This window comes from Delftia sp. WSY_10, assembly GCF_043104705.1.
GTDB lineage: Bacteria > Pseudomonadota > Gammaproteobacteria > Burkholderiales > Burkholderiaceae_C > Comamonas > Comamonas tsuruhatensis.
This window is the reverse complement of the sequence record NZ_JBICKY010000004.1, coordinates 1-54,691: the sequence shown is the minus strand read 5'-3', so window position 1 is coordinate 54,691 and position 54,691 is coordinate 1. Positions and strand designations below refer to the sequence as shown.

Sequence of the window (54,691 nt, the reverse complement as noted above, 5' to 3'; positions counted from 1 at the left end):
GCCACCTGGATGTGTTTCGCGCGCTCATGCTCAGCGGCAGCGCCACGGCGGCGGCGCAGATGCTGTACAGCTCCCAGCCCACTGTCAGCCGCGAACTGGCGCGCCTGGAAAGCCTGCTGGGCTATGCGCTGTTCGAGCGCGCTCAGGGCCGGCTGCGGCCCACGGCACGCGCCCTGTCGCTGTGGGCCGAGGTGCAGCGCAGCTGGCAGGGGCTGGACCGGGTGGTGGAGCATGCGCTGGCCCTGGGGCGTCCGCACCAGGCGCGCATCAACGTGCTGTGCCTGCCCGCGCTCAGCCATGCGCTGCTGCCCGCAGCGCTGGCGCGGCTGCATGCGGAGCATGGCCCCGTGGCCGTCAGCGTGGCCACGCAGGAGGCGCCGCTGCTGCAGGAGTGGATGGCCGCCCAGCGCTACGACCTGGGCCTGGCCGAACTGGCCGAGGCGCCGCCCGGCACGCGTGCTCTGGCTTTGCCCGCCATGGACGAGGTGGCCGTGCTGCCGGCAGGGCATGCGCTGGCGGCCCGCCCGGTGCTGGAGGCGGGCGACTTTGCGGGGGAGGGCTTCATCAGCCTGGCGCGAGACGACCCCTATCGCCAGCAGATCGATGCCGTGTTCGAGCAGGCCGGCGTGCAGCGCCAGCTGCACCTGGAAACCCACAGCGCCGTGGCGGTCTGCGCCATGGTCCAGCATGGCCTGGGCGTGGCCATCGTCAATCCGCTGACGGCGCGAGTCTGCGCCGGGCCGCAGCTGGTGGTGCGGCCGCTGGCGTTTTCCATTCCCTTCCAGGTCCATGCGCTGCTGCCGCTGCACCGGCCGGCCGTGGCCGAGGTGCAGTGGCTGGTGGACGCGCTCGCCGCCGAGGTGGCCGCGGTCGCTTGAAGTGGGGTGGGCGACTTCAGCGCGCCGCGTCCTTCAGGCTGGCTGCGTTGTCTGCCGCCGGCTCGGGCGGCAGGCCCCACTCCATCCAGTCGTCGCCAAAGACCTCCACCGGGTGCTGTGTGCGGTCCGATCCGTTGCCGCAGGCCAGCTCGTCGCGGGCGCAGTAGCGGTCGCAACCCCAGCAGGTGCGCTCGGGATGGGCGGGGTGGATGGGGAATTTCCTGGCCATGGCATCCAGCTTGGACCGCCGTGGCCGCAGGCGCCTTGCGCTGGATCAGAACTCCAGGTTGTCGATCAGGCGCGTCTTGCCCAGGCGCGCGGCGCCCAGGGCCACCAGGGGTGCACCGGCCAGTTGCGCGCCCTCGGCCGGCGGCTGCAGGTCACGGCGCAGGCGCACGGTCAGGTAATCGGGCTCCCAGCCCTGTGCGGCCAGGGACTGCATGGCCCATGCCTCCAGTTCGGCCAGCGGAGCCTGGCCTGCACGCGTGGCGTCGGCCAGTTGCTTGAGTGCCTGCGACAGCGCCATGGCCTGCTGGCGTTCATCGGGGCTCAGGTAGCCGTTGCGCGAACTCAGCGCCAGGCCGTCGTCGGCGCGCGCCGTGTCGCCGGCCACGATGTTCACGGGCAGGGCGAACTGCTCGACCATGCGGCGGATCACCAGCAGCTGCTGGTAGTCCTTCTTGCCGAACACGGCCGTGCCGCCGCCGCTGGCGAAGAACACGGCCGAGAACAGCTTCATCACCACGGTGCACACGCCCGTGAAGAAGCCGGGGCGGAAATGGCCTTCGAGGATGTCGGCCAGCTGCGCGTCGGGCTGGATCTTGAAGGTCTGCGGCTCGGGGTAGAGATCGGCTTCGCGCGGGGCGAACAGCAGGTCGCAGCCTTCGCTCTCCAGCTTGGCGCAGTCCTGCGCCCAGGTGCGCGGATAGCTGTCGAAATCCTCGTGCGGCAGGAACTGCAGGCGGTTCACGAAGATGCTGGCCACGACGATGTCGCCGTGCTGGCGCGCGGCGCGCACCAGGGACAGGTGGCCATCGTGCAGGTTGCCCATGGTGGGCACGAAGGCAGGGCGGCCCTTGCTGGCCAGGATGGCGCGCAGGTCGGCGATGGAGTGGACGATTTGCATGGGAAAGCGGGGAAGCGGGAAAGCGGGGGAACGGGAAGCGGGAAGCGGAAAAACGGACCGTGCAACCTGCCGGACTACCAAGCGTGCTTGCTGTCGTCGGGGAAGCTGCCGTTCTTCACGGCATGCACATAGGCCTCGAAGGCGCCCTTGACGCTGCCCGCATCGGCCATGAAGTTGTGCACGAAGCGGGCCATCTTGCCCAGGTTCACGCCCAGCATGTCGTGCAGCACCAGGACCTGGCCGGCCGTGCCGCTGCCCGCGCCGATGCCGATGGTGTGGCAGTGCGGCAGCTCGGCCGTGAGTTCGCGCGACAGCTGTGCCGGCACCATCTCCAGCACCAGCATGGAGGCGCCTGCATCCTGCAGTTCCAGCGCATGGCGGCGCAGCGTGGCCGCGCCCTCGTCGCTCTTGCCCTGGACGCGGTAGCCGCCCAGCGCATGCACGGTCTGCGGCGTCAGGCCCAGGTGGGCGCAGACGGGCACGCCGCGCTCGACCAGGAACTGCACGGTGGGCGCGGTCCAGCCGCCGCCTTCGAGCTTGACCATATGGGCGCCGGCCTGCATCAGCTCGCAGGCGCTGCGCATGGCCTGCTCGCGGCTTTCGGCGTAGCTGCCGTAGGGCATGTCGGCGATCAGCCAGGCCGTGCCCTGCACGCGGTGCAGGCCGCGCGCCACGCTGGCCGTGTGGTAGCACATGTCCCGCAGCGACACGCCCACGGTGCTGTGCAGGCCCTGGCAGACCATGCCCAGCGAGTCGCCGACCAGGATGCACTCCACGCCGGCCGCATCGGCCACGGCCGCGAAGGTGGCGTCGTAGGCGGTGACCATGGTGATCTTCTCGCCGGCCTCGCGCATCTGCGCCAGGCGCGGAAGGCTCACGGGGCGGCGCTGGGGCAGCGGCGAGGCGGGAGGGATGGTGCCGTAGGGCGTGCCGGCGGTGACGGGGGCTTGGGTCATGGGGCGCTCGGAGGGGGATGGAATTGCCGCGAGTCTATGCGATGCGCGCGGGGGGCACCTGTCCCTGAGCTGTCCTTTGCTTTTCCGTCACCTTTCGGGCAGGCCACGCCATCGGCGCCACAGCGGAGACAGCAGAGCCACGAGCATGGCCGTGCTGGCTGCCACGGCAGGCGCGCCCATCAGCAGGTCCAGCCAGTGCTGGGTATCCGTCCAAGGGCCTGCGCTGCCGGTAGGGCGTGGCAACAGCAGTCTGGACCACTCAGACCAGGCGGCGGCGAGCCATATCAGGGCCAGCGACATGCCCAGGGCCAGCAGCACCGCGCCGGCCCAGGGGCGCTTGAGCACACGGATGCGCAGCCAGGCGACCGATATCAGCGCGGCGGGAAACAGCCCCAGCACATAGAGGCTGGTGATTCCCAGCATCCCGGCCAGCACGCTGCCAAGCAAGGTCAGGACCAGGCATGCGCCCCAGGCCACCAGCTGCATGGCGGGCATCAGGCGCACCAGCACCAGGGCCAAGGCGAGGAAGAAGCCAGCGCTGACTGCCGCCAGCAACTGGGACATCCTTGGCCATTCGTCGTCGCGGGACCTGTCAGCGCGCCGCAGATGGCTTTCCTGGTAGGCCGGCAGGGCCAGGCCGTAGCGCGCGTGCTTCCATTGCACATGCTGCGGCGGGCTCCACCGGCTGTCGAACCTCTCCAGCAGCATGAGCCACTCACGGTTGCTCTGGGCCAGATAGGTACCGAAGCATTTGCGCGGATCCGGCTCCAGATCCAAAGGCCTGCTGCGACCCAGGGGGGGGTTGCAGTTGGAGTTCTGCGCTCTGGATACCTTCTCGCCAGTCTCTGGTTGCGGGTTCGCTGCCAGGTAGGCGCGCCATTCCTCGGCCAGGGGGGATTGCAGCGCGCTGCGGTAGCTGGCCAGCAGGTGCTCCGCCTGGTCCTGGGCGGAGCTGGCAGACTGGCGCACATAGCCTCTGGCCTGCAATGGCTGGCCGTAGCGCTCCAGCGTCTGGGCAATCGCGCCCTGGTCTCCGCGCATCAACCAGACCAGGGCCTGGATGCCCGGGTACTTCGCCGGATCGACCTCTTCCTCGCGCAGCACACGTATCCATTCCACGAGCATGGCCGCCTGGCGTGGCGCGACAAGCGCCTCCAGGGCTGCGACTTGCTCGACAGTCTGGGTCTGTGCACTGACATCCGTGTCCGACCATTGGCGCTGAATCCGCATTTCATAGATGGGCGAAAAGGCGATCGCAGGCGCGAACAATAGCGATAGGAACAAGGCTCCCCACAGGTACTCCCACCACAGGCCCCAGCGGCCCACGGGGGCGTGTTCGCGCCAGCGGTTGTGGATGCGCACGCGCAGCAACCACCACAGCGCCAGGCCGATCGCCACGATCCAGGCCACGACGGAGCCGATGTCCAGTGCCAATTGCTCGGGCGTTTGCTGTGCCGTGGACGCAACGCCGGGCAGGGAGCCCATCCAGCGCGCGGGTTCGGCCATCCACTGCATCCAGATGCCCAGCACCAGCACGCACCACAGCAGCGCCAGCGGCAGATACCAGTGCAGCCGCAACTGCCACAGCAGGGGGCAGCGCATCAGCACCCATTGGTCCCAGCGGTTCGTCATATCGGAAAAACGTGGCATGGCTCAGTCCCTCACGAACAGGCGGCGGGTGGATGCGGTGATGTCGCGGAAATAGCGCACGGGCATCTGTGCCTGCACGGCCTGCGCCAGGAACTGCGCTGCCGTGAAGGGCACGTGAAAACTCACGATGTGGGTCTGGCCGCTGAGCTGGTGCGTATGGGATGGCAGCCGGTCCAGCCAGGGTTTCAGTTGCGCCATGGCCCAGCCGGTCTCGAACTCGATGGCGCAGCCTTGCATGGCGGCAAAGCTCTGCTGAACGCTGCGCGGCTGGCCTTGCTCCAGGAACAGCACCTGGTCGGCCACCTTTTCCACCTCGTACAGCTGCTGTGAACTCAGCACCAGGGCCATGGGTTGCCAGGGCGAGCGCGCCAGCGACTGCAGATCGGTCAGCAGGGTCTGCTGGGCGTTGATGTCCAGATTGGCCAGGGGCTCGTCCAGCAGCAGCACGCGCGGCCGGCACAGCAGGGCGCGCGCCAGCTCGAAGCGCATCTTGTAGCCCGAGGACAGCTGTTTCCACTGGTGGCCCCGGAAGGCGCGCAGCCCCAGCTGCGCGATGACCAGCTGTACCAGGCAGATGTTGCGTGGGCCCACGGCGCCATGGCTGCGCGCGGCGAATTGCAGATGGTCCATCAGGCGCCCGCCCCAGACGGCCGGGCGCTGGGGGATATAGGCGAGCTGGGTGCGCAGCAGGTAGGCATCGGCGGCAGGAACGCCCCAGTCCAGCTGCCCCGCGTCGGGCGCCAGATCGGCGGCCAGCAGGCGCAGCAACGTGGTCTTGCCGTTGCCGTTCTCGCCCACCAGTCCCAGGATGGTGCCGGGCTCCACGGCCACATCCACCGGCCCCAGCGCAAAGCCGCCGCGCCGGTAGCGCTTGACCAGTTGCCGTCCCAGTATGCAGTGCGCACGGTATGCACGGTGCGCGCTGGAAGGTGCGGAATCGGCCTGCAGCGCCTGGCCCGGGGCATGGGCGGCATGCAGGGCGTCGAAGGCCTGCTGCACCAGCGCGCGGCGGGGCTCTGCGCCGGAATCGGCAGCGAGGCCATCCCAGGCGTCCAGCGCAGTCAGCAGGCTCTGCTGCACGGCGGTTTCGGCCGGCAGGGCGGCGTCTATGAGTGCACGCCACGCGCCATGCCATTGCTGGCTGGCGATCGCCTGTTCCACGGATTGCGCCCAGGCCGCCACGGTGGCCTGCGGGCGCGCGGGTAGTCGTGCCGATTCGATGCTCGCTTCCATGAAGCCCTCCCTTTTTTCTGTGCTGCGCGGTGCGGCCATCCGGGGAGCCGGACAGTGCGATTCCCGGCGCGCGACGAGTCTATGCGATCCCGCTATGCTGTACTTCCCGCGACGGACGACAGGGCCCGCACAGGCCCTGCGGATGCGCTTCAACGGTGTTGCACCATGTCCGGTTCCTTACAGACATCTCCGCTTCTTCCCGCCGTGGCCTGGCAGGGCCTGCGCCAGGTCCATGTGCTGCAAAGCCTGTCCGACGAGCGCCTGGCCGAACTGGCCGCGCAATGCCGCTGGCAGCATCTGGCGCTGCACCAGACGCTGGAGGGCGCATACACCGATCAGCGTCTCTACATGCTCGTGCAGGGCGGCTTGCGCGTCAGCAGCTATGCCCCCAACGGGCGCGGGCTCACGCTGGGCGAGATTGCACAGGGCGTGTTCTTCGGCGGTCTGCCGCAGCAGCAGGCGGGCTGCACGGCCATGCCCCTGGTGGTGGAGGCAGGCGTCCCCAGCCTGATTGCCTCGCTGGCCCATGAGGATGTGGAAGCCCTGCTCATGAACGAGCCCCAGGTCCTGCGCGCCTTCATCGGCCGGCTCAGCGACCTGGCCGTGGCGCTGGCGCGCCGCATGGTGGATCTGGGAACGCTGTCGGTGCGCAGCCGCCTGCATACCCAGTTGCTGGAACGTGCCGAGCGCGCGGGCATCGACCAGGGGCAGGCCCTGCTGGCGCCCGCACCCCGGCAGACCGATCTGGCGCTGCTGCTGGGCTCCAGCCGCGAGGAAGTGGCGCGCGAGATGTCGCGCCTGGTGCGCCTGGGCCTGCTGCGGCGCGAAGGCCGCAACCTGCGCATCTGCCATGTCGAAGGCCTGCGCGTGCTGCTCGAGGAAGCGCGCTGAGCCTTGTCTGCCGCGGCTGTTTCAAGCCGCGAAAAACACTGTTTCTAGAACGCGTGAATCGGCCTTCTGTCGAGGGGAGCACGGGTGAAAAGGCAGCGGGCCGCCCGGGCCGGATGCCAAAACACGTGAGAAAACGCACAGACGAAGAATGCTGCAGCGCCGCATAGTACGTCCATGCCGTGAGGAAATGAATGCCGAGCGGCCTTTTGAAAGGATCTGACATGCGTACCCTCTCCGCTGCACTGGCCGCCCTGACCCTGGGCCTCGCCGGCACTGCAATGGCCCAAGAAGCCGTTTCCCCCTCGTCCTCCGCCACCGCAGGCCTGAGCCGCGCCGAAGTGCTGGCCGACCTCGAGATGTGGCACCAGGCAGGCATGACCTACCTGCCCTCGCCCTCGGCTGACCGCGAAATCGGCTACAACTCGGCCGAATACCAGCGCGGCCTGGCCCGCTACCAGCAACTGCGCAGCGGCCCTGCCTACCGCGAGGCCGTGGCCCGTCTGGAAGGCCAGCACACCGTCACCCAGAAGTGATGTGAATGGATATGGGTCCGGCATGGTGCCGGGCCTGTTGGTGGAAAGCGTCCTTTCGGGATGCTTGGTTTGGCGCCCTTCGGGGCGCTTTTTTGTTTCCCTCGCTCTACACTGGGCGGCCCCGTGTCAGTGGCTGCTATCGATAGCGAAGCTGCTGATGCAAGTACAGCAATGCGTTGACGGCCGTTTTGTGAAGTTTCTGATCGATTTTCCCAACCCCCATGACGGCTCGGCCGCCCGGCTGCGCCATGGCTTCGGGCCGCCGCTGCGCAGCCTGGCAGCCCATGCGCCCGAGCAGGTGCGCGGTGTGCTTGACGCCGTGCAGCAGGCTGCCCAGGCCGGCCTGTGGTGCCTGGGCTGGGTGCGCTACGAGGCGGCGGCGGCGTTTGACGCGGCCTACGCCGGCGCCCTGCATGCCACGCCGCCAGGCGAGCCGCTGGCCTGGTTTGCCGTCTTCGACGGCCCCCGGCCCTGGCCTGAAGACGCGGACGCGGTCGAGATCGGCCCTCAGGTGCAATCTCAGGTGCAATGGCAGCCCGGCCTGGAGCGAGCCGATTTCGATGCCGCCATTGCGCGCATCCACGAGGCGATTGCGGCCGGTGACTGCTATCAGATCAATTACACGGCCCAGTTCATGGGCCGGCTGCTGGGCGACATCCCATCGCTGTTCGCCGCGCTGCGACGCGCCCAGCCCGGCGGCTACGTGGCCTGCATGGACAGCGGCGACGAGCAGGTGCTGTCCGTCTCGCCCGAGCTGTTCTTCGACTGGGATGGCGAGCGCATCCTCACGCGCCCCATGAAGGGCACGGCGCCGCGTGGCGCCACGCCTGCACAGGACGAGGCGAATGTCCAGGCCATGCGGTCCTCGCCCAAGGAGCGGGCCGAGAACGTGATGATCGTGGACCTGCTGCGCAATGATGTCTCGCGCATTGCCGAGCCTTTCAGCGTCCAGGTGCCGCGCCTGTTCCATGCCGAACCCCTGCCCACCGTGTGGCAGATGACGTCCGACGTGCAGGCGCGCACGCGGCCCGGCACCGGCCTGGCGGACGTGTTTGCGGCGCTGTTTCCCTGCGGCTCCATCACGGGCGCGCCCAAGCGCCAGGCCATGCGGCTCATCCACGAGCTGGAATCGGGTCCGCGCGGCGTCTACTGCGGCGCCGTGGGCGTGGTGCGGCCCGGCACCACTGCAGGGCGCGTGCACGCTACCTTCAATGTGCCCATACGCACGGTGGTGGCGCGTGGCACGGAACTGCGCTGCGGCATCGGCAGCGGCATCACCTCGGGCGCCGAGGCGCCTGCCGAATGGCAGGAATGGCGCCACAAGAGGGCTTTTCTGGACAAGGTGTGAAAGGGCGTGCAGCCATGGCGGATACGGACTTCGATTTCGACATTCTGGAAACCCTGGCCCTGCGGGATGGCGGTTTCATCCACCTGCAGCGCCATGTGACGCGCATGCAGGACGCGGCGCGGCATTTCGGCCGGCCCTGCACGGATGCCGTGCTGGAGCAGGCATTGCAGCAACTGCGCCAGGCGCACGCCAGCGGCCACTGGCGCGTGCGCCTGGCGCTGGATGCCACGGGGCGGATACAGACCCAGGCGGCGCCGCTGCCGCCTTCCGCCACGCCTGTTCGGCTGGCGCTGGCCGACCGGCCCATCGCCAATGCGGTGGCGCGTGGCGACTGGGTGCGTTTCAAGACCTCGCGCCGCGCGCACTACGACAGCCTGCAGCCCACCGATGCCTCGGTGTTCGACACCGTGCTCCACAACGAAGACGGCGAGATCACCGAGGGCACGCGCGGCAACATCGCCGTGCTGCTGGCGGGCCGCTGGGTGACTCCGCCGCTGTCCAGCGGCCTGCTGCCCGGCGTGGGCCGCGCGGTGGCGCTGGACGAGGGCCGCGTGGTGGAGCACCCGGTGCGGCTGGACGATCTGCCACGCGTGCAGGGCTGGGCCTTCGTCAACAGCCTGCGCGGCTGGCTGCCGGCGGTTCTGCGCCGAACTGCAGGCTAGGGCCACGGGTGGAACTCATGGTTTTCAGGGATGGATTCCACAAGGCAATGTCAGACAATCGGTGAATATTGTTGAGCAATATCATTTTGATTGTTGGCTGATACCTGCCTCTCCTGAGATCGATCCATGCATGAATTCCGTATTTCCCGCCGCGCGCTGATCAGCGCCGCGGCCGTCCTGGCGGCGGGCCCGCTGTGCGCCCAGACCACCTATCCCAACAAGCCCATTCGCGTCGTCGTCGGCTACGCGGCAGGCGGCTCGGTCGACCTGGTGGGGCGCGTGGTGGGTGACATCCTGGCCAAGCACCTCAATGCGACCGTCGTGGTCGACAACGTGCCCGGTGCCGCCGGCGTGGTGGCCGCGCAGCGCGTGGTCGGTGCCAAGGCCGACGGCTATACCCTGCTCGCAGGCTCCAGCAACGAATTGGCGGGCACGAAGTTCGTCAACGCCGCGCAGAAGTACGACCCGGCCACGGACCTGACCGGCATCGCGCTGACCGGCGTGCTGCCCAACCTGTGGGTGGCCGGCACCAAGATGCCGGCCAAGACCCTCGACGAGTTCATCGCCCTGGCCAAGGCCCATCCCGGCAAGTACAGCTACGGCAGCCCGGGCATCGGGTCCACGCCGCATTTCTCGGGCGAGCTGATCAAGAAGATGGCCGGGGTGGACATCGTCCATGTGCCCTACAAGGGCTCGGCCGCGATGACCAGCGACCTGGCGGGCGGCAACCTGGACTTCGCCATCGTCTCTCCCTCGGTGGCGGCTCCGTTCATCCAGAGCGGCAAGATCAAGGCCCTGGGCGTGACCACGGCCCATCGCATCGCCATGATGAAGGACGTGCCCGCACTGGGCGAGAACGCAGCGCTCAAGGACTACGCGCTGAGCGGTTGGTTCGGGCTGGCGGGACCCAAGGACCTGCCTGCCGAGGTGGTGGCCAGTCTGCAGAAGGCCTTGAAGGCGGGCCTGGCCGATCCGGCGATGCGCGCGCGCCTGGAAGGGGCGGGCATCATTGCCCCCACGGGCGACGAAAACTTGGCCCAGATCATCCGTACCGACATGGGCAAGTACGCCGAACTGGTCAAGTTCGCCAAGATCACGCCGGAAAACTGAAGCAGGGCCGGCCGCCATGAAAAACGCCTCGTTCCCCGAGGCGTTTTTTCATTCGGGCCTGTGCAGGGCATGCAGGGACAGCAGCCCCTCGAACGCATCGCGCAGCGGCTGCAGCGACGGGCCGGCAGGCGCCAGCCGTTGCAGCGCGCAGGCCGCTGCCTCCAGCGTGGACAGCTGGCCCGGCGCATGGGCCTTGCGCAGGGCGCCGTAGCGCGAGGCGGGCAGGTCGCCCTGCAGTGCCAGGCGCGGCAGGGCCTGCAGGCCGGGGTTGAGGTAGAGCATCTTGCGGCTCTTGCGCCAGGTGGCGTCCAGCACCACCAGGCGCAGGTCCTCAGGGCATGGCGCGGGCTGCGGCCAGGGCGCTTGCCTGGCCAGGCCCAGCTGGTCGCCGTGCGGCGTTTCCGGATAGAGCAGTACGGCCTGTCGCGGGGCGTCGCCCGCCTGCCAGGGCGCGTGCAGCAGTGCCTGCAACTGCGCTGGCTCGAAGGCCTCGCCCACCGCCAGGCGGCTGGCGGGCAGGCACAGGTGCAGCAGCCGGCCCGTGCCCTTGGCCTGCAGTTCTTCCTCGGGATGCTGGAGCACCAGCAGCTGCACCGCATGCGGCACCGGCTGCACCAGGGGGCACAGGCAGGTGCGCTCAGGGCGCAGGCATTGTGCGCAGCGTGCGCGGGTGCTCACGGCGGACAAGGCCTGGCGCCTGCCTTACAGGCGACCCTTGTAGTAGCTGGGCTTGTCCATGTCGGCGATTTCCACGCTGAGCTGGACCATCATGCCGGCCGGCTGGGGCGTGAGGCGGCGCAGCACCGCGGCAATGCCTTCGGACAGTTCCTTCTTGGCCGTGTCGGTACGGCCCGCCAGCAGGCGCAGCTGCACGTGGACGAAGCCGCGATTGGCCGGTGCCGAGCCGATCTCGAACTGGCTGACCGGCAGCAGGCGGGCCTTGACGTCGGCCTCGTCCAGGATGCTGGGGTGGCCGCAGACGAAGGCGTTGAGTTCGGTCAGCAGTTGCTGGCCGGGCAGACCGGCGAGGTTGTCGGTGTATTCGACGTAGAGATGGGGCATGGATGTCTCCGTTCCGGTGGTGAAGAGGGATTCAGGGCAGGGGTGGGGCCAGGCGCGAGACCTCGTCCAGCGCCGTCAGCAGCAGCTGCACGTCGATGCGCGTGTGGGAGGCCGACAGCGCGATGCGCAGCCGCGCCGTGCCTTCGGGCACGGTGGGCGGGCGGATGGCGGGCACCCACAGGCCGCGCTCGCGCAGGCCCTCCATCACGGCCAGGGCCGTGGCGTTGGAGCCTATGACCAGGGCCTGCACGGCGGTGCGCGAAGGCAGCAACTGCCAGCCCGTGCGCGCCAGCAGCGGCGTGAGGCCGGCGCGCAGCTCGGCAATGCGTTCGGCCAGGGACTCGCGGCGCTCGTCCTCGGCCTCGATCAGGGCCACGCTGGCCTGCAGCGCGCTGGCCAGCATGGGCGGCGCGGCCGTGGCGAAGATGTAGCTGCGCGTCTTTTGCAGCAGCCACTCGACCAGCATGTCGCTGCCCGCGACAAAGGCGCCGGCCACGCCAGCGGCCTTGCCCAGCGTGGCCATGTAGAGCACGCGCGGCGAGGCGTTTGCGCCCGTCAGTCCCGCCTCGGCCAGGCTGCCCCGGCCTTGTGGGCCGAGCACGCCGAAGCCATGCGCGTCGTCGAGCAGCAGCAGCGCGTCGTACTGCTCGCACAGCGCCAGCAGGCCGCGGATGTCGGCCACGTTGCCATCCATGCTGAACACGGCATCGCTGATGACCAGCTTGCGCCGGGCCGTGCTGGCGGCCAGTTGCGCGGCCAGGTCGCCCAGGTCGGCATGGGCATAGCGGTGGACCTGGGCGCGCGACAGGCGTGCGCCGTCGATCAGGCAGGCGTGGTTGAGCGCATCGGAGAACAGGGCATCGCCAGCACCCACCAGGGCCGGCACGATGCCGGCATTGGTGGCGTAGCCCGCATAGAAGTAGAGCGCGCGCGGCAGCTGCACGAAGTGCGCCAGCTGTTCCTCCAGCGCGGCGTTGGCCGTGCTGTGGCCGCTGACCAGGGGCGAGCCGCCCGAGCCCACGCCAAAGGCCTGGGCGCCCGCGCAGGCGGCGCGCACCAGGGTGGGGTGGCCGGCCAGGCCCAGGTAGTCGTTGCTGCAAAAGGCCAGCATGGGGTGGCCGTCCACCTCCATGTGGGCGCCGCTGGCGGCGCCCTGCAGCGGCGCCGTGGCGCGGCGGCGGCGGCGCAGGTGGGCCGCGTCGAGCTCGGCGATGCGCGCGGGGATGTCGTCCAGCCAGGAGCCGCTCATTGCCATTGCTCCGGCAGGGTGTAGGTGGTGGCGCGCGGGTCGGGGTGCTGCTGGAAGGGGATGTCGGCCAGCAGCGGCGCCTGCAGTTGCCGGTCCAGGTGCTGGCGCAGCCAGGCCATGTTTTCCTCGGGCACCAGCATGGCGGGGTCCACGCGGCTGGCAATCCAGCCGGCCAGGCGCAGTCCGCGCGCGCGGATGGCCTCGGCCGTGAGGGCGGCGTGGTTCAGGCAGCCCAGCCGCAGGCCCACGACCATGACCACGGGCAGGTCCAGCGCGCAGGCCAGGTCGGCGCCCGAGAGCTGGTCGGACAGCGGCACGAGAAAGCCGCCCGCGCCTTCCACCACCACGGCGTCGGCCTGTTCGGCCAGGCGCCGGTAGCTGTCCACGATGTGTGCGATCTCTATGGAGCGGCCCGCGCGCTGCGCGGCGATGTGCGGCGACATGGGATCGGGCAGCAGCACGGGGTTGTCGAGTTCGGGCGGCACGGCCAGGGTGGAGGCGGCGCGCAGCGCCAGCGTGTCCTCGTTGGCCCAGCCGCCCTGGCCGTCGGGCTCGGCGCCTGCGGCCACGGCCTTCATGCCCACCACGCGGGCATGGTGGCGGGCCAGCGCATGCAGCAGCCCGCAGGAGGCCAGGGTCTTGCCCACGCCCGTGTCGGTGCCGGTGACAAAGCAGCCAATGGTGCGGTGGGCGTTCACGAATGGTTCTCCTGGGCCAGGGTGTCTTCAAGGGCGGCCAGCGCGCTGGCGGCCAGGTGCTGCACGGCTTCTTCGTCCAGCAAATAGGGAGGCATGGCGTAGAGGGTGTTGCTGATAGGGCGCAGCAGCAGCCCGCGCTCCAGCGCGGCTGCGCTGTAGCGACGCGAGAAGTCGGGCAGCGAGGTCTGCACATCCCAGGCCCAGATCATTCCCTGGCGCCGTGCGTGGCGCACGCGGGCGTGCTGGTTCAAAGGGGTTAAGGCGCCGTCCAGCGTTTGCGCCAGCGCGAGGTTGGCGTTGATGGCATCGGTCTGCTCGAACAGCTCCAGCGTGGCCAGGGCCGCACGGCAGGCCAGCGGGTTGCCGGTGTACGAGTGCGAGTGCAGGAAGCCGCGCGCCACGGAATCGTCGTAGAAGGCGGCGTAGACGGCCTCGGTGGTCAGCACGGCCGACAGGGCCAGCGTGCCGCCCGTCAGGCCCTTGGACAGGCAGATGAAATCCGGCCGGATGCCGGCCTGCTGGTGGGCGAACATGCTGCCCGTGCGGCCGAAGCCCACGGCGATCTCGTCCACCACCAGGTGCACCTCGTAGCGGTCGCACAGGGCGCGCGCCAGGCGCAGGTATTCGGGGTCGTGCATGGCCATGCCGGCCGCGCACTGCACCAGCGGCTCGACGATGAGTGCGGCCGTGGTCTCGTGGTGCTGCTCCAGCCACTGGCGCAGGCCTTCGGCGGCGCGCCGTGCCACATCGACCGGGCTTTCGCCGCCTTGCGCGCCGCGTGCATCGGGGCTGGGCACGGTGTCGGCCAGGCGCACCAGGGGGGCATAGGCTTCGCGGAAGATGGGAATATCGGTCACGGCCAGCGCGCCCACGGTTTCGCCGTGGTAGCCGCCGGCCAGGCCGGCAAAGCGGCTCTTGGCGGGGCGGCCCAGGTTGCGCCAGTAGTGCGCGCTCATCTTGAGGGCGATCTCGGTGGCCGATGCGCCGTCGCTGCCGTAGAAGGCATGGCCCAGGCCGGTGAGCGTGGCCAGTCGTTCGGACAGCTCCACCACGGGCGCGTGCGTGAAGCCGGCCAGCATCACATGGTCCAGCCGGGCGAGCTGGTCGGTGAGCGCGGCCTGGATGTGCGGATGGCTGTGGCCGAAGAGGTTGACCCACCAGGAGCTGACGCCATCCAGGTAGCGGCGTCCTTCGGTGTCGTGGAGCCAGGGGCCCTGGGCACGCGCGATGGCGATGGGGGGCGCGGCCTCGTGCCGCTTCATCTGGGTGCAGGGGTGCCACACAGCCGCAAGGCTGCGGGCGGCAAGCGATTGAGTCATCGCGCGATTGTCACACCGCAGCGCAGCTCACAGCTGCTGCGTGGGCACGTGGTGGCGCAGCTCGACCTGGCGGTTGGCATCGTCCACGAAGACCAGCTGGGGCCGGTGCTCGGCCACGTCGGTCTCATGCACCTGGGCAAAGGACGCAATGATCAGCAGATCACCCACGGCAGCACGGCGCGCGGCCGAGCCGTTGACCGAGATCATGCCGCTGCCGCGCTGGCCCTTGATGGCATAGGTGACGAAGCGCTCGCCGTTGTCGATGTTCCAGATGTGCACCTGCTCGTTCTCGACGATGTTGGCGGCGTCCAGCAGGTCCTCGTCGATCGCGCAGGAGCCTTCATAGTGCAGCTCGCATTGCGTGGTCTTGACGCGGTGGATCTTGGATTTGAGCAGGGTGCGGAACATGTTTTGTCTCTCGAGGGGGCGCTTGGGCGCGATCTTGACGGTGGCGGGGACTGGCAAAAAAAGCCACCAAGTCTATCTGCGAACCGCCAAACCCATGATGGCCGTGGAGTTGCTCTTCGGGGGGCGGCTCTCTGGCAGGCCTGGCTTGAGGTCAGCCCAGATCCAGCACGCAGCCATCGCCGATGCTGTCGCGCCATACGCGGATGCGGCTGGGAGCGGGCTGCAGGTCGGCCAGGGAATCGGCAATGAACAGGCACAGGTTTTCCAGCGTGGGCTTGCCCAGGCCGGGGATTTCGTCGAGAAAGCGGTGGTCCAGCGCGTCGCCCAGGGTCTTCAGGCGCGAGCGCAGGTAGCCCAGGTCGATCACCATGCCGTTGTCCGGATTGCGCGGGCCGGTGACGCTGACTTCGGCATAGTAGGTGTGGCCGTGGATGCGGCGGCTGCTCTCGGTCTCGATGGCGCGCTCCAGCGTGTGGGCGGCATCGAAGAAAAAGCGCTGGTGTACGGTGAACTGCATGGCAAAAATCAGCGGATGCCGGTGAGCTTGTGGGTCTGCAGGCTCAGGCGCCAGGCCGGGCGCTGCAGGCATTGCGCTATGCAGGCGGCCGTGTTGTCGGCCTGCAGGACGTTGTCCATGGGCTGCAGGAAATAGCGGTCGAAACGGGTGCCGGCCTCGATGGCCTGCAGATCGAAGCCGGGCTGCGGCCAGACCAGCTTGAGCTCCTGGCCGCTGCGCTGCACCCATTCGGCGCCCGCCTTGGGGCTGATGCACAACCAGTCGATGCCCTCGGGCGCGGCCACGGTGCCGTTGCTTTCCACGGAAATGCGAAAGCCGCGCGCATGCAGGGCGGCGATCAGGGGCTCGTCCACCTGCAGCAGGGGCTCTCCCCCGGTCAGCACCACCATGCGGTGCTGGCTGTCTCCGGTCGGCCACTGTGACAGGATGCGTTCGGCCAGGGCGTCTGCCGTGGCGAACTTGCCGCCCAGCGTGCCGTCGGTGCCCACGAAGTCGGTGTCGCAGAACTGGCAGATGGCGCTGGCGCGGTCCTGCTCGCGGCCGGTCCAGAGGTTGCAGCCCGCAAAGCGGCAGAAGATGGCCGGCGTGCCGGCCTGGCCGCCCTCGCCCTGCAGGGTGTAGAAGATTTCTTTGACGCTGTAAGTCATGGTGCATGGAGGCCGGTGGAGCCGGCCTGTCGGTGTGCGCGTGCCTGTATCCGTGCCCGCTAGACGGGCGTATAGGCCAGGCGCACGTAAATGGGCGCAAAGGCTTCGGCCTGGGTGATCTCGATCAGCGTTTCCTTGGCCAGCTCCAGCAGGGCGATGAAGGTCACGACCAGCACGGTCGAGCCTTTCTCGGGCTGGAACAGGGTCTCGAACTCGACGAAGCGCCGGCCCTGCAGGGCCTTGAGCACCTGGCTCATGTACTCGCGCACCGAGAGTTCCTCACGCGTGATCTTGTGGCTTTGCACAAGCTTGGCACGCTTGAGAATGTCGCGCCAGGCCGATTGCAGCTCGGCCACGTCCACATCGGGGAAACGCGGCTGCAGGTTCTGCTCGATATGGACCTGGGCCCGGAGGAAGTCGCGCCCGTAGTGCGGCACCTGGCCCAGCTGTTGGGCGGCCAGCTTGATCTGCTCGTACTCAAGCAGCCGGCGCACCAGCTCGGCGCGCGGGTCCTCGGCCTCTTCGCCGCCTTCCTGCTTCTTGGGCGGCAGCAGCATGCGCGACTTGATCTCGATGAGCATGGCCGCCATCAGCAGGTACTCGGCCGCCAGTTCGAGATTGCGGCTGCGGATCTCGTCGACATAGCGCATGTACTGGCGCGTCACGTCCAGCATGGGAATGTCGAGGATGTTGAAGTTCTGCTTGCGGATCAGGTACAGCAACAGGTCCAGCGGCCCTTCGAAGGCTTCGAGGAAGACCTCCAGCGCATCGGGCGGGATGTACAGGTCCTGCGGCAGGGCGAACAGCGGCTCGCCGTACAGGCGCGCCAAAGCCACCTGGTCGATCACGACCGGGGTGCCGTCGCCAGGAGGGGGGGATGTGGCGGAGGCGCCCGCAGGCGCCAGCGCGGATTCAGCCTCGGCCATGCCTTGCTGCCTGGGCGAATGCCGCATGCGCAGGGTGCACGGTGGGAACAGGCTGATTTTTCATCGCATGGGCAATCAGGAGTTCGTCTGGTAGACGTAGGGCTTCTGGTCCACGCGGCCGGCGCGCAGGTCTTCCCAGACTTCGTGGTTCACGTCCTTGTCCCACAGCAGCGAGCGGCCGGCCAGCTGCTGGCTGGGCAGCTCGGGCTTTTGCTTCTTCAGATCGTTGATGAAGTTGGTGGCGTCGGAGCGATAGTCGGGGCGGCGAAAGAATGACATAGTCTGATAACCTCTTGAATCGCGTGATTTTACCGGGACACCGCCGATGAACCTAGTCTCCCGTCTTCTGGGGGTTGCCGTGGCCGTGATGGGCATGCTCTCGCTGCCCGGCTGCGATCCCCAAAACATCAAGGAACTCGAAGAAGGCCTGTCCACCGAGGCCGACGTCCGCGCCCGCTTTGGCGAGCCCGAACGCATCTGGACCGAGCCCGACGGCTCGCGCACCTTCGAGTACAACCGCCAGCCCGCCGGCAGCCGCAACTACATGATCACCATCGGCACCGATGGCCGCATGAGCGCGCTGCGCCAGGTGCTGGCGCCGCACAACTTCGAGAAGATCCGCCCCGGCATGGACGAGGAGCAGGTGCGCCGCATGCTGGGCAAGCCCGCCAAGATCACGCCCTACCAGCTCAAGCAGGAAACCGACTGGGACTGGAACTACATCGATCCCCCCACGCGCGACATGGAGTTCACCGTGACCTTCGGGCCCGACGGACGCGTGCTGCGCAGCGCCGGCCGCGAGAAACTGCACGGCGGCGCCTGACAGCAGGCCCTTGCAAGTTCCTGCAAGCATCCTGCGATGCGCTGTACCCTGCACGCCACAGCGCGCCGGGGCAACAGTCTCTAGAATCCGGGTTTGTACCTATGACACCCCATGGGTACGGTGAAGGCTCCGAACCGGGGCCTTTGCGACGATAGATCTGTCATCACCCCGACAATGTCCACGCCTTCCCTACCCGCTGCCGCGCCCGCTGCGCCTGTTTCGGCCACCGCTTCGCTGCGCCATGGCCTCTTCGAGGATGTCCAGGCCCTCTTCACCGGAACCCTGTTCGTGGGCATCGCCATGATGATGTTCGCCCAGGCGGGGCTTTTGACGGGCAGCACGGCGGGCCTGGCCTTCGTGCTGCACTACGCCACGGGCTGGCCGTTCGGCCTGGTCTTCTTCGCGATCAACATCCCGTTCTACTGGTTTGCCTGGACGCGCGTGGGCCGCACCTTCACGGTCAAGACCTTCATCTGCGTGGGCGCGCTGTCGCTGATCACCGAAATGGGGCCGCGCCTCATCCACATCGACTACCTGCACCCGGCCTTTGCCGCCATCGCGGGCGGCCTGCTCATGGGCTCGGGCCTGCTGTTCCTGGCGCGCCACCGCTCCAGCCTGGGCGGCGCCACCATTGCCTCGCTCTACCTGCAGGACCGCTACGGCATCCGCGCCGGCAAGGTGCAGATGGCCATCGACTGCTGCGTGGTGCTGCTGGCGCTGTGGGTCGTGCCCTTCGAGCGCGTGGCCTGGTCGGTGCTGGCGGCCGTGGTCATGGGCGTGTTCCTGGCCGTGAGCCACCGGCCCGGGCGCTACGCCGGGCAGTAGCCTCAGGGCGTCAGAGGCTGCCCATCGGGCGTGCGGTAGCGGACCGTGATGCCGCTGTTGTCTGCGGCTGCCCCGTCATCGCTCATCGCATCGACGGCCTTGCCCACTCCCTTGCCGACGATCTTGACCGTGCCCACGGCCGCATCTGCGGCCAGTCCCACGGCCGAGGCCGTGACGCTGACCGCCGTGGCGGTCACGGCCACCACGGTGCAGCCGGACAGCAGGGCCGCGGCGCACAGGCAAAGAAAAGCCCCCAGGGCCGGGGACCGTGAGGGCTTGCGGGACATGGATGCCTTGCTTCAGTGGATGCGCATGCCGGGTGTGGCGCCTGGGAAAGGCTCCAGCACATAGATGCCGGGGTTGGCCTTCTCATCGGCGTGGCTGGCGGCCAGCACCATGCCTTCGGAGATGCCGAACTTCATCTTGCGCGGCGCCAGGTTGGCCACCATCACGGTGAGCTTGCCCTGCAGCTGCTCGGGCTGGTACATGCTGGAGATGCCGGAGAACACGTTGCGTGTCTTGCCTTCGCCCACGTCCAGCGTGAGCTGCAGCAGCTTGGTCGAGCCTTCCACGGGCTTGCATTCCACGATCTTGGCGATGCGCAGGTCCACCTTGGCGAAGTCGTCGATGCTGATGGTTTCGGCAATTTCCTCGCCACCGGGCAGGACCTTCTCGACCACGGGCTCGGGGGCCTCGAACAGGGCCTCCAGCTGCTTGACGTCCACGCGCTGCATCAGGTGCTTGTACAGGCCGATGGCATGGCCGGCGCCCAGCAGGTTCTGTGCGTCGGCGAACTGCAGCGGCGCCACGTTCAGGAAGCCTTCCACCTGTTCGGCCACGGCCGGCAGGATGGGCTTCAGGTAGATGGTCAGCAGGCGGAAGGCCTCGATGCAGGTGGTGCACACGTCCTGAAGGCGGGCGTCCATGCCTTCCTGCTTGGCCAGCTCCCAGGGCTTGTTGGCGTCCACGTATTCGTTGACGCGGTCGCACAGCTGCATGATCTCGCGCACGGCGCGGGCCGTGTCGCGGTTCTCGAAGGCCTGGACGACGGCCTCGCTCTGGCCGCGCAGCTGGGCCAGCAGGGCCTGGCCATCTTCGCTGACCGTGCCCAGCTTGCCGTCGAAGCGCTTGGCGATGAAGCCGGCCGCGCGCGAGGCGATGTTCACGTACTTGCCGATCAGGTCGGAGTTGACGCGGGCCATGAAGTCATCGGGGTTGAAGTCGATGTCTTCATTCTTGCCGTTGAGCTTGGCGCCCAGGTAGTAGCGCAGCCACTCGGGGTTCATCTGCAGGCCCAGGTACTTGAGCGGGTCCAGGCCGGTGCCGCGGCTCTTGCTCATCTTCTCGCCGTTGTTCACGGTCATGAAGCCGTGCACGCAGATCTTGGTGGGCGTCTTGCGGCCGCTGAACTTGAGCATGGCGGGCCAGAACAGCGTGTGGAAGGTGATGATGTCCTTGCCGATGAAGTGGTACTGCTCCAGCGCGGGGTCGGCCATGTAGGCCTCGTAGTCCTCGCCACGGCGGTCCAGCAGGTTCTTGAGCGAGGCCAGGTAGCCCACGGGCGCGTCCAGCCAGACGTAGAAGTACTTGCCCGGCGCATCGGGGATCTCGATGCCGAAGTAGGGCGCGTCGCGCGAGATGTCCCAGTCGCCCAGGCCCTCGCTGGTCGTGCCGTCCGGGTTGGTGCGCACGCTGAACCATTCCTTGATCTTGTTGGCCACCTCGGGCTGCACGTGCTGGCCGTCCTGGGTCCATTCGGTCAGGAATTCCACGCAGCGCGGGTCCGACAGCTTGAAGAAGAAATGCTCCGAGCTCTTGAGCACGGGCTTGGCGCCGGACAGCGCCGAGTAGGGGTTGATCAGGTCGGTGGGCGCGTAGACGGCGCTGCAGACCTCGCAGTTGTCGCCGTACTGGTCCTTGGCGTGGCAGCGCGGGCATTCGCCCTTGATGAAGCGGTCGGGCAGGAACATGTTCTTCTCGGGGTCGAAGAACTGCTCGATGGTGCGCGTCTCGATGAAGCCGGCAGCCTTCAGGTCCCTGTAGATCTGCTGGGCCAGCGCGTGGTTCTCGGGCGCGTCGGTGTTGTGCCAGTTGTCGAAGGCGATGTGGAAGCCGTCCAGGTACTGCTTGCGGCCTGCGGCGATGTCGGCCACGAACTGCTGGGGCGTCTTGCCGGCCTTCTCGGCCGCAATCATGATGGGCGCGCCGTGGGCGTCATCGGCACCCACGAAGTTGACCGCGTTGCCCTGCATTCGCTGCGCACGCACCCAGGTGTCGGCCTGGATGTATTCCATGATGTGGCCGATGTGGAAGTTGCCGTTGGCGTACGGCAGGGCGGTGGTGACGAAGAGTTTGCGTGCGGTCATGGATGGCGGCTTTCTCGGGGGAACCTGACATTCTAGAAGGGCTGGGCGGTTGTGGGGCGGCGATGGCTTTTCCGTGCAGGCGGACATACGGGGAGTTGTTGAGGGCCTTCGCTGCGCCAGGCCTGTTGGCTGCAGGCGTCAGCTGGCGACCAGCGGGCGCTGCCAGCCCAGGAACTGCTCGATATCGCTGCGCCGCGCCAGCGCGTCGCGCCGGCCCAGGGCCATGAGTTCGCGGGTGAAGCTGCGCTCGAACAGCAGGTAGCTGGCCAGGGCGGCGCCGCGCGGGTCGCTGGCGTCCTGGCGCACGCCCAGGGCGCCCAGCAGGGTGCGCATGGGCAGCGGCAGCTGGCCCACATGGCGCGCGGCGATGGCGTCTATGCGTTCGGACGGCGAGATGACCAGCAACTGCAGCGGGCGCAGCCGGCTGCGTTCGCGGTCGGCGGGCGGGATCAGGGCCAGGGTCTGGTTGATGCGCTCGGCACGCTCCACGTCCAGGGACAGGGCGTCCAGGAAGATGCTCGACAGCGTGTGGCCCGCGATGTGGGCCAGCGACGGGTAGCTTGCGCCTTCCGGCGGAGGCCTGGCCGGCGGCTCGGTGCGCCGGCCCGCGCCCACGACGAGGATGCGCTCTGCGCCCAGGTGGATGGCGGGCGCCAGCGGTGCGGTCTGGCGCATGGAGCCGTCGCCGAAGTATTCGGTGGCGCCGTCCAGCGGCAGCGGCGTGGCCGGAAAGATGAAGGGAATGGCCGAGGAGGCCAGCAGGTGCGCGTGCGTGATCTGGGCGGCGGCGGCCTTGCGCTGGTTGCGCACCCAGGGCTGGAGCTGGTCCTGCGCCTGGCAGAAGGTCACATGCTCGCTGGTGGTGTAGCTGGAGGCCGAGACCGCCAGCGCGCGCAGGTGGCCGTCCGCGATCAATTGCGGCAGGCGTTCCAGCGGAACCAGGCCGCGCGACAGCAGGCGGCCCAGCGGCTGGTTGTCCAGCAGCGAGCGCGGGCGCATGCGGCCCCAGCGCGCCAGGGCCCAGCCCAGCGACAGCAGGGTCAGCCAGCGCGCGCCGCTGCGCAGCACGCTCAGCGAGTCGGACAGGTAGATGTCCTCGGGCCGCAGGTTGCGCCAGATGCGCGACATGCGGCGCACGGCCCGGTCGAAATGGTCGCTGCCGCAGGCCAGGGCCGCCGCGTTGATGGCGCCGGCCGAAGTGCCGACCAGGATGGGGAAGGGATTGGGGCCATGCTGCTGGCCGCAGGCGCGGCGTATCTCGGCAATGGCCTCCAGCACGCCGGCCTGGTAGGCGGCGCGGGCGCCGCCGCCGCTGAGCAGCAGTCCGGTGCTGGGGGGAGGGAGGCTGGAGTCGGGTGAGGGCGCGGCATCGGGCATGCCTGGAGTGTGCCGCGCGCCGGCCGTCATCAGATCAGGGGATGACCCCGAAGGAATCAGGCCTTGGCCAGCAGGGAGCCCAGGTCCTTGCCGGAGATCAGGGCGATGCCCTGCTGCTTGGCCCAGGCGGCTGCATTCTCGGCCGGCGGCTGCAGCGACAGGTAGCAGACCGTGGCCGCATCGCGCGCCTGGCCTGCGGCCAGCAGGGCGCGCAGCGGCTCCATGCCGTGCACGCCGGCCTTCCAGCGCCTGGCGCTGGCCACGGTGGTGCGGCCTTCGCGTTCCAGCACGAAGTCGGCGCCGTCCTTGTCGGACAGGCGGGTCACGGTGTAGCCCTCGGCCTGCCAGGCGCGATCGAGCCGATCGGCGAACTCGCGCCAGCTTTGCTGGGCGGCGATCTCCAGGGCCTGCTCCACCTTGGCGGGGCTGGGCGCGCGCAGCTGGCGCCAGGCGGCAACGCAGCCTATGCCGAAGAAGGGCAGGGCGGTGATGGCGGCGAACGGCGCGATGTCCTTGGGCAGCAGCGCCGTGGACACCAGGGTCACCAGCGCGGCCAGCGCGATGCTGATCCACCAGCGCGAGCGCAGCAGGATCGCGAACAGGGAGTTGTGGGCCATCTTGAATTTCACGGGGCGGATCTTTCGCGGAAAAAGGCGGGAGAAATGGGAACAAAGCCAGCGGGGCCTGCATTGTCTCGCGCGGGCGAGGGCTTGGGGCCTTGGATAGACTATCCGGCTCTAGGAGTAATCAAAGCAATGGCAGTCACAGAACAAGCGCTCTTGGCCGCGCTCTCCAGCGTGCTCGACCCCCACACCGGCAAGGACTATGTGAGCACCCGCGCCCTGCGCAACCTGCAGGTCACGGGGGCCGACGTGGCCTTCGACGTGGAGATGGGCTATCCGGCGCAAAGCCTGGTGCCGGCGCTGCGCGGCCAGTTCGTCGCGGCGGCCAAGACCGTCGAGGGCGTGGGCAATGTCTCGGTCAACATCACGTCCAAGGTCGCCGCGCATGCGGTGCAGCGCGGCGTGCAGCTGCTGCCGGGCGTCAAGAACATCATCGCCATCTCGTCCGGCAAGGGCGGCGTGGGCAAGAGCACGACCACGGCCAACCTGGCGCTGGCGCTGGCCGCCGAGGGCGCGCGCGTGGGCATCCTGGACGCCGACATCTACGGCCCCAGCCAGCCCATGATGATGGGCATCTCGGGCCGCCCCGAAAGCCCCGATGGCAAGACCATGGAGCCCATGGAAAGCCATGGCGTGCAGGTCATGTCCATCGGCTTCCTGGTCAACAACGACCAGGCCATGATTTGGCGCGGCCCCATGGCCACGCAGGCGCTGGAGCAGATGCTGCGCCAGACCAACTGGAAGGATCTGGACTACCTGCTGGTGGACATGCCGCCCGGCACCGGCGACATCCAGCTGACGCTGGCCCAGCGCGTGCCCATGACGGGCGCCGTGGTCGTCACCACGCCCCAGGACATCGCCCTGATCGACGCCAAGAAGGGCGTGAAGATGTTCGAGAAGGTGGGCGTGCCCATCCTGGGCCTGGTGGAGAACATGGCGGCCCACGTCTGCACCAACTGCGGCCATGTGGAGCACATCTTCGGCGCCGAGGGCGGCAAGCAGATGGCGGCCGAGTACGGCATCGACTACCTGGGCGCCCTGCCCCTGTCGCTGCAGATCCGCCTGCAGGCCGACAGCGGCAAGCCCACCGTGGTGGCCGAGCCCGACAGCGAGGCCGCGCAGATCTACAAGAAGGTGGCGCGCGACCTGGCCGTGAAGGTGGCGCTCAAGGCACGCGATTTCACGAGCAAGTTCCCGACGATCACCGTCAGCCAGGGAACCTGACCCTTCTGGCGCCGCCGGCATGAACCTGCTGACCTCGATGCGGTATCTGGCGGCGCTCAACGAGCACCGCCATTTCGGCCGCGCGGCGCTGGCATGCCACATCACCCAGCCGGCGCTGTCCAATGCGTTGCGCGCGCTGGAGGAGGAGTTCGGCACGGTCATCGTGCGCCGGGGCCGCTCGTTCGCGGGCTTCACGCCCGAGGGCGATCAGGTGCTGGCCACGGCCCTGGCCATGCTGCGGGCCGAGGAAGGCCTGCGCCAGGAACTGAGCGCCGCCGCCGGCGCGCTGCGCGGGCAGCTGCGCATGGCGGCCGTGCCCACGGCCATGCCCATGCTCACGCGCTTTGCGGCCCTGCTGCGCGAGCACCATCCGGGCATCACGCCCGTGGTGCTGTCCATGAGCTCGGCCGAGATCGAGAGCGGGCTCGAAGACCTGTCGCTGGACCTGGCCCTGGGCTACAGCGCGCGCATGCCGCCGCGCGGACCGCGCCTGCAGTCCTGGCCCCAGTACGAGGAGCACTACTACCTGCTGTGCCGCGAGTGCCCCGAGTGCCGCGATGGGCAGGGCGAGGGCCGGCCCTTTGCCTTTGGTGCCGACATCGCCTGGCGCGAAGTGGCCGGCATGCCGCTGTGCCTGCTCACCCCCGACATGCACAACCGCACCGTGATCGACGAGGCCTTCGCCGCCGTGGACATGACCGTGCAGCCCGCCATGGAAACCAACTCCGTGCTGACCCTGGTGATGGCCGTGGCGCAAGGAACGGATGGCATGACCACCGTGCTGCCCGGCGCCATGGTGGCCACGGTGCGCCACATGCCGGGCCTGGTGGCGCGGCCGCTGCGCTCGCCCGAGCTGGTCACGCCCATAGGCTTCATGGCCCAGCAGGGCGTGGCGCCCACGCGCGCGCTGCAGGCGGCGCTGCAACTGCAGGACGACGCCGGTTGGCGTGCGCAGTGCCTGCGGCATGCGGGGGCGCTGAAAGACTAGGCGGGTTGTGCAGTCTCTGGCGTGGCGTTCGGCGCGGCATTCAGTGCGGCGCGCACCACGTCGGGCGTGAACGGCGCGGCATAGAAACGACGGCCGGTGGCGTCGAACAGCGCATTGGCCAGCGCGGCCGGGCCGGGCACCGAGGCCGATTCGCCAGCGCCCATGGGGGGCTCATCCTGGCGCGGCATCAGCACCACTTCGATGGGAGGCAGGTCGCGGAAGCCGATGATGGGGTAGCTGCCCCATTCGCGGCTGGCCACGCCTTGCGCATTGAAGGCGACCTTCTCCATCAGGCTGCGGCTCAGGGTCTGGATGACGTTGCCGTGGATCTGGTGGCGCACGCCGTCGGGGTTGATCATCATTCCCGTGTCCTGGCCCACGACCAGGCGCCGCACGGCGATGCGGCCGCTGGCGGGGTCCACGTCGATGTCGATGACCCAGGCGGCCCAGGCCGCGCCGAAGCCGGGAAAGCGGCTGTGGATGTAGCGCGCATAGGCCACGCCGCGCCCGTGCAGCAGGCCGTCGGCGCCGGGGCGGCCCCGGCTTCCCGGCTGGTTTGGTTGCCAGCCCGCGTGGCGGGCCGTGGCCTCGATCAGCTCGATGGCGCGCGGGTCATCAAGGTGGCGAACACGGTAGTCCACGGGGTCGGCACCGGCCGCATGGGCCAGCTCGTCGATCATGCAATCGTGGGCAAAGGAATTGGGCAGGGCCGAGACGCCGCGCAGCCAGGACGAGCGCACGATGGGCGCCATGTCATGGCAGGTGATGCGCTGGCTGGCATAGCGGTAGGGCGGCACGGCGGTGCGGTCGCCCATCTCCAGCGTGCGCGGCTCGCCCGGGATGCGGCCCGTGAGCAGCAGGGCCAGCAGCGGCGCGTCGTTGGAGGGGTAGCGCACGGCAAAGTCATAGGCCAGCAGTTCGCCCCGGGCATCGATGGCCGCGCTCACGTCCATGAGCTGGGCCGTGCCCTTGGGCTCCCACTGGTGTTCCTGCTCGCGCGTGAGCTGCACGCGCACGGGCGCGCCCACGGCCATGGACAGCAGGGCGGCGTCGGCGCAGACATCGTCGGCGCAGTTGCGGCCGTAGCAGCCGGCCGCCTCCAGGCGCACGATCTCGATGCGGTCCTCGCCCAGTTGCAGCAGGCGGTCCAGGTCGGTGCGCAGCATGTGGGGGTTCTGCGTGCCGGCCCAGAGCTTGAGACGGCCCTCGCTGAAATCGGCCACGGCGCAGGACGGGCCGATGGAGGCATGCATCTGGTAGGGCCAGACGTAGCTGCGGCGCAGTTCGGTGGCCGTACCCGTGCCGACGCCCGCGAAGGCGTCGTCCACAGACCCCTGGTCCACCAGCGAGCGTTGCTGGACGGGATTGGCGCGTATCGCCGCAGCCAGATCGGATAAGTCAGGCGCTGGCGGCACGGCCTGCCATTGCACGCGCAGCGCGCGCATGGCGGCAATGGCCTGTTCCTCGCGGTCGGCGACCACGCCGACGAAGTCGCCCTCGGTGACCACCTGCACGTTGCCAGGCAGGTGGGCCACGGAGTCGCGCTCCACTGCCACCAGGCAGCGGCCGATGAAGCTGCCGCCGTCGCGGCCCGGGTGCGGAGGGCGGATGACGCGGCCATGGCGCATGCCGGGCACGCGCATATCATGGACAAAGCTCAGCTCGCCCGTGGCCTTGGCGGGGATGTCCACGCGCGCCGCGCCACGGCCGACGAGTCGGTATTCGCTGGCGGGCTTGAGCTTCACCTCCTGATCGGGCGGGGCCAGCGTCAGCTGCAGCTGCTGGCCGCGCAGCAGATCGCCATAGCCGAGTTCGCGGGCATCGCTGCCATCGGCAAAGCGCACCACACCTTCGTGCGCCTGGAGCCGGTTCGCCGCCACGCTCCATTGCTGCGCGGCCAGTGCCAGCAACTGCTCGCGCGCCTGGGCGGCGGCGCGGCGCAGCGGCACGGCCGAGATCTGGATGCTGGCGCTGGCAATGGTCGGGCCCTGGTTGGGCGCGGCGGCCGTGTGGCCCAGCACCATGTCCAGGCGCGCCAAAGGCACTTCGAGTTCTTCCGCCACGATCTGCGCCAGGGCCGTGCGTATGCCCGTGCCCAGGTCCACATGGCCGTTGAAGGCCAGGGCGCGCCAACCCTGGGGCGCGGCTTCGTCGGCCAGCACGGCCACGAAGACCTCGGGCGTGGATTGCACATAGTCGGAGGCCGTGCCGGGCTGGCCGGGCGCAGGGCGCGGCGGCGCCACGGGCTGGCGCACCACGAGCAGGGTGTCGGCGCGCGTGAGCAGCTGTGCGTGCAGGGCTTGGGGCTGGGGCAGGTTCATGGGGCGGTGTTCTTCGCGGGCACGCCTTCAGGCGTGCCCTGTGCATGTTATGCACTCCGGGGCCGGCTGCGCAGGGCTGGCTCCATAGGCGCGTTGGCGCGGTGGGATCAACCTGCGGCGAGGGCGTCGGTGTCGGTGATGGCCTGGCCCAGCGGCATCACGGCCGCGTACTTCTGGGCCATGTCGAACAGGTTGGCCTCGTGCGGGCCCAGGGCGCGGTCGCCGCAGCAGTCGGCCACGACCAGCGGGCGAAAGCCCGACTGCATGGCATCGACCACGCTGGCGCGCACGCAGCCGCTGGTCACGCAGCCGGCCACCAGCAGGGTCTGCACGCCGCGCTGGGCCAGCCAGGGTGCGAGCATGGTGCCGAAGAAGGCCGAGGGCGTGCTCTTGCGCACCACGTATTCGCCAGCGGCCGGGGCCAGCTGGGGCACGATGGCGCTGTTGGGGCTGTCTTCCTTCAGGGTCAGCATGCCGGGCACCTTCAGGCAGAAGATGTTGTGGTCGGCATCGTCGTCCGAGAACACGATGCGGCTGTGCGCCACGGGCCAGCCGCGCTCGCGCGCATGGGCCAGCAGGTGCTGCGTCTGCGCGATGGCTTCGGGGATGTTGCCGCCGCCGAAGACGGCCGGGTCGGCAAAGCCGTTGACGAAGTCGATGATGAGCAGGCCGAACGGGGCCTTGAGCGGCAGCGGTGTGCCGAAGCCCTGGCGTGCGTAGGCAGAGATGTCGCCCTGCACGCCCTCGGTGGGAACGCTCTGCGTGCTGGTGGTGGCGGTTGTCATGCGATGTCCTTTCCTTGCTTGGACCTTTTGGCGGCGCGCGCCAGTCCTTCCTCGTCCTGCACCACGCCGTCGATGACCGTGGGCTTGCCATCCAGCGCCACCGAGCAGTGGCGCATGGGGATGTCGATGTGGCAGGCCGTGGTGCGGCTGCCCCCGGCCTCGTTGTTGGGGCCCATGGACCACAGGAAGTTGCCCTCGAAGGCACGGGCGTCCATGCCGATGTGGGTTTCCTTGTTGTAGTGGGCCAGCATGGACCAGTGGGCGCGCGGCTGCAGCCCCCAGCCGATGTGGGAGACGGCATAGGCCTCGGGGTCCTCGTAGGAGGCCATGTACTCCTTGAGGATGTCGGCCTGCAGGCCGCCGCTGATGCGCGTGACGTAGCCCTTTTCGATGACGAGTTCGATGGGCTCGGTCACGTAGTCCTTCATGGGCAGCAGGATGTCGCCCCGGTCCAGCACCACGCGGCCGTTGCTCTCGCCCTCGTCGGGCCAGGTCAGCACGAAGCCGCTGGGCCAGTGGTCCCAGCGGCCGGGCTGGTCCACGAAGCCGTATTCGCAGATGGCCGGGAAGCTGCCCAGGCGGCAGCGCAGGTCGGTGCCCGCGGCCGAGGTGATGTGCATCTGCCTGGCCGCCTCGATCAGCTTGGATGCGGCCTGCACGCGCGCGCGGTCGCCCTCGGTGGGCACCAGGCGGCACAGCACCTCGGGCGGCTCCACGGCCAGCAGGATCTTGGTGCCGGTCTGCAGGATCTCGTGCTGCTCGGGCGAGAACAGCAGCGTCATCAGGTCCAGCACCAGGTCGCTGGCCTTGAGCGCGGCGATGGCGGCGGGGTTGCCGGTCAGTGGCGTGGTTCCCAGGTAGGCCAGCGAGTCGCGGCTCAGTGATTTTTCGGCATTGACGGGCGGCAGGTCCAGGCGGTTGACGCGCGCACCCATTTCGCTGGAGGCGGCAATGGCGCAGCGCAGCGTCTGCGGGTGCGTGTCGGCGCCCGTGAGCACGGTGACGGTCTGGCCGGCTTCGAGCCGGGACAGCGTGAGCACCTGCTTCCAGGCGTGGATCAGATCGATATCGCTGACGGACATGGTCGGCTCCTTGGTGTCGCGATGGATGGGAGTGGGCTGCGGTTGGACATTCAGTCCACCCGCGCGCCGAGGAAATCGCCCAAGGCCACGTAGAAGCCGGCCTCGTTGTCCCAGGGAATCATGTGGCCGGCGTTGGGCACGCGCACATGCTCGGTCTGGGGTGCCAGGCCTTGCCACTCGGCCACGTCCTCGCTGCGCACCACGTCGCCGCGCTCGGCCGTGACCAGCAGCAGCGGGTGCTGGATGCGGGGCAGGTCGGTATGGATGTCGTCACGGCCGAAGTCCTCGAAGCTCTGCACGATGGCCGGCTCGTGGCAGGTGTGCAGCCACTGGGCGCGCAGCTGGCGCTGCTCTTCGGTCCAGGTGGGGCAGAAGGCGCGCATGGCCTCGGCATCCATGCCCAGCGTGGCCTGGCGGATGGAGTCCACATACCAGGGCAGGGCGGCCGGGTAGGCGCGGCGGCCGGGGCCGGAGACCGGCGGATCGACGATGACCAGGCGCGTGAGCCCCACCGGCTGGCTGCGCGCGGCGCGCACGGCGATGCGCCCGCCCATGGAGTGGCCGACCAGCGCCCAGCGCTGCAGGCCTAGGGCCTGGGCGAAGGCGGCCACGTCGGCGGCCTGGGCATCGAGGCTGTAGTCCAGGCCCGGGCCGGAGGACGACAGGCCGCGCCCGCGCACATCCAGCACATAGGTGTCGAACTGGCGGCCCAGGTGCTCGGCCACGAAGCCCCAGGTCACGGCCGGGCTGGTGATGCCGGGGATCAGGATGACGGCGTCGCGCTGCGCGCGTTCGCCCTCGGCGCCGCCGTAGCGCAGGTAGTGCTGGCGGATGCCGTTGGCATGGACGTTGCCGCCGTAGCGGAATGTGCTGGGGGTGCTGGAGGTGCTGGTCATGCGTGTGTTCCTCAGGCCTTGGCTGCGCTGTTGCCGGTGTCGTAGGGGTAGGCGCCCGACAGCAGCGCACCCGCGCCCGGCACCACGGGGTCCAGCCCCAGTTCCTTGAGGATGGCATAGGTGGTGGCGATGGAGGCGGTCAGCACGGGCTTGCCGGTCTGGGCCTCGACCTGGGCCACGGCCGGCAGCGAGGGCATCTGCACGCAGGCCGACAGCACGATCACGTCGGCGTCGGCGTAGTTCATGCCGGCCACGATGCCGGGCAGCTTGGCGGGGTCGTGGCGGCCCACGTCCAGGTTGTCGGGGATCTCCAGCGCACGCCAGTCCACGATCTCGAAGCCTTCGGCGGCCACGTAGTCCATGACCAGCTGGGTCAGCGGAATCATGTAGGGCGCCACCAGGGCGATCTTCTTGGCGCCCATGACCTTGAGCGCTTCCACCAGCGCGCCGGCGCTGGTGATCACCGGGGCGGTGGCGCCATTGCTGGCCGTGCGCTCGGTCAGGCGCTGCTGCGAGACGCGGTGGTAGCCCTTGCCCATGGCCATGATGGCCACCAGGCAGGCATAGCCCAGCACGTCCACGCGCGCGTCGCTCAGCTCCAGCGCGCAGCGGTCGCTTTCGGCGTCCATGGCGGCCAGTTCCTCCTTCTGGACCTTCTTCATGCGCATGCGGCTGGAGTGGAAGGTGAAGCGGTCCTGCGGGCGCAGCGTGGAGTGGGCCTGCAGCATGGCCGGCACCTCGGTCTCCATGGTGGTGTTGGAGCTGGGGACGATCTGGCCGATGCGGAACGTTTTGGTCATGGACTTGCCTTTGCGAAGTTTCGAGGGTTTCTGATCAGAATCAACTGAGTGTGTACGCTTTATTCTTGCAAAAGACGTGCCGCCTTGCAAATGAGAATTTTCTCGGGGTTTGTACTGATTTGGTGCAGAAATTGCACCAAAAATGGCGAACTTCAATTTATTCTGCCGCCCTATGGTGCATGCGTCGATTTGAAAAATTCAAGCGCATACACCTGAATTAAGTGTTTTGTTGCCTGGCACGCTTCCTGCTCTACACCCTGCAAGGACGCGCCGAAGCAACGGTTGCCCCGTCTGGCTTTCAACATTCCTGCAAGGAGAAAACTGTGTCTCAATCCCCTCGAATCGCCGTTGTCGGCGCCGGTCTCGGCGGGGCTGCAGCTGCCAAGCTGCTGCTCCAGGAAGGCTTCAATGTCCGCGTCTATGAGCAGGCGCCCAGCTTCTCGCGCCTGGGAGCCGGCATCCACGTCGGGCCCAATGTGATGAAGATCCTGCGCCGCATCGGCATCGAGGACGCGCTCAACGAGCAGGGCTCGCATCCCGACTACTGGTACAGCCGCCACTGGCAGACGGGCGACGTGCTGGCCCAGATCCCGCTGGGCGACTACGCCGTCAAGGAATACGGCGCCAGCTACCTGACCGTGCACCGTGGCGACTTCCATGCGCTGCTGGTCGAGGCCCTGCCCGACAGCGTGATGGCCTACGGCAAGTTCCTGACCAAGGTGGAGGACCGCGGCAATGTGGTCGTCATGCACTTTGCCGACGGCACGACCGAGGAGGCCGACATCGTCATCGGCGCCGATGGCGTGAACTCCCGCATCCGCGAGGAACTCCTGGGCCCGGAGCTGCCCAAGTACGCGGGCTACCTGGCCCACCGCGCCGTGTTCCCCACGCCCGAGGTCAAGGCCGGCATGCTGCCCTTCGACGCCTGCGTGAAGTGGTGGAGCGATGACCGCCACATGATGACCTACTTCGTCACCGGCAAGGCCGACGAGCTGTACTACGTGACCGGCGTGCCCGTCGAGAAGTGGGACCTCAACGACCGCTGGCTGCCCAGCAGCAAGGAAGAGATGCGCGAGGCCTTCTCGGGCTGGCATCCCACCGTGCAGGCACTGATCGACGCCACCGTGGAAGTGACCAAGTGGTCGCTGCTCGAGCGCGATCCGCTGCCGCTGTGGAGCCGTGGCCGCCTGGTGCTGCTGGGCGATGCCTGCCACCCCATGAAGCCCCACATGGCCCAGGGCGCCGCCATGGCCATCGAGGACGGCGCCATGCTGGCGCGCTGCCTCAAGGAAGTCGGCGCGCACAACCATGAGCTGGCCTTCGCCCTGTACGAAGCCAACCGTGCCGAGCGCGCCAGCAAGGTGCAGCGCATCTCGCACGACAACACCTGGCTGCGCACCAACGAAGATCCGTCCTGGTGCTTCGGCTACGACGTGTTCAACGTGCCCCTGGTCGAGCCCAAGGTCAAGGCAGCGGCCTGATACTCGCTGCCTTGCCGGACGAGGGGAGGGAATCTCCCCCTCCTGTCCGGCCGCAGAACGCCGACATCCTGAACCGCAGCCAAGTTGCAAGAGCCTCGTCCCATGGGAACCCCAGTCCATCCAAGCAGTACACCCAGCCCCATCCGCCTGCAGGTCAATGCACGCGCATGCGAGGTGCCGGCAGCGCCCGGGACGGCGCTGCTGCATGTGCTGCGCAATGACCTGGAGCTGAACGGGCCCAAGTACGGCTGCGGCCTGGGCGAATGCGGCGCCTGCACGGTGCTGATCGATGGCGTGGCCGCGCGTTCCTGCGTGATCCCCGTGCGGGCGGCCGTGGGCCGCGAGGTCACCACGCTGGAAGGCCTGGGCTCGCGCCAGTGCCCCGGCCCCACGCAGCAGGCCTTCATCGACTGCCAGGCGGCCCAGTGCGGCTACTGCCTCAACGGCATGATCATGACGGTGGAGGCCCTGCTGCGCCGCAACCCCAATCCCACCGAGCAGGAGCTGCGCAACGAGCTGCACCACAACCTGTGCCGCTGCGGCACGCATGTGGAAATCATGCAGGCCGCCCTGCGCGCCGTGCAGCTGCGTGCGCAACGCGCCGCGCTGCAGGCACCCTCCGGTTTTCCATCTTCCAGCGCGGGCGAGGTCCAGCCATGAGCCCGGCCGGCCACACTCCCGCCCTGCCTTCCGACCTGCTGCACGGCCTGGCGCTGCGCCCGCCCGTCGCGGCCTGGGACGGTCTGCGCTACCGGGGCAGCGTGCCCCTGCATGCACGGTTGCAGGACGCCCAGGCCATGGCCGGCGTGGTGGCCGCGGTGCAGCGCGGGCATTTTCTGGGTGTGGTGGCCGTGGCGCCTGTCTATGCCCGGCAGGCCGCTGCCAGCCTGTCCCCTGCCTGGGACGACCGGCAGGAAGCCAGGGCCGCCAGCGCGCCCCGTGCTGCCGACAGAGCCGACAAGGCTGGCAAGGCCGACCTGCCCGATGCCGGCCGCTATGTCTGGCGCATGGCTGTGCCCGCGTCTTGCGAGGGTGCCGCACGCGCAGCCGTGTGGTGCCTGGACGGCCATGCCAGCGTCTGGCTGCCGCCCTGCGACGCCGGCGTGCAGCAGATGATCGGCCGCGAACTGGCCGCATTGCTGCAATGCCCCGAGTCCGCGCTGCGGCTGTTCAGCCTGCCGGCCACGGCGGCCGGCACCCCGCATGTGCTGGATCTCATGGACGCAGCGGCCGATGCGGCCCTGCTGTCCCAGGCCGTGGGCCGGCCCGTCAGCGTGGCCTGCGAGGCCTGGACTGCTGCGGGCAGCGCAGACAGCCGGGAGCTGGTGCTGCGCGTGGATGCGCGGCCTTCGCAAGGGCTTGATGCCGACACGGTGGTGCAGCCTCAGCCGGGCAATGCATCGCCGCAGCCAGACCTGCTGCTGTCCGACACGCCCTGGGCCGTGCGCCCCAGCATGGCGCGCCTGCTGAGCCAGCCCGAGCTGGCGCGCGCCGCGGCCCTGGCCACCGTGCTCGATGCCGGCGAAGTGCAAGAGCGCAGGCTGGCCGCCAGCCTGCGGCATGCCGGCGTCGATGATCTGAATGCCGCCCAGGTCTTTGCCCGCGAAAGCCACTGGCATGAGCAGGCGCTGGACCAGGGCCGTGACCCGCTGCAATGGCGGCTGCAGCACCTGCCCGAAGGCCCGGTGCGCGATCTGGCCCGGCAGGTGGCCGAGCGTGCGCAGGCATCGCAGCAGGCGCCATCCCACCAGGGGGCCGACGGCCGCCTGCTGGGCCGGGGCTTTGCCACCGCCCAGCTGCAGACCCTGGATGCGCAGGGCGACGACCTCCATGCCTGGAGCGCCTGGGTGGCCGAGGTGGCCGTGCACCCGCAAACGGGCGAGATCGAAGTGACCCGCGTCGTGGCCGGCCATGACAGCCGCAGCATGCAGGCGGCGCAGGCCGCCAGCACGCGGCCCGAGATCGTCCAGCAGGACCCGCAACTGCTGGCCGACGCGCGCCGGCTGCTGGGCGCGGCCCCCGCTTTTGACGACTGGGCAGGGTCCACAGCTTCCGCTGCTTCTTTCGATGTGATCGCCAAGCCCGGCTCCGACCTGGCGCAGCGTGCGCCCGGCGATATCGCGCTCGTCCGCCAGGGCAATTTGGCGCTGGATGGCGTGGCCACGCTGCCCGCCGCCGCCGCCATTGCCAACGCCATCCACCATGCGACAGGCGTGCGCCTGCGCGAAGTGCCCTTCCAGCCCGAGCAGCTGCGCCTGGCCCTGGCGGGCGAGGGTGCCGGCAAGCCCGGTGCGGCGCGGCCCGGCCGTGGCTGGGGCTGGCTGGCCGCAGGCGCCGCAGGCCTTGCCGGCATGGCGGCCATGGCCTGGCCGCTGAAGCCGGCCCTGCCGCTGACCGACGGGCCCGATGTGTCCCTGTACTCGCCGCAGGCCTTGGAGCGCGGCCGCCTGGTGGCGGCTGCGGGCGACTGCGTGGTCTGCCACACGGCCCCGGGCGGCGCGGCCAATGCCGGCGGCTTCGGGCTGGAGACGCCGTTCGGCACCATCTACTCCACCAACATCACACCCGACAACGAAACCGGCATCGGCCGCTGGTCCTACGCGGCCTTCGAGCGCGCCATGCGCCACGGCATCCACCAGGATGGGCGCCAGCTGTATCCGGCCTTCCCATACACGGCCTTCGCCAAGCTCAGCGATGGCGACCTGCAGGCCCTCTACGGCTACCTGATGTCCCAGCCTGCCGTGAAGGCCAAGGCGCCCGAGACGCAGCTGGCCTTCCCCTACAACCTGCGCCCGGCCATGGCGGGCTGGAACCTGCTGTTCCACGACGCCACGCCGTTCAAGGCCGACCCCGCGCGCAGCGCCGAATGGAACCGCGGCGCCTACCTGGTCGAAGGCGCGGGCCACTGCGCGGCCTGCCACTCGCCGCGCAATGCGCTGGGTGCCGAAAAGACCGGCATCCACTACCTGGGCGGCGGCGAGGCCGAAGGCTGGACGGCGCCCGCGCTCAATCAACTGGCCGGCGGCAAGCTGCCCTGGAGCCGCGAAGAGCTGCACCAGTACCTGCGCACCGGCTTCTCGGCCCGCCACGGCGTGGCGGCCGGCCCCATGGCGCCCGTCATCCACGGCCTGGCCCAGTTGCCCGAAGCCGATGTGCGCGCCATGGCCACCTACCTGATGGAACTGCCGGGCCAGGCCCCACAGGCACCACAGGCCGCCCAGGCCGCCCCGGCCATGCCGGCACCGGCGCCGGCCGCCGTGCAGGCGGCGGCGCCTGCGGCCCCACCTGCCAGGGTCCTGGACCGCCACGCCAATGGCGAGCGCATCTACCAGAACGCCTGCGCGGTCTGCCATGAGGCGGGCAGCGGTCCCACATTGTTCGGCGTCAAGCCGCAGCTGGCCCTGAACACCAACCTGCATGCGGCCAGCCCCGACAACCTGGTCCAGGTGATCCTGAATGGCATACAGGCGCCGGCCGACGATGCGCTGGGCTACATGCCCGGCTTCGGGGACAGCCTGGACGACAGGCAGATCGCGGACCTGCTCGGATATTTGCGCGAACGATTTGCACCGGAGGAAAAAGCTTGGCCAGACGACACGAAGACGATTAACCGGCTGCGCATGCAGGCACAGGCGCATGCGCACTGAGGGCGGCAATGGGCAGCAATGGGCGGCGGCATGGGCGATGCCGCGGATATGGACACCTTGCCCTGGAATCTCTCCAGGGCCTGGGTCCTGACATCTGATGCTGGGGACGGGTGATGGGCAACAACGGACGGCGCTGTCGATGTGCAGCCTGTCCGCAATGCGCCCATCGCCCGGATGCAGAGACCGACATCCTGAATTTTTTCATCGGGCCATGGAGATGGCGCCGAGGGAGCGGTTCGCTCCGGATGTGTGAAGGGTGGAAGGCACGGCAGGAGACGGCAACACAAGCTGAACGGCCTTGCCTGGGAAAAGACAGATTCAACAATTGCGATGGCTAGAAAAGGAGTCCCTGCATGTCATCTACATACATTTCGGTGGAAAAAGGCATCCAGACAGCGGGTGTCGGCAAGTTCCAATATCGGCTGTTCGTCATCTTCGGGCTGGTCTGGCTGGCCGACGCCATGCAGGTGCTGTCCATCGGCTTCAGCGCGCCGTCCATTGCCAAGACCTTCGGCAAGACCGTGCCCGAGGCGCTGCAGACCGGCACCTTCTTCTTCATCGGCATGCTGATCGGCGCCTTCGTCTTCGGCCGCCTGGCCGACCGCATCGGGCGCCGCCCGGTGCTGATGATGGCCGTGGTGATCGATGCCTTCGCGGGCGTGGCCTCGGCCTTTGCGCCCGAGTTCGCCTGGCTGCTGGTGCTGCGCTTCATCACCGGCATCGGCGTGGGCGGCACGCTGCCCGTGGACTACACCATGATGGCCGAGTTCCTGCCCAGCGACCGCCGCGGCCGCTGGCTGGTGCTGCTGGAATCGTTCTGGGCCGTGGGCACCATCTTCCTGGCCATCCTGGCGCTGGTGGCCGTGTCCTGGGGTGACGATGCCTGGCGCGTGATCTTCTTCGTGACCGGACTGCCGGCGCTGATCGGCGTGGTGCTGCGCTTCTACATCCCCGAGTCGCCCATGTTCCTCAACCGCAACGGCAAGTCCGAAGAGGCGCGCAAGGTGCTGCAGCGGGTGGCCAAGGTCAACGGCACCACGGCGGACATCCCCGCCCTGCAGCCTGAAAAGCAGGAGCGCAAATCCATCCTCGCGCTGTTCAACGGCGGCCTGCGCCGCCGCAGCCTCTCGCTGTTCCTGGCCTGGGCGCTGATCTCCATCGCCTACTACGGTGTCTTCGTCTACCTGCCCGTCAAGCTCAGCAGCGAGGGCTTCGCCTTCATGCGCGGCCAGGTCTTCCTGGTGGTGCTGGCCCTGGTGCAACTGCCCGGCTTTGCGCTGTCGGCCTATGGCGTGGAACGCTGGGGCCGCAAGCCCACGCTGATCGGCTTTTTGCTGCTCAGCGCCGTCGGCTGCATGTTCTACAGCCTGGGCTCGTCGCCCTTCGTGGTCATCGGCTCCACCCTGCTGATGAGCTTCTCGCTGCTGGGCACCTGGGGCGCGCTGTACGCCTTCACCCCCGAGGTCTACCCCACCGACCTGCGTGCCAGCGGCATGGGCATGGCCGGCGCCGTGGCGCGCTTCGGCGGCCTGTTCGCCCCGGCCATCATTGCGCCCATCATGGCCACCCACTTCACCCTGGCGCTGGCCGTGCTGTCTGCCATGCTGGTGGGCGGCGCCCTGTCGATCTGGGCCGTGGATGTGGAATCGCGCAACCGGGCGCTGGATTGACGCCGAGAAAGAACTTCGACTGAAAAAGGTCTGCGCAAGCAGGCCTTTTTTCATGGGGTCCCCAAATGGGGATCAGGCCTTTTTCGAAGGCAGGGCGTGCGGATTGTCCGATTTGCTGGAGAACTTCCATGGACTGAAGCTCCTGTGAGCTCAACCGGTCCATGCGACACAATGACTGCTCCTGGCGCAAGCAATTCGCTGCGCCATATCTTCAGCGGAGCCTTGTTCTCATGTCATTGAATGGCAGCTATCGCAGGCATGGCCTGGTCGCCACGGCAATCCTGGCTGTGCTCTGCCTTTCAGTGCTGGTCGCTCCCCGAAAGGCGATGGGCAACCAGGAAGAACCAGTGGTTTTGATCGGCTCGATCCATCGTTCGGTCGGAGAAGGGCAAACCATGGGCTGCGAGAAGATTGCGCTGCGGCCCAAGGATGTCATCCGTTATTTCTCCACGGCAACCGAGGTTTCCTTCTCCACCTTCCACTATGAATCGATCATTCTGCCTTGCGCCTTCAGTGGGAAGCTGCGGCGCAATGGCGTGGCCTATGGGTGGAGCATCAATTCAGCAGGTGCCGGATATCTCTACCCAGAAGATGGGCGTGAGAATCTGTTTTTTCTTTGCTACAGGTCGTGCGCAAAGGCACTGCCTGGGTTGATGGGGCTTTGACGGCGAGGGCCCCGCTCTTTGAAATAGCCAGGCACCCATCCCCATGAAAACAGGGGCTCTTCAATCCGCCTCGCCACCTTCCAGCATCTTCTTGAGCAAAAAATCCAGCGCCAGGCGCTCGGCCGGATTGAGCTTGCCGTAGGTGCTTTCGGTGATCTGCTTGGCGAAGGGCTCCATGTCGCGCACCAGGTCCTGGCCGGCCTCGGTGAGGTTGATGACGACCTTGCGGCGGTCGATGCGGTCATGGTCCACCTGCACCAGTTCGCGCTGCTTGAGCCGGTCCACCACGCCGCGGATGGTGGCCTGGTCGATCACGGTGGCCTTGACGATGTCGGCCAGCGAGCTGCCGCTGTTGTCGCGCACGGAGCACAGCACCACGAATTGCGCAGCCGTAAGCTGCGAGTCGGGAATGTATTGCTGGAAGAGTGCAGTGTGGCGCTGATAGACACGCCGCAGCAGGTGGCCGATCTGTTCTGAAAAATGATAGCCATCCTGTGGCGTCATGGCTGATGGCGGGTGGTTCATGGTGCGCGTGAGCTTATCAAAATTCACACCAAATACCGTGTAATTTGCGACAAGCCGGGCGCATTTGCCAAGTGGCGCAAACCCGCGCTGGCTGCGGCATCCGCAAGACCTGCGGCAGCAGGCGCAGCACTGCCCGGCGGCTCATTTGCCGATTGAATGGCGCAATCATCCGTTTGAATTTGACGGCTTGCCCGGCAGGCCTTGAAATGGCATGAGAGACAAAGCGCCAGCGGACCGGACCGCGCCGCTCCCCACAACGAAAGCCAGCAGGGACACCCATGCCAGCCACACAAGGGAAGATCATTCCCATTGCCGTCCTCAATGCCGCTGTTGCCGGCAGCGCACTCGGCGCCCATGAGCGCGAGGCCGTCGAGCACGCCATTGCCGTCCACGCCCTGCGCCCCGGCCCCCTGATCGAGTTGCTGCACGCCGTGCAGGACATGCTGGGCCATATCCCCGAAGCCGCCGTGCCGCGCATCGCCGATGCGCTGAACCTCTCGCGTGCCGAGGTGCATGGCGTCATCTCCTACTACCCCCATTTCCGCAGCACGCCAGCGGGCCGCCATGTGCTGCAGGTCTGCCGCGCCGAGGCCTGCCAGTCGCGCGGTGCCGACGCGCTGCTGGCCCACGCAGGCCAGGCGCTGGGCTGCGGATCGAGTGGGCATGGGCATGGGCATGCAACCAGTGCCGATGGCGCCGTCACGCTGGAGCCGGTCTACTGCCTGGGCCTGTGCGCGTCATCGCCTGCCGTGATGCTCGATGGCCGGCCCCATGCGCATGTCACGGCCAACGGCCTGGATGCACTCATCGCGCAATGCCGCCAGCCGGAGCAGGCCGGCGAGCCGGTGGCCCAGCCTGCGCATGCAGGGACAGGGACAGGGGCAGGGGCAGGCCCCGGCGTGCGCGTCTATGTGCCCCGCGATGCCGCCGCGCTGGCCTTGGGGGCCGACGCCGTGGCCGGCGCCCTGCAGCGCGAGTGCGCGGCGCGCGGCCTTCAGGTGCAGATCGTGCGCAACGGCTCGCGCGGCCTGCTGTGGCTGGAAACCCTGGTGGAAGTCGAGACGCCCGAAGGCCGCGTGGCCTACGGCCCGGTCACGGCCGATGCGGTGCCGGGCCTGATCGATGCCGGAATGCTGCAGGGCGACAGCCATGCGCTGTGCCATGGACTGACCGAGGCCATTGCCTACCTGGCGCGCCAGGAGCGCCTGACCTTTGCGCGCGTGGGCGTCATCGACCCGCTGGACCTGTCCGACTACGCAGCCCATGGCGGCTGGCAGGGGCTGGAGCGCGCGGCGCGCATGGAGCCCGCGGCCATCGTGCAGGAGGTGCTGGATTCGGGCCTGCGCGGCCGTGGCGGTGCGGCGTTTCCGGCCGGCATCAAGTGGAAGACCGTGGCCGCCGCAGCGGGGCCGCAAAAGTACATTGCCTGCAATGCCGACGAGGGCGACTCGGGCACCTTTGCCGACCGGCTGCTGATGGAAGGCGATCCCTACACGCTGATCGAAGGCATGGCCATTGCTGGCCTGGCCGTGGGCGCCACGCAGGGCCTGGTCTATGTGCGCAGCGAGTATCCGCATGCCATCGCCACCCTGCGCGAAGCCATTGCGCGCGCCGAGGCCGCAGGCTGGCTGGGCCGCGACGTGGCCGGCAGCGGGCGGGCCTTCCACATGGAGGTGCGCAAGGGCGCGGGCAGCTATGTCTGCGGCGAGGAAACGGCCATGCTGGAGAGCATCGAGGGCCGGCGCGGCATCGTGCGCGCCAAGCCGCCGCTGCCGGCCATCGAGGGCCTGTGGGGCCGGCCCACGGTGATCAACAACGTGATCACGCTGGCCACGGTGCCGCTGATCCTGGCGCGCGGCGCGGCCTTCTACCAGGGCTTCGGCATGGGCCGCTCGCGCGGCACGCTGCCGTTCCAGCTGGCCGGCAATATTGCGCGCGGCGGCCTGGTGGAAAAGGCCTTCGGCCTGAGCCTGCGCGAGCTGGTGGAAGACTTCGGCGGCGGCACGGCCACCGGCCGCACCGTCAAGGCCGTGCAGGTGGGCGGCCCGCTGGGCAGCTATGTGGCGCCGGCCGACTGGAATGCGCCGCTGGACTACGAGGTCTATGCCGCCAAGGGCAATGTGGTGGGGCACGGCGGCATCGTCGTGCATGACGACACGGCCGACATGGCGCAGCTGGCGCGCTACGCCATGGAGTTCTGCGCCATCGAGTCCTGCGGCAAGTGCACGCCCTGCCGCATCGGCTCCACGCGCGGCGTGGAGGTCATCGACCGCATCGTGCGCGCCGGCAGCGACCCTGCCGCCCACGCCAGCCAGGTGGCCCTGCTGGAGAACCTGTGCGACACCATGCAGCACGGCTCCATGTGCGCCATGGGCGGGATGACGCCGTATCCCGTGCGCTCGGCGCTGAACCACTACCCCCAGGACTTCGGCATCGAGTCCACCACGGCCGCAGCGGCTGCCTGACCGGAGAACACCATGCTCGACCATTTGAAGCAAGCCGACTGGGGCACACCCGCCAGCCCGTCCGAACGCCTGATCACCCTGGAAATCGACGGACGCGAGGTCTGCGTTCCCGAGGGCACCTCGCTGATGCGCGCTGCCATGGAAGGCGGCGTCAGCGTGCCCAAGCTGTGCGCCACCGACAGCCTGGAGCCCTTCGGCTCCTGCCGCCTGTGCCTGGTGCAGATCGAGGGACGCAAGGGCTTTCCGGCCTCGTGCACCACGCCGGCCGAGCCGGGCATGAAGGTGCGCACGCAAAGCCCGCAACTGCAGGAGCTGCGCCGCGGCGTGATGGAGCTGTACATCTCCGACCATCCGCTGGACTGCCTGACCTGCAGCGCCAACGGCGACTGCGAACTGCAGGACATGGCCGGCACCGTGGGCCTGCGCGAGGTGCGCTACGGCTTCGACGGCGCCAACCATTTCAAGGGCCAGGCGCGCGCCGAGGTCGATGACTCCAACCCGTACTTCAGCTACGACCCCAGCAAGTGCATCGTCTGCAACCGCTGCGTGCGCGCCTGCGAGGAGACGCAGGGCACCTTTGCGCTGACCATCTCGGGCCGGGGGTTCGACTCGCGCGTCACGGCGGGGCAGGGCGGCAGCTTCATGGACAGCGACTGCGTCAGCTGCGGCGCCTGCGTGCAGGCCTGCCCCACGGCCACGCTGCAGGAAAAGACCGTGACCGAGCTGGGCCAGGCCGGGCACAGCGCCATCACCACCTGCGCCTACTGCGGCGTGGGCTGCGGCTTCAAGGCAGAGATGAAGGGCGAGCAGGTCGTGCGCATGGTGCCCTGGAAGGACGGCCAGGCCAACGAGGGCCATGCCTGCGTCAAGGGCCGCTTTGCCTGGGGCTATGCCACGCACAAGGACCGCATCACCCGGCCCATGGTCCGCGCGAAGATCACCGACCCCTGGCGCGAAGTGAGCTGGGAAGAGGCCATTGCCCACACGGCCAGCGAGTTCCGCCGCATCCAGGCGAAGCACGGCAAGGACTCGATTGGCGGCATCACCTCCTCGCGCTGCACCAACGAAGAGGCCTACCTCGTGCAAAAGCTGGTGCGCACGGCCTTCGGCAACAACAACGTCGATACCTGCGCGCGCGTGTGCCACTCGCCCACGGGCTATGGCCTGGGCCAGACCTATGGCACCTCGGCCGGCACGCAGACCTTCAAGTCCATCGAGCACACGGACGTGGTCATGGTCATCGGCGCCAACCCCACGGCCGCGCACCCGGTGTTCGGCTCGCGCATGAAAAAGCGCCTGCGCGGCGACGGCCGGCGTGCGGGCGCCAAGCTCATCGTCATCGACCCGCGCGAGATCGAGCTCGTCAAGTCGCCCCACATCCGCGCCGACTACCACCTGCAACTGCGGCCCGGCACCAACGTGGCCATGATCACCTCGCTGGCCCATGTCATCGTCACCGAAGGCTGGCTGGCCGAGGACTACATCGCCGAGCGCTGCGATGCCAAGTCCTTCGCGCAGTGGAAGGAATTCGTGGCCCGGCCCGAGAACTCGCCCGAGGCCATGGCCGAGGTCACCGGGGTCGCTCCCGAACTCGTGCGCGGCGCCGCGCGCCTGTATGCGCTGGGTGCCGAGGACCACGCGGCGGGCACTCCCGTCAACGCGGCCATCTACTACGGCCTGGGCGTGACCGAGCATGCGCAGGGCTCGACCATGGTCATGGGCATCGCCAACCTGGCCATGGCCACGGGCAACGTGGGCCGCGAAGGCGTGGGCGTGAACCCGCTGCGCGGCCAGAACAACGTGCAGGGCTCCTGCGACATGGGCTCCTTCCCGCATGAGCTGCCCGGCTACCGCCACATCTCGGACAGCACGGTGCGCGCCGAGTTCGAGGGGGCCTGGGGCGTGGCGCTCAGCCCCGAGCCCGGGCTGCGCATTCCCAACATGTTCGAGGCGGCCCTGGCCGGCAGCTTCATGGGCCTGTACTGCGAGGGCGAGGACATCGTGCAGTCCGACCCCAACACCCAGCATGTGACGGCCGCGCTCTCGGCCATGGAATGCGTGGTGGTGCAGGACATCTTCCTCAACGAAACCGCCAAGTACGCCCATGTCTTCCTGCCGGGCGCCTCTTTCCTCGAAAAGGACGGCACCTTCACCAATGCCGAGCGCCGCATCTCGCGCGTGCGCAAGGTCATGGCGCCGCTGGCCGGCCATGCCGATTGGGAGGTCACCCAGCTGCTGGCCAATGCGCTGGGCTATGCCATGCACTACACGCACCCGAGCGAGATCATGGCCGAGATCGCCGCGCTCACGCCCAGCTTCGCGGGCGTGAACTACGACAAGATCGACCGGCTGGGCAGCGTGCAATGGCCCTGCAATGACAGCACCGAAGAGGCTGGCACTTCCATCATGCACAGGGATCGCTTCGTGCGCGGCAAGGGCCGCTTCATCATCACCCAGTACGTGGCCACCGAAGAGAAGGTCACCCAGCGCTTTCCGCTGCTGCTGACCACGGGCCGCATCCTGTCGCAGTACAACGTGGGCGCCCAGACCCGGCGCACGCACAACAGCCACTGGCACAGCGAGGACCGGCTGGAAATCCATCCGCATGACGCCGAGGACCGCGGCATACGCGACGGCGACTGGGTCGGCATCGCCAGCCGCGCGGGCGAGACCGTGCTGCGCGCCACCGTCACCGAGCGCATACAGCCCGGCGTGGTCTACACCACCTTCCACTTTCCCGAATCGGGCGCCAACGTCATCACCACCGACAGCTCGGACTGGGCCACCAACTGCCCCGAATACAAGGTCACGGCCGTGCAGGTGCTGCCCGTCCCCCAGCACGCCCAGCCGTCCGACTGGCAGCGCGGCTTTGCGCGCATGCACGAAGAGCAGATCGGCCTGTTGCAAGCCGCGCAGGCCGCGCAGGCAGGCAGCATGGCCGTGGCGGGAGGCAAGTGATGGACAGCGCCAACCTGGTCCGCATGGCCAACCGCATCGGCGAGTTCTTCGAGGCCATGCCCGAGCGCGACGAGGCCCTGCAGGGCATTGCCGAACACATCCGCAAATTCTGGGAGCCCCGCATGCGCGCCGAACTGGCCCGCGTGCTGGCCAGTCCCGACGAGGCCCAGGCGCTCAAGCCCATCGTGCGTGAGGCGCTGGTGCTGCATCCGCTGACCTTGCCGTCGGCGGCGCAGGCTTAGCCAAACCGCTTCGTCCTGGCCATCTCCCGCGCCAGCTCCACAAAGCCGGCAGCGGCCGGCGAAAGGCGCTCCATGCTGCGCACGGCCAGGCCGGTGACGCGGCGCTGGCGGGGCGCGAGGCTGCGGTAGACCATGCCTTCGGGCGCCTGCTCGGGCACGGCCAGGCGTGCGGCAATCGCAATGGCGTGGCCCTGGGCCACGAAGCCCTGCATGGAGGACATCTGCTCGAAGTGGTAGATGGCCGCAGGCTGGGCGCCGGCCTCGGCCAGGAAGCGGTCGATGTGCGCGCCCGACCCGGCCGAGGTGCGCACAAAGGCCTCGCCCTGCAGGTCGGCGGCGCGGATGCTGCGCTGGGCGGCCAGCCGGTGCGATGCGGGCAGCAGCGCCACCAGTTCGTCTTCCACCAGGGGCACGGTCTCGAAGCGCTCGTCGGGCAGCACGACGAAGCCGATCTCCACGCGCCGCTCCAGCAGCCACTTGACCACGGTGTCGTCGTTTTGCTCGTCGATCTGCACCAGCACGGCGGGCTGGCGGCGCCGGTACTCGGTGATCAGCGGGGGCAGCAGCCGCAGTGAAGAGGTGGCGCCGAACGAGGCCACGCGCAGCGTGCCGCGCGCCATGCCGCGCTCGGCATCGGCCTCCTGCCGCAAGGCCTCCTTTTGCTGGAGGATGTCGTTGGCGCGCTGCAGCAGCCGCGCGCCTGCGTCGGTCAGCGGGGAGTGGGGGCCTTCGCGCCGCACCAGCTGAACCTGCAGCTCGCCTTCCAGCGCGCGCAGGGCATGGCTGACGGCGCTCTGGGTAATGCCCAGCAGCGCGGCCGCGCGCGAGAAACTGCCGGCGCGGGCCAGCGCCGCGAACACTTCGAGCTGGGTGAAGGTCATGGGATCACGTTGTCCAGGTCATGAGCATTCGCTCATTTGTCTATGAATCGATATGAGCACATAGTACGCGCCATGAATTTTCAACGCTTCTTCGGTCCCCACCTGCGGCTTGTCGGCATGGCCCTGCTGTGGGGCGCTTCCTGGCCTGCGGGCCGCGTGGTGGCACAGAACATGCCGCCGCTGGCAGCCGCCAGCCTGCGCTTCCTGCTGGCCGCCGCCGTGCTGCTGCCCTGGCTGTACTGGGCCGGTGGCATGGCCGGTCTCAGGCACTGGAGCGCCAGGCGCTGGCTGGGCATGGCGGCCGCTGGCGCCACGGGCGTGTTCGGCTATGCCGCCTTTTTCCTCATGGGGCTGCAGCATGTGCCGGCCGGCAAGGCGGCCCTGGTGATCACGCTCAACCCCGTGCTCACGCTGGCGCTGGCGGTCTGGCTGTTCGGCGAGCGGCTCAACCGCACCATTGCCCTGGGCATGGCGCTGGCGGCCTGCGGCGCCGTGGTGGTGATCTCGCATGGCCAGCCGCTGGCGCTGCTGCAGGGATCGGTGGGCGCCGGAGAGCTGCTGATCCTGGGCTGCGTGGTGTGCTGGGTGACCTACACCCTGATCGGCCGCTGGCTGCTCACAGGCGTCGATGCGCTATCGGCCACGGCCGTGACCTCGACCATGGGCGCGGCCATGCTGCTGGTGGCCAGCCTGGTGGTGGAAGGGCCGGCCGGCCTGCAGGCTGCCGTGCTTGGCAACGGCACCGCCTGGGGTGCGCTGGCCTTCCTGGCCTTCGGCGCCACGGCGCTCGCCTATGCCTGGTACTTCGACGGCGTCAAGGCGCTGGGCGCGGGCGCGGCCTCGGGCTACATCACCCTGGTGCCCGTGATCGGCGTGGCGCTGTCGGCGCTGTGGCTGGGCGAGAGCATCGATGCCAGCATCGTGCTGGGCGGCGGCATGGCCGTGGCCGGCACGGCGCTGATGAACTGGGGGCGCAGGCCGGTGCCCGCCCCGCGCATGCAGGGTGCGCAGGCGGCAGTCCGCAGTTGACGTGTCAGGTGCTCCGCCTGGCGCGGATGGCGTTGCGCGCGGCGCGCAGCAGCTTCAACTGGAGCCAGGATGCGGCGAGCAGTGCTGCCGCAACGATGAGCCAGTGATGCAAGGCAAACCCTGGCTGGTGAAAGCGCACGGGCAGATCGACTGCCTCCACCAGCACGCCGATCTCGATGAACGCCAGCAGGCCTGCCATGGCGGCAAGCCAGCCGGGTTCGCGCTGCGATGGGCCGGCTTGGGACCGCTTTCGGCGTCCTGCCAGCCTGAAGAAAATGCCCAGGGCGATGGTGCCCAGAATCAAGGCCAGCACCAGCTTGCCCAGCAAGCTGGCTGCGGCCGCGCCGCCCAGGGACAGGATCAGGCCCACGATTTCGGCCACGGCTTCGAACCGTGCCGCAAGGGCCTTGCGGATGCGCAACAACATGGCAGCCTTCCTTCAGCGTCCGTGCGCTTCAGAAGGCCGTGTGCCGCAGCATGGTGATTTCCTGAGCTTGCCCATCCCGTCCCCCTGGTTGTGTGATCCGGCGAGCGTATCAAAACCTGTCGGGCGACCGGAGGCGGTCCAGGCTCAGTCCATGCTGATGTTGCGCTCCGTGATCACCTTGGTCCAGCGCACGGACTCGGCCTGCAGGTGCCTGGCCGCTTCCTCGGGCGTGGAGCCCACGACTTCGGCGCCGATGGCCTTGAAGCGTTCGAGCACGTCGGGCTGCTTCATCTCGGCCACGAAGACCTGGTTGAGCTTCTTGACGATGGCCGGCGGCGTGCTGGCGGGCATGAAGACGGCGAACCAGGGCGAGACCTCGTAGCCCTTGATGCCGGCCTCTTCCATGGTGGGCACGTCGGGCATGCTGGACGAACGCTTGGCCGTGGTCACGGCCAGGGCGCGCAGCTTGCCCGACTGGATGTGCGGGCGCGCCGAGGTGATGGAGTCGAACATGTAGTTGACCTGTCCGCCCAGCAGGTCGGACACCGCCGGGCCCGATCCCTTGTAGGGGATGTGCAGGATGTCCACGCCGGCCAGCGAGTTGAACACTTCGCCCGCCAGGTGGATGGAGGTGCCGTTGCCGGCCGAGGCATAGGTCAGCTTGCCGGGCGAGGCCTTGGCGGCGGCCACCACGTCGGCCACGCTCTTGACGTTGGGCTGGGTGGAGTTGGTGACCAGGATGTTGGGCACCACGGCCAGCACGCCCACGGGGGCGAAGTCCTTGATCGGGTCGTAGCTGAGCTTGCGGTACAGCGGCTTGTTGGTGGCCATGCCGATGGAGGTGATCATCAGCGTGTAGCCGTCGCCGGGCTGCTTGGCCACGAAGTCGGCGCCGATGTTGCCGCCGGCGCCGGGACGGTTCTCGATCACGAAGGGCTGGCCCAGCGTGCGGCCGGCCTTCTCGCCCAGGGTGCGCGCGATGGCGTCCATGGCGCCGCCCGGCGGGAAGGGCACGATCCAGCGGATGGGCTTGCTGGGCCAGTTGGCCTCGGGTGCCTGCGCATGGGCGGCGGGCATCACGGCGGACAGGCACAGGCCTGCGGCTGCGGCGGTCAGAAAACGGCGTTTCACATTCACTTCAGTTGTCTCCGAAAAATTTGGTCTTGGTTTGGGCTGTGCTCAGGCGATGGCCGAGGGGTGCTTTGCCAGCGGCGTGACCTGGATGTCCATGTAGGGGAACAGCGGCAGGCCCTGCAGCAGCTCGTGCAGCTCGTCGTTGGAGGCCACGTCGAACACGCTGTAGTTGGCGTACTCGCCCACCACGCGCCAGATGTGGGGCCAGCGTCCGTCGTGCTGCAGCTGCTGGGAATAGGCCTTCTCGCGGGCCTTGATCTCGGCTGCCACGTCGGCGGGCAGGTCGTGGGGGATCTTCACGTCCATGCGGACCAGGTAAAGCATGTTTGTCTCCAGGAGGAATGAAAGGAATTCAGGTCGCAGCCCCGGTCCGGGCCTGCCCCATGTCGAAGTGCTGCGGCTGGCTGCCGGCCAGCGCGCGGTCGAAGCGCGCCAACTGCTGCAGGTCGATCTCCAAGCCCAGGCCGGGCCCGTCGGGCAGTTGCAGCTCGAAGTCGCGGATGGTCATGCGCTCGGTGACGATGTCGTCCACCAGCAGCTGGGGGCCGAACAGCTCGCAGTTGTAGTGCTGCCCGCCCAGCGTGGCAAAGACATGGGCCGAGGCGGCCGAGCCGATCGAGGTCTCCAGCATGGTGCCGCCGTACCAGCCGATGTCGGCCGCCTGGGCAATGGCCGCCACCTTGCGCGTGCGCAGCAGGCCGCCGTGCTTGGCCACCTTGAGCGAGAACACATGGCTGGCCTGCTCGCGCGCCAGGCGCATGGCGTCGTAGGGCGTGCACACGCTCTCGTCGGCCATGACCAGGGCGCCCTGCAGCGTGGCGGTCAGCTCGCGCAGCGCGGGCACGTTCCAGCCGGCCACGGGCTGCTCGATCAGGGTCACGCCGGCATCGATCAATTGCGGCAGAAAGCGCCGCGCCGTGGCGCCGTCCCAGGCCTGGTTCACGTCCACGGTCAGCGTGGCGCGGCCCTGCAGGCCGCGCGCGATCTCGCTCACATGGGCCACATCGGCCTCGGGCGTGCGCGCGCCGATCTTCATCTTGAAGATGCGGTGGCGCTTTTGCTCCAGGCGCAGATGGGCCTCGGCCAGGTCGCGCTCGATGTCGCCGCTGGCCAGCGTCCAGGCCAGGGGCAGGCTGTCGCGCTGCTTGCCGCCCAGCAACTGCCACACGGGCAACTGCAGGCTGCGCGCCACGGCGTCCAGCAGCGCGATTTCCACGGCGCTCTTGGCAAAGGCATTGCCCTTGCAGGCCAGGTCCATGCGCGAGTGGCAGGCCTCGAAGCGCGCGCCGTCCTGGCCGATCAGGCTGGGCGCTAGGTGGTTGGCGATGGCATGGTGGATGCTCTCGGGCGATTCCTCGTTCCACGACGGGCCGCCGATGGTGGCGGCCTCGCCAAAGCCCGTGGCCCCGTTGCGCAGCCACAGCTGCACGATCACCGGGCTTTGCCGGCTGATGGAGCCGAACGACAGCTTGTGCGGGCGGATGGTGGGAATGTCGAGGATCCGCGCCTCGATGCGCTCGATCAGAAAACGGTCTTGCATGGCAATGGCTGGTGTCCTGGCTGGCGGCGGCTGCCGGCAATGGACACAAGCGTAAATCCATGCATTGTGTGGATCTATTGAATTATTTGTGAGAAATCATTCGATGGTGTCGATGTGTTGAATGCCTGCGCGGCAGGCAGGGGGCGCGGCAGCCTTGTGCTGCGCACGCCCTCTGGCGACGGGATCAGAAACTGCTGCGCAGCGTGACCATGATGCTGCGCGGCAGGCCGTAGTAGTTGCTGCGCGTGGCCGTGCCCACGCGCTCCCAGTAGACGCGGTCGAACAGGTTGTCGATGTTCACGGCCAGCTTGACCTGGGGGGTGAGCGGGTAGGCGGCATAGACGGACCAGACGCCGTAGCCGCCCGCGCGCCAGCGCACGGTGCCCAGGGTGTCGTAGAACTCGCTGACGGCGCGCACGCCCGCGCCCAGCTCCAGCCCCTGGGCCACGGGGCCGGCCACGCGGTAGCGCGCCCACAGGTTCACGCTGTGGCGCGGCGACATGGTGCTGAAGTCGGTGCCCGTCTGCGTGACGGTGCCCTGCAGGTATTTGGAGCGCATGTAGGCGTAACTGGCCGCCACGTCCCAGCGCGGCGACAGCGAGCCGACCACCTCGGCCTCGAAGCCTTCGGAGCGCACCTTGCCTGCGGGGATGACGAAGGCGGCATCGGCGGGGTCGGCCAGCGCGCGGTTGGTGTCCTGCATGCGGTAGACGGCGGCGGTGGCATTCAGGCGTCCGTCCAGCAGGCTGCCCTTGATGCCGGCTTCCACCTGCCGGCCCTCGCGCGGGGCGATCTGGCCGCCACCGGCCAGGCGCCCGCCTTGCGGCTGGAAGATGCGCGACTGGCTGGCGTAGAGCGTACAGCTGTCGTTCAGATCGAAGAGCACGGCGGCGAAGGGCGTGAACTGGCCATCGACCTCGTAGCCCGAGCGCGTGTTCTGCAGCCGGTCCGAGGTTTCTGTCTTCCACCAGCTCTTGCGCGCGCCCGCCACCAGGGTGAGGGCCTGCGTGGGCTTGATGCGCAACTGGCCGTAGACGCCGCGCAGGCTGGTGCGCGTGATGTCGTCGGCAAAGGGCTTGAAGCTGGGCTCGGGGATGGAGGAGGGGTCGTAGTGGAACAGGTCGGCCGGCGTGTTCATGGCGCCGCGCAGCATGCGCAGGTGCATGTTGGAGCTGCGGTAGTCCGCGCCCGCGATGAAATGGTGCGTCTGCCCGGCCCATTGCCAGGGCGTGCTGTAGTAGATGTCGGCCGTGGTGTCGGCGTAGTCGCGGTCCACGGTCTGGGCCTGGGTGAAGCGGCTGATGCCGGTGTCCGATACGGCCGAGTAGCCGTTGATGTACTTGTCGCGCTGCTGGCGCAGCACACGGCGCGCGGCCAGCTTGAACAGGCCGCCGTCGAGCCGCGTCTCCGACTCGATGAAGCCGGCCAGCGATTCGGGGGCGGCGCGGCCCCAGTCGGCGGCAATGGCCACGTCGCGCGGAATGGGGGCCAGCCTGCCGTCGGCGTGGGCGGGCAGGCCGGTGTCGTAGTTGCCCCGGCCGCGCTGCCAGGTGGCGCCCACCGAGACCGTGCTCTGGGAAGTGACGTCCAGCTCCACCGTGCCGTACAGGGCCTGCTTGTGGCCGTCCATGGCCATCACGGGGCTGCCGAAGTTCTCGTGCAGCGCCACCACCCGGCCACGCAGGCGGCCATCTTCGGACAGCGCTCCGGTGACATCCACCTCGGCCCGCTTGCGCCCCCGCGAACCCAGGCCGATGGCGCCCTGGCCCTGGTAGTCCGGCAGGGCGCGCTTGCGCACCAGGTTGAGCATGACGCTGGGCTCGCCCGCGCCCGAGAACAGCCCGGCCGGCCCGCGCAGGGCCTCGACCCGGTCGAACAGGGCCAGGTCCAGCGTTTCCTGGGTGGCCGGATTGCCGCTGACGGTGAGACCGTCCAGCTGGTAGGTGGAGGACTGGTAGCCGCGCGAGAGGATGTCGCTGCGCCCGCCCGTGCTGCTTTGCCGGCGCACGACGATGCCGGGCACCACCTTGGCGGCTTCGGTGAGCTCCACGAAGTTCTGGTCATCGAGCCGTGCGCGCGAGATCACGGATACGGACTGCGGCGTCTCCCGGGCCGTCAGCTCGATCTTGGTGGCCGCGCTGGCATAGGGCGCCCGGTAGCTGCCCGTGCCTTCCGTGCGGCCGTCGCGCAGGGCCGTGGCCGTCACCCGCACTTCGTCCAGCGTGGTCTGCGGGCGCGCCGGGGCGGGGCGCAGCAGCCAGCCGCCCTGGGGCTGGGCAGAGGCTTGCAGGCCGCTGCCGGCCAGCAGGCGCTGCAGTGCCTCGGCCGGCTCCAGGCGGCCCTGGACGGCGGGCGCGGACTTGCCTGCGAGCAGGGCGCTGTCGGCCGCGATGCTGGTGCCGGTGGCGCGCGCCAGGGCCTTGATGGCGTCGGACAGCGGCTGGGCCGGCAGGTCGATGTCGGCAGGGGCGGCCAGGGCTGGCGTGCAGGCCAGGGCCGCCGCGCAGGCGAGCAGGGACAGGCAGGCGCGTGCCGGGCGGGAGGAAAGAGGGCGGGCGGGCATGGCGGGAACGTTCTCCTGGGTATCGGTTGTGCTCGCCTGTATGACGGGGCAGCCCGCCGGATCCCTGATGTGCGTTGGCCGCTTTTTTTCAGTTTTTCCGGATTTTTTCCGGCGCCGTGCTGCGCGGGGCCAGCCAGGTGGCGCCGTCGCGCTCCTGCACGCGCACGGCGGCGATGCGCGGCAGCGCGTCCAGGAAACTCTCCACATCGGCGCGCTGCACGGCGGCCGTGATGCGCGGCCCGCCCGTGCCGTCGGCGACGGCCGCACGCACGGGCTGGCGGCGCCAGCGCGACAGCGTGGCCGCGATCTCGCCCAGCCCGGCGCTGTCGAAGACGATGAGGCCGCGTTCGATGGACGAGAAGCTGTCGCGCGCATCGCGTTGCACGCGGCGGGGGAGGGGGCTGGCGTGGGCGCCATCGGCTCCGGGTGCGGCACCGGGTGCGGCACCGGGTGCGGCACCGGCGCTTTCGTCCGGCAGTTCCCCCACTTCGCCAGCCTGCAGCAGCAAGGACGGTTCTCCGTCACCACCTTTCACCGCCAAACGCACCGTTCCATGCTCCACGCTCACCCGCACCAGTCCCGGCAGGCGGTTGACGGTGAAGCGCGTGCCCAGCACGGTGATGCGGGCCTGGCCGGCGGCGATGGTGAAGGGGCGGCCTGCATCCCTGGCCACGTCGAACAGGGCCTCTCCCTGCTCCAGCACCACGGCGCGCTGGCGGCGCGTGTAGCGCGTGGCGATGCGGCTGGCCGGTCCCAGGGTCAGCACGCTGGCGTCGGGCAGGTTCAGCACGATGCGTTCGCCAATCGCACTGTCGCGGGCCAGGGCGAACACGGTGGTGTCCTGCCATTCAAGCCAGCCGCGCCATGCCAGCAGGCCCGCCGTGCCCAGGCCGGCAACGCCCAGCACGCCGCGGGTGATGATCGCGCGGCGCGCGTTGCTGCGTGTGTCGCGGCGCTGGCGTGCGGCGGTGTCCACCGCCGTGGCCAGGGCCTCGGTGCGGGGCGTGGAGTCGAAGTCCTGCCACAGCGCCTCGAAGGCGGCGTATTCGGCGGCGTGGCGCGGGTCGGCGTCCATCCAGCGGCGCCAGGCAGCGGCATCGGCGGCGCCCGGCCGCGCTCCCGCATCCCGGTGCATGCGTATGAACCAGCGCGCGGCTTCCTCGCGCGGCGTGCTCATGGCGCGAGCAGCTCGCGTGCGGCGCGCAGGTCCAGCAGGGCGCGCATCAGGTGGCGCTCCACCATGTTCAGGCTGATGCCCAGCATGGCGGCAATCTGGGGCTGGGAGTGGCCTTCCACCTTGCACAGCCAGAACACCTCGCGGCAGCGCGCAGGCAATCCCTGGATGACACGCTGCACGGCGCCCAGGCGCTGCTGCAGGTCGGCCAGCATCTCGGCCGAAGGCGCCGTGAAGGCTTCCTGCAAGGCGATTTCGTCCGCGCGTGCCACCGGGTGCTGCGCGGCGCCGGCCTCGCCTGCCAGCTCGGGCAGGGGCACGAAGCGGCGCTCATGCGCCATCTGGTCGGCCAGCACGGTGCGCGCCACCACGCGCAGGTAGGCATGCGGCTGGGCGATGCCTTCGTGCCGGCCGCTGAGGGCGTAGCGCACGAAGGCGTCATGCAGCACATCCTGCGCGCGGTGGATGCAGCGCGTGCTGCGCCAGATGGCGGGCAGCAGGCTGCCATAGGCCCAGTGCAGGTCCAGGCCCAGCCAGGCGGCAGAAGTCGGATGGCGTGTCATACAAGCAAGCGGGGAGGGAAGGCAGGCGGGCAGGGCGGGACGAAGTGCTGGCATTCTAAATGAGACTTTTTCTCATTTGTTGCCGCCCGTTTGCCACTTGTTCACCACCCGTTTGCCGGCCGCAGGCGCGCCGGCCGGCGGTGCCGCTACAGCAGCTCCGCCGGGCGCGTCTCCGATGCGCTGCGGCAGGGAAGGGTGATGCGAAACAGCGAGCCGCCCTCGGGCCGGTTGCTGGCCACGATGGTGCCGTCCATGGCGTCGATGATCTTGCGGCAGATGGCCAGCCCCAGGCCCGTGCCGCCCGAGCCGTTGCGGGTCTTGCTGGACTGCACGAAGGGCTGGAAGATCTTGTCCAGCTCCTGTGGCGGAATGCCCGGGCCCTGGTCGGAGAAGGCGATGCAGAT

The 54,691-nt window shown here is 68.8% G+C and carries 53 protein-coding genes (1 of these 53 cut by a window edge); 19 read left to right on the top strand and 34 right to left on the bottom strand.

What is annotated here, in order from left to right; all coding sequences use genetic code 11:
• Nucleotides 1–878, top strand: partial view of a LysR family transcriptional regulator gene (locus ACF8ML_RS00480; RefSeq protein WP_392405853.1) — the 3' portion only. 52 nt of this gene lie to the left of the window's left edge; 878 of the gene's 930 nt are visible here — the last part of the coding sequence; its start codon lies beyond the left edge, outside the window; its stop codon occupies nt 876–878.
• Nucleotides 879–894: 16 nt separating this feature from the next.
• Here the strand turns inward: ACF8ML_RS00480 and ACF8ML_RS00475 are convergent, their stop codons facing one another.
• From ACF8ML_RS00475 to ACF8ML_RS00455, 5 genes are all read right to left on the bottom strand, one after another.
• Entirely contained in the window at nt 895–1,107 is a 213-nt protein-coding gene (locus ACF8ML_RS00475) for a DUF3079 domain-containing protein (protein ID WP_017404237.1), read from the bottom strand.
• 45 nt (nt 1,108–1,152) lie between these two features.
• Nucleotides 1,153–2,004 carry a pantoate--beta-alanine ligase gene (gene panC, locus ACF8ML_RS00470; RefSeq protein ID WP_016449059.1) on the bottom strand — a complete coding sequence of 284 codons (852 nt, stop codon included), beginning with the start codon at nt 2,002–2,004 and terminating at the stop codon, nt 1,153–1,155.
• 74 nt (nt 2,005–2,078) lie between these two features.
• Nucleotides 2,079–2,960, bottom strand: coding sequence for a 3-methyl-2-oxobutanoate hydroxymethyltransferase (gene panB, locus ACF8ML_RS00465; protein WP_392405850.1), 882 nt, complete (start codon nt 2,958–2,960; stop codon nt 2,079–2,081).
• 87 nt (nt 2,961–3,047) lie between these two features.
• On the bottom strand, nt 3,048–4,610 hold the full coding sequence (locus ACF8ML_RS00460) for a hypothetical protein (protein ID WP_392405848.1): 1,563 nt from the start codon (nt 4,608–4,610) through the stop codon (nt 3,048–3,050).
• Nucleotides 4,611–4,613: 3 nt separating this feature from the next.
• Nucleotides 4,614–5,843, bottom strand: coding sequence for an ATP-binding cassette domain-containing protein (locus tag ACF8ML_RS00455; RefSeq protein ID WP_392405847.1), 1,230 nt, complete (start codon nt 5,841–5,843; stop codon nt 4,614–4,616).
• 165 nt (nt 5,844–6,008) lie between these two features.
• Here ACF8ML_RS00455 and ACF8ML_RS00450 point away from each other — a divergent pair, with 165 nt between their 5' ends.
• The 5 genes from ACF8ML_RS00450 to ACF8ML_RS00430 all read left to right on the top strand — a co-directional run bounded on the left by ACF8ML_RS00450 (nt 6,009) and on the right by ACF8ML_RS00430 (nt 10,387).
• Nucleotides 6,009–6,734, top strand: a complete 726-nt coding sequence (locus tag ACF8ML_RS00450) for a Crp/Fnr family transcriptional regulator (protein WP_047326023.1) — start codon at nt 6,009–6,011, stop codon at nt 6,732–6,734.
• 221 nt (nt 6,735–6,955) lie between these two features.
• Nucleotides 6,956–7,267: a DUF4148 domain-containing protein gene (locus ACF8ML_RS00445; protein ID WP_016449055.1), complete on the top strand. Its 312-nt coding sequence runs from the start codon at nt 6,956–6,958 to the stop codon at nt 7,265–7,267.
• Between the two features lie 190 nt (nt 7,268–7,457).
• Nucleotides 7,458–8,615 carry an aminodeoxychorismate synthase component I gene (gene pabB / locus ACF8ML_RS00440; RefSeq protein ID WP_343740732.1) on the top strand — a complete coding sequence of 386 codons (1,158 nt, stop codon included), beginning with the start codon at nt 7,458–7,460 and terminating at the stop codon, nt 8,613–8,615.
• A gap of 14 nt (nt 8,616–8,629) precedes the next feature.
• Entirely contained in the window at nt 8,630–9,277 is a 648-nt protein-coding gene (locus tag ACF8ML_RS00435) for an aminotransferase class IV (RefSeq protein WP_209672169.1), read from the top strand.
• A gap of 126 nt (nt 9,278–9,403) precedes the next feature.
• Nucleotides 9,404–10,387, top strand: coding sequence for a Bug family tripartite tricarboxylate transporter substrate binding protein (locus ACF8ML_RS00430; RefSeq protein WP_392405844.1), 984 nt, complete (start codon nt 9,404–9,406; stop codon nt 10,385–10,387).
• A 48-nt stretch (nt 10,388–10,435) separates the two neighbouring features.
• Here the strand turns inward: ACF8ML_RS00430 and ACF8ML_RS00425 are convergent, their stop codons facing one another.
• The 10 genes from ACF8ML_RS00425 to ACF8ML_RS00380 form a co-directional block, all read right to left on the bottom strand.
• Nucleotides 10,436–11,074, bottom strand: coding sequence for a tRNA-uridine aminocarboxypropyltransferase (locus ACF8ML_RS00425; RefSeq protein ID WP_043824588.1), 639 nt, complete (start codon nt 11,072–11,074; stop codon nt 10,436–10,438).
• A gap of 15 nt (nt 11,075–11,089) precedes the next feature.
• Nucleotides 11,090–11,449 carry a 5-carboxymethyl-2-hydroxymuconate Delta-isomerase gene (locus ACF8ML_RS00420; protein WP_012203756.1) on the bottom strand — a complete coding sequence of 120 codons (360 nt, stop codon included), beginning with the start codon at nt 11,447–11,449 and terminating at the stop codon, nt 11,090–11,092.
• A 31-nt stretch (nt 11,450–11,480) separates the two neighbouring features.
• Nucleotides 11,481–12,698, bottom strand: a complete 1,218-nt coding sequence (gene bioF / locus ACF8ML_RS00415) for an 8-amino-7-oxononanoate synthase (protein ID WP_017404246.1) — start codon at nt 12,696–12,698, stop codon at nt 11,481–11,483.
• Complete coding sequence (bioD, locus tag ACF8ML_RS00410) at nt 12,695–13,396, bottom strand: dethiobiotin synthase (protein WP_046984872.1); 702 nt, start codon at nt 13,394–13,396, stop codon at nt 12,695–12,697. Before bioD ends, bioF begins: the two co-directional genes overlap by 4 nt.
• Nucleotides 13,393–14,715: an adenosylmethionine--8-amino-7-oxononanoate transaminase gene (gene bioA, locus ACF8ML_RS00405; RefSeq protein WP_392405841.1), complete on the bottom strand. Its 1,323-nt coding sequence runs from the start codon at nt 14,713–14,715 to the stop codon at nt 13,393–13,395. The genes bioD and bioA overlap by 4 nt, the downstream gene beginning before the upstream one ends.
• A 27-nt stretch (nt 14,716–14,742) precedes the next feature.
• Entirely contained in the window at nt 14,743–15,123 is a 381-nt protein-coding gene (panD, locus tag ACF8ML_RS00400; RefSeq protein WP_016449047.1) for an aspartate 1-decarboxylase, read from the bottom strand.
• 151 nt (nt 15,124–15,274) lie between these two features.
• Complete coding sequence (locus tag ACF8ML_RS00395) at nt 15,275–15,640, bottom strand: 6-carboxytetrahydropterin synthase (RefSeq protein ID WP_016449046.1); 366 nt, start codon at nt 15,638–15,640, stop codon at nt 15,275–15,277.
• An 8-nt stretch (nt 15,641–15,648) separates the two neighbouring features.
• Complete coding sequence (gene queE / locus ACF8ML_RS00390) at nt 15,649–16,287, bottom strand: 7-carboxy-7-deazaguanine synthase (protein WP_392405839.1); 639 nt, start codon at nt 16,285–16,287, stop codon at nt 15,649–15,651.
• A 59-nt stretch (nt 16,288–16,346) separates the two neighbouring features.
• On the bottom strand, nt 16,347–17,213 hold the full coding sequence (locus ACF8ML_RS00385; protein WP_392405837.1) for a segregation and condensation protein A: 867 nt from the start codon (nt 17,211–17,213) through the stop codon (nt 16,347–16,349).
• 75 nt (nt 17,214–17,288) lie between these two features.
• Entirely contained in the window at nt 17,289–17,492 is a 204-nt protein-coding gene (locus tag ACF8ML_RS00380; protein WP_012203764.1) for a DUF3460 family protein, read from the bottom strand.
• Nucleotides 17,493–17,538: 46 nt separating this feature from the next.
• Between ACF8ML_RS00380 and bamE the strand changes: the two genes are divergently transcribed.
• Complete coding sequence (gene bamE, locus ACF8ML_RS00375) at nt 17,539–18,036, top strand: outer membrane protein assembly factor BamE (RefSeq protein WP_012203765.1); 498 nt, start codon at nt 17,539–17,541, stop codon at nt 18,034–18,036.
• A gap of 174 nt (nt 18,037–18,210) precedes the next feature.
• Nucleotides 18,211–18,861, top strand: coding sequence for a YitT family protein (locus ACF8ML_RS00370; protein WP_088166256.1), 651 nt, complete (start codon nt 18,211–18,213; stop codon nt 18,859–18,861).
• A gap of 2 nt (nt 18,862–18,863) precedes the next feature.
• Here ACF8ML_RS00370 and ACF8ML_RS00365 read toward each other — a convergent pair whose 3' ends face one another.
• The 4 genes from ACF8ML_RS00365 to ACF8ML_RS00350 all read right to left on the bottom strand — a co-directional run bounded on the left by ACF8ML_RS00365 (nt 18,864) and on the right by ACF8ML_RS00350 (nt 23,221).
• A complete protein-coding gene (locus tag ACF8ML_RS00365; RefSeq protein ID WP_123692809.1) occupies nt 18,864–19,148 on the bottom strand; it encodes a hypothetical protein in 285 nt (94 codons plus the stop codon).
• A 12-nt stretch (nt 19,149–19,160) separates the two neighbouring features.
• A complete protein-coding gene (gene metG, locus ACF8ML_RS00360) occupies nt 19,161–21,227 on the bottom strand; it encodes a methionine--tRNA ligase (RefSeq protein ID WP_046238958.1) in 2,067 nt (688 codons plus the stop codon).
• Between the two features lie 138 nt (nt 21,228–21,365).
• Nucleotides 21,366–22,604: a patatin-like phospholipase family protein gene (locus tag ACF8ML_RS00355; RefSeq protein ID WP_012203769.1), complete on the bottom strand. Its 1,239-nt coding sequence runs from the start codon at nt 22,602–22,604 to the stop codon at nt 21,366–21,368.
• A gap of 56 nt (nt 22,605–22,660) precedes the next feature.
• Complete coding sequence (locus tag ACF8ML_RS00350) at nt 22,661–23,221, bottom strand: restriction endonuclease (protein WP_016449037.1); 561 nt, start codon at nt 23,219–23,221, stop codon at nt 22,661–22,663.
• A 138-nt stretch (nt 23,222–23,359) separates the two neighbouring features.
• Here ACF8ML_RS00350 and apbC point away from each other — a divergent pair, with 138 nt between their 5' ends.
• Nucleotides 23,360–24,451 (top strand): iron-sulfur cluster carrier protein ApbC, encoded by a 1,092-nt coding sequence (gene apbC, locus ACF8ML_RS00345; RefSeq protein WP_012203771.1) that lies wholly within the window; start codon nt 23,360–23,362, stop codon nt 24,449–24,451.
• A 19-nt stretch (nt 24,452–24,470) separates the two neighbouring features.
• On the top strand, nt 24,471–25,439 hold the full coding sequence (locus tag ACF8ML_RS00340) for a LysR family transcriptional regulator (RefSeq protein WP_047326016.1): 969 nt from the start codon (nt 24,471–24,473) through the stop codon (nt 25,437–25,439).
• Here ACF8ML_RS00340 and ACF8ML_RS00335 read toward each other — a convergent pair.
• The 5 genes from ACF8ML_RS00335 to ACF8ML_RS00315 all read right to left on the bottom strand — a co-directional run bounded on the left by ACF8ML_RS00335 (nt 25,436) and on the right by ACF8ML_RS00315 (nt 31,323).
• A complete protein-coding gene (locus ACF8ML_RS00335; RefSeq protein WP_392405835.1) occupies nt 25,436–27,760 on the bottom strand; it encodes a molybdopterin cofactor-binding domain-containing protein in 2,325 nt (774 codons plus the stop codon). The genes ACF8ML_RS00340 and ACF8ML_RS00335 overlap by 4 nt on opposite strands.
• A 107-nt stretch (nt 27,761–27,867) precedes the next feature.
• Nucleotides 27,868–28,545 carry an N-carbamoylsarcosine amidohydrolase gene (locus ACF8ML_RS00330; protein WP_392405833.1) on the bottom strand — a complete coding sequence of 226 codons (678 nt, stop codon included), beginning with the start codon at nt 28,543–28,545 and terminating at the stop codon, nt 27,868–27,870.
• The gene (locus tag ACF8ML_RS00325) at nt 28,542–29,627 is read right to left on the bottom strand and encodes a 2,5-dihydroxypyridine 5,6-dioxygenase (RefSeq protein WP_047326013.1); all 1,086 of its coding nucleotides are present in this window, start codon (nt 29,625–29,627) and stop codon (nt 28,542–28,544) included. The genes ACF8ML_RS00330 and ACF8ML_RS00325 overlap by 4 nt, the downstream gene beginning before the upstream one ends.
• A gap of 50 nt (nt 29,628–29,677) precedes the next feature.
• Nucleotides 29,678–30,523 carry an alpha/beta fold hydrolase gene (locus ACF8ML_RS00320; protein WP_392405831.1) on the bottom strand — a complete coding sequence of 282 codons (846 nt, stop codon included), beginning with the start codon at nt 30,521–30,523 and terminating at the stop codon, nt 29,678–29,680.
• Nucleotides 30,524–30,534: 11 nt separating this feature from the next.
• Nucleotides 30,535–31,323, bottom strand: a complete 789-nt coding sequence (locus ACF8ML_RS00315) for an Asp/Glu racemase (protein WP_043824574.1) — start codon at nt 31,321–31,323, stop codon at nt 30,535–30,537.
• A gap of 323 nt (nt 31,324–31,646) precedes the next feature.
• Between ACF8ML_RS00315 and ACF8ML_RS00310 the strand changes: the two genes are divergently transcribed.
• The 5 genes from ACF8ML_RS00310 (at nt 31,647) to ACF8ML_RS00290 (ending at nt 38,786) form a co-directional block, all read left to right on the top strand.
• On the top strand, nt 31,647–32,804 hold the full coding sequence (locus ACF8ML_RS00310) for an FAD-dependent monooxygenase (RefSeq protein ID WP_016449030.1): 1,158 nt from the start codon (nt 31,647–31,649) through the stop codon (nt 32,802–32,804).
• Between the two features lie 102 nt (nt 32,805–32,906).
• Complete coding sequence (locus tag ACF8ML_RS00305; protein WP_012203779.1) at nt 32,907–33,464, top strand: (2Fe-2S)-binding protein; 558 nt, start codon at nt 32,907–32,909, stop codon at nt 33,462–33,464.
• Nucleotides 33,461–36,451, top strand: a complete 2,991-nt coding sequence (locus ACF8ML_RS00300; RefSeq protein WP_392405828.1) for a c-type cytochrome — start codon at nt 33,461–33,463, stop codon at nt 36,449–36,451. The genes ACF8ML_RS00305 and ACF8ML_RS00300 overlap by 4 nt, the downstream gene beginning before the upstream one ends.
• A 353-nt stretch (nt 36,452–36,804) precedes the next feature.
• Nucleotides 36,805–38,121, top strand: a complete 1,317-nt coding sequence (locus tag ACF8ML_RS00295; protein ID WP_026062635.1) for an MFS transporter — start codon at nt 36,805–36,807, stop codon at nt 38,119–38,121.
• Nucleotides 38,122–38,351: 230 nt separating this feature from the next.
• Nucleotides 38,352–38,786: a hypothetical protein gene (locus tag ACF8ML_RS00290; RefSeq protein ID WP_392405826.1), complete on the top strand. Its 435-nt coding sequence runs from the start codon at nt 38,352–38,354 to the stop codon at nt 38,784–38,786.
• Between the two features lie 60 nt (nt 38,787–38,846).
• On the opposite strand, the gene ACF8ML_RS00285 is transcribed toward ACF8ML_RS00290, so the two are convergent.
• Nucleotides 38,847–39,290, bottom strand: a complete 444-nt coding sequence (locus ACF8ML_RS00285; RefSeq protein ID WP_392406029.1) for a MarR family winged helix-turn-helix transcriptional regulator — start codon at nt 39,288–39,290, stop codon at nt 38,847–38,849.
• Nucleotides 39,291–39,589: 299 nt separating this feature from the next.
• Between ACF8ML_RS00285 and ACF8ML_RS00280 the strand changes: the two genes are divergently transcribed.
• From ACF8ML_RS00280 to ACF8ML_RS00270, 3 genes are read left to right on the top strand one after another with little or no spacing between them, the layout of a single operon-like run.
• Complete coding sequence (locus ACF8ML_RS00280; RefSeq protein WP_392405825.1) at nt 39,590–41,776, top strand: formate dehydrogenase subunit gamma; 2,187 nt, start codon at nt 39,590–39,592, stop codon at nt 41,774–41,776.
• Nucleotides 41,777–41,788: 12 nt separating this feature from the next.
• The gene (fdhF, locus tag ACF8ML_RS00275) at nt 41,789–44,734 is read left to right on the top strand and encodes a formate dehydrogenase subunit alpha (RefSeq protein ID WP_392405823.1); all 2,946 of its coding nucleotides are present in this window, start codon (nt 41,789–41,791) and stop codon (nt 44,732–44,734) included.
• Nucleotides 44,734–44,976: a formate dehydrogenase subunit delta gene (locus tag ACF8ML_RS00270; RefSeq protein WP_013803888.1), complete on the top strand. Its 243-nt coding sequence runs from the start codon at nt 44,734–44,736 to the stop codon at nt 44,974–44,976. The genes fdhF and ACF8ML_RS00270 overlap by 1 nt, the downstream gene beginning before the upstream one ends.
• Here the strand turns inward: ACF8ML_RS00270 and ACF8ML_RS00265 are convergent.
• Nucleotides 44,973–45,857 (bottom strand): LysR family transcriptional regulator, encoded by an 885-nt coding sequence (locus tag ACF8ML_RS00265; protein ID WP_392405820.1) that lies wholly within the window; start codon nt 45,855–45,857, stop codon nt 44,973–44,975. The two genes, ACF8ML_RS00270 and ACF8ML_RS00265, sit on opposite strands and share 4 nt — an antisense overlap.
• Before the next feature lie 72 nt (nt 45,858–45,929).
• On the opposite strand from ACF8ML_RS00265, the gene ACF8ML_RS00260 reads away from it, so the two are divergent.
• The gene (locus tag ACF8ML_RS00260; protein WP_392405818.1) at nt 45,930–46,886 is read left to right on the top strand and encodes a DMT family transporter; all 957 of its coding nucleotides are present in this window, start codon (nt 45,930–45,932) and stop codon (nt 46,884–46,886) included.
• A gap of 4 nt (nt 46,887–46,890) precedes the next feature.
• Here the strand turns inward: ACF8ML_RS00260 and ACF8ML_RS00255 are convergent, their stop codons facing one another.
• The 8 genes from ACF8ML_RS00255 to ACF8ML_RS00220 all read right to left on the bottom strand — a co-directional run.
• Nucleotides 46,891–47,313, bottom strand: coding sequence for a hypothetical protein (locus ACF8ML_RS00255; protein WP_047326005.1), 423 nt, complete (start codon nt 47,311–47,313; stop codon nt 46,891–46,893).
• Nucleotides 47,314–47,457: 144 nt separating this feature from the next.
• Nucleotides 47,458–48,450, bottom strand: coding sequence for a tripartite tricarboxylate transporter substrate binding protein (locus ACF8ML_RS00250; protein WP_046984479.1), 993 nt, complete (start codon nt 48,448–48,450; stop codon nt 47,458–47,460).
• 42 nt (nt 48,451–48,492) lie between these two features.
• A complete protein-coding gene (catC, locus tag ACF8ML_RS00245; protein ID WP_046984478.1) occupies nt 48,493–48,771 on the bottom strand; it encodes a muconolactone Delta-isomerase in 279 nt (92 codons plus the stop codon).
• A 28-nt stretch (nt 48,772–48,799) separates the two neighbouring features.
• Nucleotides 48,800–49,987, bottom strand: coding sequence for a muconate cycloisomerase family protein (locus tag ACF8ML_RS00240; RefSeq protein ID WP_392405815.1), 1,188 nt, complete (start codon nt 49,985–49,987; stop codon nt 48,800–48,802).
• 184 nt (nt 49,988–50,171) lie between these two features.
• Nucleotides 50,172–52,550 (bottom strand): TonB-dependent siderophore receptor, encoded by a 2,379-nt coding sequence (locus tag ACF8ML_RS00235; RefSeq protein WP_392405813.1) that lies wholly within the window; start codon nt 52,548–52,550, stop codon nt 50,172–50,174.
• Nucleotides 52,551–52,638: 88 nt separating this feature from the next.
• The gene (locus ACF8ML_RS00230; RefSeq protein ID WP_310043164.1) at nt 52,639–53,727 is read right to left on the bottom strand and encodes a FecR domain-containing protein; all 1,089 of its coding nucleotides are present in this window, start codon (nt 53,725–53,727) and stop codon (nt 52,639–52,641) included.
• Complete coding sequence (locus ACF8ML_RS00225; protein ID WP_392405811.1) at nt 53,724–54,287, bottom strand: RNA polymerase sigma factor; 564 nt, start codon at nt 54,285–54,287, stop codon at nt 53,724–53,726. The genes ACF8ML_RS00230 and ACF8ML_RS00225 overlap by 4 nt, the downstream gene beginning before the upstream one ends.
• 146 nt (nt 54,288–54,433) lie before the next feature.
• On the bottom strand, nt 54,434–54,691 hold a 258-nt coding region (locus ACF8ML_RS00220), incomplete at its 5' end, for a sensor histidine kinase (RefSeq protein WP_392405809.1).

What these genes read in the sequence shown, in the direction of transcription:
- ACF8ML_RS00475 (WP_017404237.1), bottom strand. Translation starts at nt 1,107, where the DNA reads ATGGCCAGGAAATTCCCCATCCACCCCGCCCATCCCGAGCGCACCTGC.
- panC (WP_016449059.1), bottom strand. Translation starts at nt 2,004, where the DNA reads ATGCAAATCGTCCACTCCATCGCCGACCTGCGCGCCATCCTGGCCAGC.
- panB (WP_392405850.1), bottom strand. Translation starts at nt 2,960, where the DNA reads ATGACCCAAGCCCCCGTCACCGCCGGCACGCCCTACGGCACCATCCCT.
- ACF8ML_RS00460 (WP_392405848.1), bottom strand. Translation starts at nt 4,610, where the DNA reads ATGCCACGTTTTTCCGATATGACGAACCGCTGGGACCAATGGGTGCTG.
- ACF8ML_RS00455 (WP_392405847.1), bottom strand. Translation starts at nt 5,843, where the DNA reads ATGGAAGCGAGCATCGAATCGGCACGACTACCCGCGCGCCCGCAGGCC.
- ACF8ML_RS00450 (WP_047326023.1), top strand. Translation starts at nt 6,009, where the DNA reads ATGTCCGGTTCCTTACAGACATCTCCGCTTCTTCCCGCCGTGGCCTGG.
- ACF8ML_RS00445 (WP_016449055.1), top strand. Translation starts at nt 6,956, where the DNA reads ATGCGTACCCTCTCCGCTGCACTGGCCGCCCTGACCCTGGGCCTCGCC.
- ACF8ML_RS00435 (WP_209672169.1), top strand. Translation starts at nt 8,630, where the DNA reads ATGGCGGATACGGACTTCGATTTCGACATTCTGGAAACCCTGGCCCTG.
- ACF8ML_RS00430 (WP_392405844.1), top strand. Translation starts at nt 9,404, where the DNA reads ATGCATGAATTCCGTATTTCCCGCCGCGCGCTGATCAGCGCCGCGGCC.
- ACF8ML_RS00420 (WP_012203756.1), bottom strand. Translation starts at nt 11,449, where the DNA reads ATGCCCCATCTCTACGTCGAATACACCGACAACCTCGCCGGTCTGCCC.
- bioF (WP_017404246.1), bottom strand. Translation starts at nt 12,698, where the DNA reads ATGAGCGGCTCCTGGCTGGACGACATCCCCGCGCGCATCGCCGAGCTC.
- bioA (WP_392405841.1), bottom strand. Translation starts at nt 14,715, where the DNA reads ATGACTCAATCGCTTGCCGCCCGCAGCCTTGCGGCTGTGTGGCACCCC.
- panD (WP_016449047.1), bottom strand. Translation starts at nt 15,123, where the DNA reads ATGTTCCGCACCCTGCTCAAATCCAAGATCCACCGCGTCAAGACCACG.
- ACF8ML_RS00395 (WP_016449046.1), bottom strand. Translation starts at nt 15,640, where the DNA reads ATGCAGTTCACCGTACACCAGCGCTTTTTCTTCGATGCCGCCCACACG.
- queE (WP_392405839.1), bottom strand. Translation starts at nt 16,287, where the DNA reads ATGACTTACAGCGTCAAAGAAATCTTCTACACCCTGCAGGGCGAGGGC.
- ACF8ML_RS00385 (WP_392405837.1), bottom strand. Translation starts at nt 17,213, where the DNA reads ATGGCCGAGGCTGAATCCGCGCTGGCGCCTGCGGGCGCCTCCGCCACA.
- ACF8ML_RS00380 (WP_012203764.1), bottom strand. Translation starts at nt 17,492, where the DNA reads ATGTCATTCTTTCGCCGCCCCGACTATCGCTCCGACGCCACCAACTTC.
- bamE (WP_012203765.1), top strand. Translation starts at nt 17,539, where the DNA reads ATGAACCTAGTCTCCCGTCTTCTGGGGGTTGCCGTGGCCGTGATGGGC.
- ACF8ML_RS00370 (WP_088166256.1), top strand. Translation starts at nt 18,211, where the DNA reads ATGTCCACGCCTTCCCTACCCGCTGCCGCGCCCGCTGCGCCTGTTTCG.
- ACF8ML_RS00365 (WP_123692809.1), bottom strand. Translation starts at nt 19,148, where the DNA reads ATGTCCCGCAAGCCCTCACGGTCCCCGGCCCTGGGGGCTTTTCTTTGC.
- metG (WP_046238958.1), bottom strand. Translation starts at nt 21,227, where the DNA reads ATGACCGCACGCAAACTCTTCGTCACCACCGCCCTGCCGTACGCCAAC.
- ACF8ML_RS00355 (WP_012203769.1), bottom strand. Translation starts at nt 22,604, where the DNA reads ATGCCCGATGCCGCGCCCTCACCCGACTCCAGCCTCCCTCCCCCCAGC.
- ACF8ML_RS00350 (WP_016449037.1), bottom strand. Translation starts at nt 23,221, where the DNA reads ATGGCCCACAACTCCCTGTTCGCGATCCTGCTGCGCTCGCGCTGGTGG.
- apbC (WP_012203771.1), top strand. Translation starts at nt 23,360, where the DNA reads ATGGCAGTCACAGAACAAGCGCTCTTGGCCGCGCTCTCCAGCGTGCTC.
- ACF8ML_RS00340 (WP_047326016.1), top strand. Translation starts at nt 24,471, where the DNA reads ATGAACCTGCTGACCTCGATGCGGTATCTGGCGGCGCTCAACGAGCAC.
- ACF8ML_RS00335 (WP_392405835.1), bottom strand. Translation starts at nt 27,760, where the DNA reads ATGAACCTGCCCCAGCCCCAAGCCCTGCACGCACAGCTGCTCACGCGC.
- ACF8ML_RS00330 (WP_392405833.1), bottom strand. Translation starts at nt 28,545, where the DNA reads ATGACAACCGCCACCACCAGCACGCAGAGCGTTCCCACCGAGGGCGTG.
- ACF8ML_RS00325 (WP_047326013.1), bottom strand. Translation starts at nt 29,627, where the DNA reads ATGTCCGTCAGCGATATCGATCTGATCCACGCCTGGAAGCAGGTGCTC.
- ACF8ML_RS00320 (WP_392405831.1), bottom strand. Translation starts at nt 30,523, where the DNA reads ATGACCAGCACCTCCAGCACCCCCAGCACATTCCGCTACGGCGGCAAC.
- ACF8ML_RS00315 (WP_043824574.1), bottom strand. Translation starts at nt 31,323, where the DNA reads ATGACCAAAACGTTCCGCATCGGCCAGATCGTCCCCAGCTCCAACACC.
- ACF8ML_RS00305 (WP_012203779.1), top strand. Translation starts at nt 32,907, where the DNA reads ATGGGAACCCCAGTCCATCCAAGCAGTACACCCAGCCCCATCCGCCTG.
- ACF8ML_RS00300 (WP_392405828.1), top strand. Translation starts at nt 33,461, where the DNA reads ATGAGCCCGGCCGGCCACACTCCCGCCCTGCCTTCCGACCTGCTGCAC.
- ACF8ML_RS00295 (WP_026062635.1), top strand. Translation starts at nt 36,805, where the DNA reads ATGTCATCTACATACATTTCGGTGGAAAAAGGCATCCAGACAGCGGGT.
- ACF8ML_RS00290 (WP_392405826.1), top strand. Translation starts at nt 38,352, where the DNA reads ATGTCATTGAATGGCAGCTATCGCAGGCATGGCCTGGTCGCCACGGCA.
- ACF8ML_RS00285 (WP_392406029.1), bottom strand. Translation starts at nt 39,290, where the DNA reads ATGACGCCACAGGATGGCTATCATTTTTCAGAACAGATCGGCCACCTG.
- ACF8ML_RS00280 (WP_392405825.1), top strand. Translation starts at nt 39,590, where the DNA reads ATGCCAGCCACACAAGGGAAGATCATTCCCATTGCCGTCCTCAATGCC.
- fdhF (WP_392405823.1), top strand. Translation starts at nt 41,789, where the DNA reads ATGCTCGACCATTTGAAGCAAGCCGACTGGGGCACACCCGCCAGCCCG.
- ACF8ML_RS00270 (WP_013803888.1), top strand. Translation starts at nt 44,734, where the DNA reads ATGGACAGCGCCAACCTGGTCCGCATGGCCAACCGCATCGGCGAGTTC.
- ACF8ML_RS00265 (WP_392405820.1), bottom strand. Translation starts at nt 45,857, where the DNA reads ATGACCTTCACCCAGCTCGAAGTGTTCGCGGCGCTGGCCCGCGCCGGC.
- ACF8ML_RS00260 (WP_392405818.1), top strand. Translation starts at nt 45,930, where the DNA reads ATGAATTTTCAACGCTTCTTCGGTCCCCACCTGCGGCTTGTCGGCATG.
- ACF8ML_RS00255 (WP_047326005.1), bottom strand. Translation starts at nt 47,313, where the DNA reads ATGTTGTTGCGCATCCGCAAGGCCCTTGCGGCACGGTTCGAAGCCGTG.
- catC (WP_046984478.1), bottom strand. Translation starts at nt 48,771, where the DNA reads ATGCTTTACCTGGTCCGCATGGACGTGAAGATCCCCCACGACCTGCCC.
- ACF8ML_RS00240 (WP_392405815.1), bottom strand. Translation starts at nt 49,987, where the DNA reads ATGCAAGACCGTTTTCTGATCGAGCGCATCGAGGCGCGGATCCTCGAC.
- ACF8ML_RS00235 (WP_392405813.1), bottom strand. Translation starts at nt 52,550, where the DNA reads ATGCCCGCCCGCCCTCTTTCCTCCCGCCCGGCACGCGCCTGCCTGTCC.
- ACF8ML_RS00230 (WP_310043164.1), bottom strand. Translation starts at nt 53,727, where the DNA reads ATGAGCACGCCGCGCGAGGAAGCCGCGCGCTGGTTCATACGCATGCAC.
- ACF8ML_RS00225 (WP_392405811.1), bottom strand. Translation starts at nt 54,287, where the DNA reads ATGACACGCCATCCGACTTCTGCCGCCTGGCTGGGCCTGGACCTGCAC.